We start from the raw sequence: 55,381 nt of genomic DNA on the forward strand, positions 1-55,381 counted from the left end.
TACGACCGCTGCCCGATCCTCTTCCTCTCCGCCTGCGCCCTCGCCGCGACTGTCATCTATTGGTTGTGAGTCCTGACCCTAAGGTAACGGGTCAAGCTCGTCGCAGGCACCGTCAATCTGCTATATGGAGAAAAGAATAAAAAGGGGCCTTGCGGGCCCCTTTCCTGTTTCGCGCAACTCCTCGTCGCCTCCGGCGCTCGTCGTCAGCTCCGACGAGAAGCCGAAGGCGTCCGAGGAGGGGTTATTCCTGCACCGTGACCTTGGCCATCACGTCGGGGTCGGTCACCTCGCCGTTGCGGCCTTCGCCGCGCTTGATGGCATCGACCACCTCCATGCCCGAGATCACCCGGCCGAAGACGGTATAAGCGCCGTTCAGGTTCGGCGAGGGGGCGAACATGATGAAGAACTGGCTGTTGGCCGAGTTCGGATCGTTCGAGCGCGCCATGCCGACCACGCCCCGCTCAAACGACAGGTCCGAAGCTTCGAGCGGGATATCGGCCATGTCCGAGCCGCCCATCCCGGCCATCGACAGATCGCCGCCCGCCTTGCCGAACTGCACATCGCCGGTTTGCGCCATGAAACCGTCGATCACCCGGTGAAAGACCACGCCGTCATAGGCGCCGGATTTCGCCAGCGCCACGATCTGCGCCACATGTTTCGGCGCGACATCGGGCAAGAGATCAATCACGATCTGGCCCGAGGTCTGACCGGAGACCTCGATCACAAGGTTCGGACCCGGCCCGTCGGCCACCTCTTGCGCAAGGGCGGGGCTGGCGCAAAGCGCCAGCGCGATCAGGGCCTTACGCCACATCGGCGGCAACCCGGACGGTGATCATGCGGTCGGGATTGGCCGGCGGCTCGCCCCGGGTGATCTTGTCCACATGTTCCATGCCGGAAATCACCCGGCCATAAACGGTATATTGCCCGTTCAGGAAGTGGTTGTCGCCGAAGTTGATGAAGAACTGGCTGTTGGCCGAATGCGGGTTGGACGAACGTGCAGCCCCCAGCGTGCCCCGGTCATGCGGCAGTTTGGAGAATTCTGCCGGCAGGTCGGGCAGGTCCGAGCCGCCGGTGCCCGCGCGGCGCAGGTTGAAGTCTTTTTCCATGTTGCCATTGGCCACATCGCCGGTCTGGGCCATGAAACCCTCGATCACGCGGTGGAAGGCGACATTGTCATAGGCTTTCGCCCGGGCCAGCACCTTCATCCGTTCGGCATGTTTCGGCGCCACGGCAGAGAGCAGTTCGATCACCACTTCGCCGTCTTTCAGGGTCAGGATGATGGTGTTTTCGGGGTCTTTGATTTCGGCCATCTCGGCGGGTCTCCCTTTGGACTGGGGCGGAACCTAATGTCGCGGGGGCGGAAGGGGAAGGGCTGACGGTTGACGAAAGCGCGCGATGGGCGGAAAGAGGATGCAAAGATGGAGGTCTTCATGGGCTGGAACACGCTGGACGACGTGGCGCTTGCGGGAAAGGTCGTGCTGACCCGCGTTGACATCAATGTGCCGATGGAGGGGGGCGTCGTCACCGACACCACCCGGATCGACAAGATCGGCCCGACGGTGGGCGATATCATCGCCCGCGGCGGCAAGGTGGTGCTGCTGGCGCATTTCGACCGGCCCAAGGGCAAGGTGGTGCCCGAGATGAGCCTTGGCCATCTGAAGGCAGCACTTGAGGCGTCGCTGGGCCGCAAGGTGGTGTTCGGTTCGGATTGCATCGGCGCCCCGGCGCGTGAGGCGATTGCGGCGGCGGCGCAGGGCGATGTGGTCCTGCTGGAAAACACCCGCTTTCAGCCCGGCGAGGAAAAGAACGATCCGGCGCTGGCGGCGGAACTGGCGGCCTTGGGCGATGTCTTTGTCAATGATGCCTTTTCGGCGGCGCACCGCGCCCACGCCTCGACCGAAGGGATCGCGCGGCTGTTGCCATCGGCGGCGGGGCGGCTGATGGAGGCCGAGCTGCGGGCGCTTGAGGCGGCGCTGGGGTCGCCGCAGCGGCCGGTGGTGGCCGTTGTGGGCGGGGCCAAGGTTTCAACCAAGCTGGAGCTTTTGGGCAATCTGGTGGGCAAGGTCGATCATCTGGTGATCGGCGGCGGCATGGCCAACACCTTCCTTGTGGCGCAGGGCATCGAGGTGGGTAAGTCGCTGGCCGAGCGCGACATGGCGCCGACCGCGCTGGAAATTCTGGCCAAGGCCAAGGCCGCGGGCTGCACCATCCATCTGCCGGTGGATGTGGTCGTCGCGCGTGAATTCAAGGCCAGCGCCGCGAATGAAACCGTGGCGGCGGATGCCTGCCCGGCGGATGCGATGATTCTGGATGCCGGGCCTGCGACGGTGCGGGCGGTGACAGCGGTGTTTGAAGCCTCGAAGACGCTGATCTGGAACGGCCCGCTGGGTGCCTTTGAAATCGCCCCCTTCAATGCCGCGACCAATGCCGCGGCGCGCGCCGCGGCGGCGCTGACCCGGGCGGGCAAGCTGATCTCGGTTGCGGGTGGCGGCGATACGGTGGCGGCACTCAATCAGGCCGGCGCGGCGGGGGATTTCACCTTCATCTCCACCGCGGGCGGGGCGTTCCTTGAGTGGATGGAGGGCAAGGAATTGCCCGGTGTTGCGGCCCTTATGGCCTAGGTTGCGGGTTTGCCGGGCGGCGGACCGGGGGTTTCACACCCCCGCGCCGATTGGTTCTCGAACCAATGGCGGACCAATCGGCACCCGTGGTATATTTGGGCCAAGATCAAAGCTGTCGGGTGAAAAGCGCTGTCATCCACGACTGTTAGCGCCAACAGGTTTGCAACTGCGGCGCGGGGATTCTAGAGCCTGAGGCAAAGCCCTTTCACCCCGCGAGGAGATATCATGCGCGCGACCCGGATCGTTCAGAAAATCCTGTCCAACTATGAGGGCGAGACCCCCGGCGTGAAGGGCAAGCTGTGCCAGATGCTGATGCAGGGCAAGCTGGGCGGCACCGGCAAGATGATCATCCTGCCGGTCGATCAGGGGTTCGAACATGGTCCGGCGCGGTCTTTCGCGCCGAATGCGGCGGGCTATGACCCGCATTATCACTACCAACTGGCGATTGACGCCGGTCTGTCGGCCTATGCCGCACCGCTTGGCCCGCTGGAGGCGGGGGCCGATACCTTTGCCGGGCAGATCCCGACCATCCTGAAGGTGAACTCGGCCAATTCGCTGATGTCGGATACGGCAGGCAAGAATCAGGCGGTGACGGCTTCGGTCGATGATGCGCTGCGGCTGGGCTGTGCTGCCATCGGCTTTACCATCTATCCGGGTTCGGACATGGCGCTGGACATGTTCGAAGAGATCGTCGAGATGCGCAAGGAGGCCGCAGCCAAGGGCGTGGCCACCGTGATCTGGTCCTATCCGCGCGGCGAGGCGATCACCAAGGACGGCGAGACGGCGATCGACGTTGCGGCCTATGCGGCGCATATCGCGGCCCTGCTGGGTGCGCATATCATCAAGATCAAGCTTTCGACCGATCACCTGATGTTGGGTGAGGCGAAGAAGGTCTATGAGAAGGAAAAGATCGACATCGCCACCCAGGCGGCGCGGGTGAAGCATTGTGTCGATGCCTCTTTCGCCGGGCGGCGTCTGATCGTCTTCTCGGGCGGGGCGGCCAAGGGGGCGGATGCGGTGTTCGACGATGCCCGCGCCATCCGCGACGGCGGCGGCAACGGCTCGATCATCGGGCGCAACTCGTTCCAGCGGAGCCGCGAGGATGCGCTGGAAATGCTGGGCAAGCTGGTGGACATCTACAAGGGCAAAGCCTGATGCGTTTCGCCCCTGCCCTTGCGCTGATGCTCTGGGCGGGGGCCGCCCTTGCCGATGAAGTTGTGGTGATGCCGGAACAGCCACCGCCCGGCTATCCGCCGCTTTTGGGCGCAGCCAAGGGCACGCTGGGCGACAAGCCGGTGATGTGGGAGTTTTTCGACTTCTCGATCGGGGCGTTTGATGCCTCGGCTTGGGTGGACAGCGACTGGACCAGCAAGGTCGTGAGTTTTCACCTGATGGGCTACACTCCGGGCGAACCGGAGGACATGCGGTTCCGGCTGCATGTGACCGGCGATTTCGGCACGGTGTTCCATACCGGCGTGGCAGAGGCGCCTCTGGTCGAGGTTCTGAAAGGGGCCGACATCGACGGGCCGCGCCTGACATCAGAGGGTCAGCGGGCCGAGGTGGTGATAGACAGCATCGGACCGAAAGAGCCCGACAGCTATCTGCGCCATGTCACGGGGCGGGTGTCGGCGCGGGTCTGCCCGAAGGGCTGGCTCTTCAAGTCCTGCAAGGATATCGCGCTGCGGTTTGACACCGAGGTGCAAATGGGCAGCGAAGTTCCGGTCGCGCCGTAAGCACCGCCCGCAAAGGCTTGAAGGCGCGTGGCAATCGCCGCGCGCTTTTTTCATGCGGGGGATTCCCAAAGCCCGGCGGATATGGCAATGTTGGCCGACGAACCGCCCCCGGTGATGAGGGGCGGACGCCAGAGGCCCGAGATGAACCACCTGCAAACACGCCCCGCGCTTGGCGGCATTCTTTATATGGTGCTGGCCTTCACGCTGGGCTGCTATTTCACCTTTGCCGCGGTGCAGGGCGATTACGGCGTGTTCCGCCGGGTGCAGATCCATGCCGAGATCGAGACGCTGCAGGAAGAAAAGGCGGCCCTTGCGCAGGAACTGGCGCAACTGACCAACCTGACCAAGCGGCTGTCGGACGATTATCTTGACCTTGACCTCTTGGACGAGCGGGCGCGGCTGGTGCTGGGCTATATGCGCGCCGAGGAACTGGTCGTCAACTGAACCCCGATTTTCGACCGGGTATCACGCTGCACCGCAGCGTGATCTTTTCATTTGGCGTTGTTTTACCGATGTTGTATGGATGGTTTAACGTTGAACCATTCCAGGTCGGGAGGACGCACCGTGGCCGCGAAAAAGGCGCCAGAGAAATCCAACGTCTCCAAGGACGAATTGCTGAAATACTACCGCGAAATGCTGCTGATCCGGCGATTCGAGGAGAAGGCCGGCCAGCTTTACGGCATGGGTCTGATCGGGGGGTTCTGCCACCTGTATATCGGGCAAGAGGCGGTCGTGGTGGGTCTTGAGGCCAGCACCAAGGACGGCGACAAGCGTATCACCAGCTACCGCGACCATGGCCATATGCTGGCCTGCGGCATGGATGCCAAGGGGGTGATGGCGGAACTGACCGGGCGCGAAGGGGGCTACTCCAAGGGCAAGGGCGGCTCGATGCACATGTTCTCGAAAGAGAAGCATTTCTACGGCGGGCATGGCATTGTCGGCGCGCAGGTTCCCTTGGGCGCGGGTCTGGCGATGTCGGACTGGTATAAGGGCAATGACAACGTGACCTTCGCCTATTTCGGCGATGGCGCGGCCAACCAGGGCCAGGTCTATGAGACCTACAACATGGCCGAGCTTTGGGGCCTGCCGGTGGTTTTCGTGATTGAAAACAACCAATATGCCATGGGCACCTCGATGAAGCGATCCACCAAATCGGCGACGCTGTTCGGGCGCGGTCTGGCTTACGGCATCCCGGGCGAACAGGTGGACGGCATGGATGTGCTGGCGGTCAAGGCCGCGGGCGAAAAGGCCGTGGCGCATTGCCGGGCGGGCAATGGTCCCTACATTCTGGAAATGATGACCTACCGCTACCGCGGCCACTCGATGTCGGACCCGGCGAAATACCGGACCCGCGAAGAGGTGGAAAAGATGAAATCCGAAAAGGACGCCATCGAACATGTCCGCGATCTTTTGACCCAAGGCGGCCTTGCCTCGGAAGAGGAACTGAAGGCGATCGACAAGGAAATCAAAGAGATCGTCAACGACAGCGCCGAATTCGCCAAAGCCAGTCCCGAGCCGTCGCTGGACGAGCTTTGGACCGACATCTACGCCTGAGGGAGGAAGACCATGGCAACCGAAGTATTGATGCCGGCCCTCTCGCCGACGATGGAAGAGGGCACGCTGGCCAAATGGCTGGTGAAAGAGGGTGACACGGTGAAGTCCGGCCAGATTCTGGCCGAGATCGAGACCGACAAGGCGACGATGGAGTTCGAAGCCGTCGATGAGGGCATCGTCGGCAAGATCCTGATCGCCGAAGGCACGGCGGGCGTGAAGGTGAACACACCCATCGCGGTGCTGGTGGAAGAGGGCGAAGCGGTCGGCGCGGCCCCTGCCCCGGCTGCGGCACCTGCCGCTGCGGCGCCTGTGGCGGCTCCGGTTGCGGCAGCGCCGGTTGCGGCAGCGCCGGTCGCAGTCGTCTCCAAGGCCAGCGCCGACTGGGCGCCAGGCACGCCGATGAAGACGATGACCGTGCGCGAGGCGCTGCGCGAGGCGATGGCCGAAGAGATGCGCGCCAATCCCAACGTCCTTCTGATGGGCGAAGAGGTGGGCGAATATCAGGGCGCCTACAAGATTTCCCAAGGTCTGCTGGACGAATTCGGGCCGAAGCGGGTGATCGACACGCCGATCACCGAAGCGGGCTTTACCGGCATCGCGGTGGGCGCGGCCTGGGGCGGGCTGAACCCGATTGTCGAGTTCATGACCTTCAACTTCGCCATGCAGTCGATTGACCACATCATCAACTCGGCGGCGAAGACCAATTACATGTCGGGCGGCCAGTTGGGCTGCCCCATCGTCTTCCGCGGCGCCAATGGTGCGGCGGCGCGGGTGGGCGCGCAGCACTCTCAGGATTATGCGGCATGGTATGCCGCCATTCCCGGCCTGCGGGTGGTGATGCCCTATTCGGCATCGGATGCGAAGGGCCTCTTGAAACAGGCAATCCGCGATCCGAACCCGGTGGTCTTCCTTGAGAATGAAATCCTCTACGGGCAGTCCTTCGAAGTGCCCGATCTGCCCGATTTCACCATTCCCTTCGGCAAGGCCCGCATCTGGCGTGAAGGCAGCGACGCGACCATCGTGTCCTTCGGCATCGGCATGAGATATGCGCTGGAAGCGGCTGATCTGCTTGCCAAAGATGGCATTTCCGCCGAGGTGATCGACCTGCGCACCCTGCGGCCGATCGACTATGACACGGTGCTGGCTTCGGTGCAGAAGACCAACCGTTGCGTGACGGTGGAAGAGGGCTTCCCGGTGGGGTCGATCGGTGACCATCTGGCCTCGACGATCATGCAGCGCGCCTTCGACTATCTCGACGCGCCGGTGGTGACCTGCACGGGGAAAGACGTGCCGATGCCCTATGCGGCGAACCTTGAAAAGCACGCGCTGGTGACGACCGCCGAAGTGGTCGCTGCCGTCAAATCCGTCTGCTACCGCTGAGGAGGGAAAAATGGCTGTTGAAATCCTGATGCCGGCCCTCTCTCCGACGATGGAGGAAGGGACGCTGGCGAAATGGCTGGTCAAAGAGGGGGATGTGGTCAAATCGGGCCAGATCCTCGCCGAGATCGAGACTGACAAGGCGACGATGGAGTTCGAGGCGGTCGATGAAGGCACCGTCGGGAAAATCCTGATCGCCGAGGGCACGGCGGGCGTGAAGGTGAACACGCCCATCGCGGTGCTGCTGGAAGACGGCGAAAGCCTGTCGGACGCGCCGAAAGCGGCGGCGCCTGTGGCGGAGAGTCGGGGTGAACCCCGACCTACGGCGGTGGCGACGCCGGTGGTTTCGGCGCCGGTTGCCGCCCCTGTGGCTGCGGGGGCACGGGTGTTCGCCTCGCCTCTGGCGCGGCGGATCGCCACGGAAAAGGGTCTGGACCTGAGCAAGATCGCAGGCTCGGGTCCGCATGGCCGCATCGTGCGCGCCGATGTCGAAGGCGCGGTTGCCGCACCCAAGGCAGCACCCGCTGCGGCGGCTCCGGCGGCAACCCCTGCCCCGGCTGCGGCCAAAGCGGCGGCGCCTGCGGGCATGACGGCGGAAACCGTGATGAAGATCTACGCCGACCGCGCCTATACCGAGGTGCCGCTGGACGGGATGCGCCGCACCATCGCGGCCCGCCTGACCGAAGCCAAGCAGACCATCCCGCATTTCTACCTGCGCCGCGAGGTGCGGCTGGATGCGCTGATGGCCTTCCGTGAGCAGTTGAACAAGGGGCTGGAAAGCCGCGGCGTGAAACTGTCGGTCAATGACTTCATCATCAAAGCCTGCGCCTTGGCGTTGCAGGCGGTGCCGGATGCCAATGCCGTCTGGGCGGGCGACCGGATTCTGAAGCTGAAGCCCTCGGATGTGGCGGTGGCGGTGGCGATCGAGGGCGGGCTTTTCACCCCCGTCCTGCGCGATGCCGACAAGAAGACGTTGTCGGTGCTGTCGGCCGAGATGAAGGATCTGGCGACACGGGCGAAGACCAAGAAGCTGGCCCCGCATGAATATCAGGGCGGCAGCTTTGCCATCTCGAACCTTGGTATGATGGGGATCGAGAATTTCGACGCCGTGATCAACCCGCCGCATGGCGCCATTCTGGCGGTGGGCGCGGGCATCAAGAAGCCGGTGGTGCTGAAGGATGGCAGCCTTGGTGTGGCGACAGTGATGTCGATGACGCTGTCGGTGGATCACCGGGTGATCGACGGCGCCTTGGGGGCCGAATTCCTCAAGGTCGTGGTCGAGGCGCTGGAAAACCCGATTTCCATGCTGGCCTGAGCCGCAGGTTGCAAAGGAAAAGGCCCGGAGGGAAACCTCCGGGCCTTTTTCTTTACGGTAGCCGGGGGCGCTGCCCCCGGACCCCCGGGATATTTTATGAGAGAGGATGGACCGGGCGCGAGCCCGGGGCCGCGCTTGCGCTCAGGCTTCGCGCAGAATCTGGTCCATGTTCACGGCAGGTTGCGGGCACCCGGCCTCGCCCACCACCCGCGCCGGAACCCCGGCCACGGTCGAGCAGGGCGGCACGTCCTGCAACACCACCGAACCGGCGGCGATGCGGCTGCATTTGCCCACGGTGATGTTGCCCAGCACCTTGGCTCCGGCGCCGATCAGCACGCCATCGCCGATTTTCGGGTGACGGTCGCCATCCTCTTTGCCGGTGCCGCCCAACGTCACCGAATGCAGCATCGAGACATTGTCACCCACCACCGCGGTTTCACCGATCACAATGGAATGGGCATGGTCGATCATGATGCCCTTGCCGATCCGCGCGGCGGGGTGGATATCGACGCCGAACACTTCGGACACGCGCATCTGCACGAACCAGGCCATTTCGCGCCGCCCGTTTTGCCAGAGCCAGTGGCCCACCCGATAGGCCTGCACCGCCTGATAGCCCTTGAAGAACAGCATCGGCTGCAGATAGCTCTGGCAGGCCGGGTCGCGGTCGAACACCGCCATCACGTCGGACCGCGCCGACTGGCCCAGTTCGGGGTCGCTGGAATAGGCTTCATCGGCGATTTCGCGCAGGATCTGCTCGCTCATCTCGCCGCTCGCCAGTTTCAGCGAAAAGCGATAGGCGAGCGCGCGTTCCATCGTCGGATGGTGCAAGAGGCTGTTATGCGCCAGCCCGCCCAGAAGCGGTTCGGCCCGCACCATTTCAAAGGCTTCGTCACAGACGCGCGACCAGACCGGATCGACGGGCGACAGACGGGCTTTGAGTTCGGCCATGGCAGTTCCTCCGCAAGATATGCCCAATCTAGCACGCGTCCGGCGGCCCGACCAGAGTGCGCGAGCCCCGCCTTTCGTCGCGGAACTGCATGAGGCTGGTGGCGACGGCGGCCAAGGCTGCAAGGTCAAGCGGACCCTTGGGCAGAGGGCACTCCGCCCGCACCCGCGCCATCAGGCTGCCATCGCCCCAAAGGGGATGCGGCCGGCCAAAGCGGCGGGCATAGCGGTGGGCGGCATGGGCCTCGGTGAAAAGCCGGGCAAGATGGCGGGTGCGCTCGGCCCCCGCCATCCCCGCCACATGATCGGCCGCCACCAGAAGATCACCGATCAGACAGCGCCGCATCGCCGGTCAGACCGCCAAATCCAGCGTGGCGAAAGGCCCCGGGCCGAAGCGCTGCGAGAGCTGGGCAACCTCAACCTGCGCCGTGCCGGGCAGCGGAGCATCGGCGGCCTGCATGGCAGGGGTCCATGTCCAGCCGGGGCTGGTGACCGTCACCTCGCGCAAGACGGTGCCACCCTGACGGACCCGCAGCAGATAGGCTTCGCTCTCTTCGCCCAAGGGCACGTCCAGCGATTGCCAATTGTCACCGTCGATCCGGCTGCGGCGGGTCCAGCCCAGCGTGACATCGCTGCCAAAATCACCACTGCGGCGCAGATGAGCCACCCGATAGGGCCGCAACCCGATGCCGTCAAACGCCTCGGCCCGGGCGACAACAGCGGGGGCATCATAGCCACGCGCCGCAGCACCGATCCGGTAATTGCGTGTCAGACCCCGCGCCGCCAGCGGCAGGTCGATCTGCCCCAGTGCCGCGTCCAGCAGCACGACAGAACTGCCCGCGGGCCAGACCGCCGGCATCACCCCGTCGCTGCCCGCCTGTCCGCGCAGACGCAGCGAAACCTCCCATGTTGCGGGGCCGACCAGCACGGCCTGCGCGAACTGGAAGACTTCCCAATTGGCGGCGCTGCCATCACCGATGGCGGCGAGATTGGCGCCTGCCAGCACCGCCGCCTCGCTGGCCGAAGACAGCGCCCCCCGCTCGATCCGCAATCGCAGGGCCGGGCCACGGTCCCACAGGCCCGCGGGCGCGGCGGCAAGATCGGTTTCCGTCACCCCAACCACCATCGGCGCCTCAAAGCTGCGGTTCAGCGCGAAACCATCGCCCGTGGCCGAAGACCAGACCGCCACGGTTCCGGGCCAAGGGCTTGCCGTGACGCCGACATGCGGCGCGTGCGGCACCTCCGCCCCCGAAAGCAGCGGCAGGTCCAGAAACAGCGGAAAGACGGGCCCCTGCGCCACATAGGGCGACCAGAGGCGCCCGCTCGCCACCGCCGTTCCGGGCCGATAGCTTCCTGCGGCCACCCGCACCGCCTCGACCAACCGCAGATCGCCTTGCTCGATCCGGTCGATCCGATAGCTTTCGCCGTCAAACCGCACGATATCCCCCGCGCCCAGTGCTGCAAGCGAGGGCGGCAGGGCAAAGCGTGCGGTGTCGCGTCCGATCCGCGCCTCGGCAATCCAGCGTTCGGCGATATCCACCGCCTCGGCCCGGGTCAGGGCCAGTGCCAGTTCGCTGTCGCTGATCCGTTCGGCCCCGCTGACAGCCTGTTCGGCATCGGCCACACGCACCGCAAAATCGCCCTCGGCCTCGACATAGGTGATCCGCACCCGGTCCACCTGTTCGGCCTCCGAAGCGCGGCTGCGTTCAAGCGCCGCCTCAAGGTCCGGCGACCGCGCGAAGCGGGCCGGATCGAGCGGCTGGGCGTGGCCGCCATCGCGCCGTGAAAAGCGTAAGGTTCCCTCCCGCTCGGCCACCTCGACCGAATGCGCCAGCAGGAGCGGCTGCAACGCCGCCCGCGCCGTTCCCGCATCGGTCAGGATGTAACCCCGCACCACACCTTCGGCGCCGCTCAGGTCGGTTTGGGCCACCCCCGCCGCACCGCAAATCTCACCCGCCACCGCAGCCAGCGCCTGCCCCGCCGCCCGCCCGTTCAGCCAATGCCCGGCCTCGTAATTCACCGTATCGTCCCACAGGGCGCCATCGGCCGGAAAGGCCGGAAACGGCCGCGCGTCCCAGGCCCAGGCCAGCGAGCGGCCATAATCCACCATCGGCCCGCCATAGACCGGCGAAAGCGGGTTGGTGACCGGATCGGTCCAATGCCGCTGCATCGCCTGAAAATAGGCCAGTTGCATCAGGTCGTCGCGCCGCCCGCTGGAATAGCGCGGCAAACCGGATTCCGAAGATTTGGGGTCGAGAAACCGGTTCGGCTCATTCGCGCCCTTGTCCACGGCGGCGCAGCCGAACTCGGTAAAACGGAAGGGCTTGGAATAGGGCACCCAGGCGGTGGGGCTTGCCGCGCGCAGACCGCCCGGGCGGTCATGGTGCGGGCTGGACCACCAGCCGACCAGATCCTTGATGCGAAAGACCCAATCTTCGGATTCCGCCGCATCGGCAATCGGCAGACGGCGCTGGGCCGCCACGCCATTCGGGTCGTCATAATACCATTCGAACCCCTCGCCGCCCGCAATATTGGCGCGCAGATAGTCGGGATTGTGGATGCTGCCCCATGCCGCATCGGCATGGGTCTCGCCCTCGCGCCAATCGGCCAAAGGCATGTAATTGTCGATGCCGACGAAGTCGATGTTGCTGTCGGCCCAAAGCGGATCAAGGTGGAACAGCACTTCGGCGCCGTTGCGCAGACCGGAATATTCGCTCCAGTCCGCCGCATAGCTGATCTTCACCGCAGGCCCGAGGATCGCACGCACATCCGCCGCAAGCTGCCGCAGCGCCGCCACAGCCGGAAAGCTGCCACCCGCGCCGCGGATCGCCGTCAGCCCCCGCATCTCCGAGCCGATGCAGAAGGCATCCACACCACCGGCCAGCGCGCAAAGCCTGGCATAATGCAGGATGAACCGGCGATAGCGCCATTCGGCCGGGCCGGAATAGGTCACCTGCCCGCCGGAAACGCCGAAATGCGCCGGGCTGGCGGTGCCGAAAAAGGCCGCCACCTCGGCCGCCGCAGCCGCCGTGCCATCCGGGCTGCCCGGACGCCCGGCCGCGATGCTGCTGGTGATCCGCCCGCGCCAAGGCAGCACCGGCTGATCCGCCGCATCCGACCACGGATCGGCCCGCCCGTTGTCCGCGAGCTGATCCATCAGGATGAAGGGATAAAAGGTAATCTCCTTGCCCGCTGCTTTCAGCGCCGCAATCGCCTCCAGCACCGCCGCATCGGCGGGCGTGCCACCATAAACCGAACGCCCCGCCGCTTTCGGCACCTCCGGCGCTGCCGCCCGCGCCACGCCATTCACCTGCCAGGGCATTCCTTCGCCGTCATTCACCCGCTGCTCGACCTTGGGCGCAATGGTGCAACTGCCGCAGCGCAGATCATCGCCGAACCAGCTCACCACCAGCGAGGCCGCGCGGCTTTCCGGCAATTCCTCGCACAACTGCCGCAGCGAGGCGGCAAAGTCGGTCTCCTCGCTGGCATTGTGGACATTGGCCGAACGGGTGATCCCCGGGCCAAGCGCATAATGCACCGGCGTTGTCGCCAGCGCATATTCCCCGGTGCCCGGGATCAGACAGACACCCGGAACCGTGCGCCCCAGATCGGGCCAGCGATCGGCGGCAGGCCCGCGCGCCGGGCGGACCACCTCAAAGGAAAACTGCGGCACCCGGTTGCCGAACCGGCCCAGATCGAGATTCTCGATCACCACATAGGCAATGCCGCGATAGGCCGGGGCCATGTCGGCGCCCTCGACCGCCTCAATCTTGGCATCCGGCATCTGGTCTTCGCTGCCGGGGTAAAGCCGCATTTCCAGACTGGCCGGCGCAATCTCATTGCCATCGGCCCAGACGCGGCCGACCCGCGTCACCACCCCCTCGCAAAGCGCAATGGCCAGGCTGACCCGATAGCTGAAGGTTTCACTGCGCGGCCCGCCCATACCCTTGCCGCCGCCCTGCCGTGTCACGCTTTCCTCGAACCGCGAGGCCCAGATCACCTGCCCGCCCAGCCGCACCCGGCCCCAGACACGCGGCACCGCCCCCCCTTCCGAGGCGCCCATCAGGCGAAAGCGGTCAACCCGGCCAACCTCCACCGGGTCAGACCCCGCGCCCATCACCCGCTGGTCAATCACCCGGCCCAGCGTGGCGCCCACCGCCCGCCCGATCACCGCGCCCGACAGGCCCAGAACCGTGCCGCCCATTCCGGCACCCAAGGCGGCCCCCGCCGCCGAAAGCAGTATCGTCGCCATCACTCAGGCCCTTTCAGGAAAACGGAACCGCGCCGCAATGCGGCGGCGCCACGGCGCTGACAGCGCGGTTTCCACCACGGCATGGCCGGAATAGGCATGGATGAACCGGGGGGCATCGCCGGTATCGCTCGCAATGCCCAGATGCTTGGCCACCGCCCCGGCCCGCATCCGAAACAGCAAGACGTCGCCTGCAGCAGGATCACCGGCGGGCAACAGCCAAAGCCGCGCCGCCGCCAGCAGATCCTCACGCCCCTCGGCCTCAGACCAGTCGGCGGTATAGGCCGGAATGGGCGCCGGTTCGGTGCCCAGAACCTCACGCCAGACGCCACGCAACAGCCCAAGGCAATCGGTGCCGCCCCCCCGGCATGACGCCTGATGCAGATAGGGCGTGCCCAACCAACCCCGTGCGGCGGCGACAATCTCGGCCCCCGCTATCATCCGTGGCGGCTCCCGCCATCATTGACCTTGCCCGCTACGGGATAAGAGGTCAGCCAATCCTCGCCCGGAATATGCGGAAAGCCACGGAAGTTCACGAAATTGGCAAATTTGCTGCGGCAGGTGGCGGCGGCCCGGTCGCAGCCCGCCATCAGCCGCACGCGCTGCCCGGCCACCGGCGCCACCCCCGGCGCCTGCCACAGCTCGATCAGCCGCCCACCCGCCGCGACCCGGTCAAGGCGGATCGTCGCCACCAGCCCCGCCCCCGGCCCGTCCAGAAGCTCAAGCCGCCCCCGCTCGAACCAGCCTGCCGCCAGCGCCTGCACCCCCTCGACCCGCAAAACGCCCTCGGACGAGACTCCGGCCAGTGTCACCTCTTCGGTATATCCCGGCTGGTTCAGCAGGAACCCGCAGCGCGCATCGCCCAGCACTGCCGAACAGCCGGTCTGGAACACCCGGCCCTGCGGCTGGTTCAACGCATCGGCCAACCCGCGCAACTCGACCCGGAAACTGCCCGCAGCGCGCGTCACCTCGCCGAAATGGCCGCAAAACAGCATCATCCGCTGCACCGGATCGGCCCAGTTCACCTGCCAGCAGCGCACCTCGGCGCCGTCAAACCGGCCCGCCGCCAGATCGGTCTCGGACAGCGCCACGTCGCTCAAGGCGCCGACCGCTTCGGAATTGTCAACGGCAAGCCCGGTCGTTTGCTGAAACGCCCGCGCCGTCATGCCCGAGGCGGCCCGAAACACCATGCCGTCAAAGCTCAGGTCCAGATCGTGGTCGGTAAAACCATAGCTCTCACCATCCCGCCGCACCACGGCCCAGCACCGGCAAACCGAGGTGGCCGCGCTGCCCAGATGCGCCAGCAGCCCCGCGCGATCCGCGCTCACAGCCGCACCTCCACCACCGGGATCGACGGGATTTCCCCCGCCTTGAACGAGGCCATCGAAATCACGATCCGGTCGGTATCAAACCGCACCGGCACGTCAAACTCGAACCCCGCCGTGATGACCGCGCCGATGTCCGGCGCCGCAGTGAACGTCACCAGCCCGGTGGCCGGATCGACGCTGAATTCCTGCCCTTCAACCTTGGGGTCATCGGCAATCGCCACCAGAACGGTGCCCGCCACGGGCTTGGCAATCGGGCGCAGATAGCTGTCGTCGCCGGAACGATACCGTTTGGACAACTGAAACACCCGCGTCACCCCATCCCCCACCCCGATCCGCTGATCGAAAGCTTCGATCGCCTGCGACGGGCGGCACGACCGCCAGTCCGCCCAATCCTTCCAGCGGAAGGCGTGCAACTGCCCGCGCCGCGCCTCGAAGAACGCCAGCACCTGCTCAAGGTCATCCGGGCGGCGCAGGCCCAGACCGGCATCATAGCGCCGCCGGGAATGCTCCCAGGGCGTGTTGCGCTCTTCAAAGCCATTGGCGAGCGTGACAATCTCGGTCCGCCGCTCGGGCCCGCCGGCTGCCCCAAAACTCAGGCTGGCGGGAAAGCGGATATCGTGAAAGGCCATCTTGTCGCTCCCTCAGCGGTTTCTCTGGCCGCGCGCCAGCATCCGCTGCGCCTGCGCGGCAATCTGGCTCTGGCTGCGCTGAAAGCCCTGCACATCGGGGGTATGAATGTTCATCACCACCGTCACCGGCCGCGCGCCACTGCTGGCCTGCACGCCCAGACGACCATCAGCCCCGCGCGCCAGCGGCATGATCGCCTCCGGCCCCGCCTCGCCCATCAGACCCGTCGCACCCCGCATCGGAAAGGCCATGGGGGCCGACACCACGCCCCCCTTGGCAAAGGGCATCACCCGCCCCTGCGAAAAGGCGCCGCCCTTGGCAAAGGGCATCAGCCCGCCCAACAGCCCGGCCAACCCCTGCGCCACCGCCCCGCCCACCGCATTCTGCACCGGGCGCATCGCCACGTTGTAAACCGTGTCGATCATCGTCTGCGCCACCCGCTTCAGCGCGTCCGACAGTTTCATCCCGTCAAACACCAGCCCGTCGAACGCCCGCCGCAGCCCGCCACCGATGCCGCTCGACAGCGCGTTCACCTCGCGCCCGGTGAAGACCAGACTGTCGCGCATCCGGGCCAATTCGCCCTCGAACGCCCCGACCACCGCCGAAGTGCCGCCCAGTGTCGCCTCAAGGGCCGCGATCTGGTCCTGAATCTCTTCGATCTCCGCCATCCGCCCGATCCTTCCTGATGTCCGGGTAGGCCGCCGCCAGCTCTTCCAGCCGCGCCCGCGTCAGGGGCGGCGCTGCCGCCTCCGCCCCCAGCATGATCCGCAATTCCACCGGCGTCAGACGCCAGAACGCCTCGGGCGCAAGGCCAAGCTGGCAAAGCCCCGCCCGCATCAGCCCCGGCCAGTCGATCCGCCCGCTCATCCCTCGCCCGGCAAGGCAAAGGCCCGCGCCAAGAGTTCCGCCGCCACCCGCGCCGCCTCAACCGGGCCACCGCGGATTTCCGCCGTGCGCAGATCCTCGGCGCCGCCTTTCCAGCCGCCGCCGCGCAACCCCGCCACGATCAGTGCCAGCACGTCGCGGGTGGAAAACCGCCGCCCCTCGAACCGTTCCACCAGTTCGATCAGCGATCCCGCCTCCAGCGCCGCCTCCAGTTCCGCCAGCGCCCCCAGCGTCAGCCGCGCCACATGGCGCTGGCCATCCAGCCACAGCGCCACCTCCCCGGCATAAGGGTTCGCCATCAGAGCGCCACGAAGGTCAGCGCACCCGCCGAGGCCAGCGTCATCTCATAGCTCGCCTCGCCGTTATGGCTGCCGGAATATTCGATGGCGGTGATCTGGAACGGCCCTTCGACCACGCCGAAATCGGGCACCACCACCTGAAAATCCGGCATCTCAGCGTCAAAGAAAATCTGCCGCGCCCGTTCATCCGTCGCCGCATCGCGGAACACGCCCGAGCCGGAAATCGAGGCCGATTTCACCCCGGCGCCGCCCAGCAACTCGCGCCAGCCGCCCGCACTTTCCAGACTGGTGACATCCACCGTCTCGGCATTGAAACTCAGCCGCGTGGCCCGCAACCCCGCGATGGTTTCAAACTGCCCGTCGCCGATCATGTCCACCTTGATCAGCAGATCCTTGCCGTTCTGCACAGCCATGGCCGTCTCCTCTCTGTTCAGAAATCAATCCTTGCGCGGAAGGTCAGGTCGATCCGCCGCGCGGCACCTTCCCCCAGCCGCCGCGCCGTGGCCCGCTGGAACTCCAGCGACACCAGCACCCCCGAGGTCAGCGCCAGCGGCGCGTCGTCCAGCGCCAGAAACACCGTGCCCGCCACCTCCTTGGCCGCCAGAAACCCCGCCTGCGTGCTGATCACGCTGATGTCAAAGCGATGCTCGGCCCCGTTTCCGGTCTTGTCGGAACGGTCCAGAACCACCTCCGGCCCCAGCAGCACAAAGGTTGCTGGCCGGTTGCCCGCAGGCAGCGCATCGACCACCTGCACCCCCGCCAGTGCGGGCCAGCCCGTCAGCCGCTGATAGACCGCCGCCTGCAGGGCCGCCGCCGCGTGATAGCTCATGGCTGCGCCTCCTCGCGGCTGTGGCAGACCAGATGCCGCCCCTCGGAGTCGGTCTCGGCCACCGCCAGAATGGTGAAAATCCGGTCCCCCTCGCGGAACCGCTGCTCGGGGCGGGGCCTGCGGGGCGAACCTTCCGGCGCCCCCCGCACGAAGATGCGGGTCAGCGTGGTCGCAACCAGCACCTCTTCCCCCGCCGCTTCCCGCCCCGCCCCCGGCCTGACCTCGGCCCAAAGCGTTCCCAGTGCGACCCAGGTCACACCGAAACCGCCCGCGCCATCGGCCACTTCCTGCGGGTCTTCCAGCACCAGCGCCCGCGTCAGGCGATAACCGCTCATGCCGCACCCCCGCCCAGCACCCGCACTGTGCGCCAGCATTCGATCAGCACCTGCACCGCCTTGGGCAAGCCCACCGCCTGCCCGCCGTCATGCCGGTTCTCGTAATACTGCGCCGCCAAGAGCAGCACCGCCTGCGCCAGATCGGCCGGAACCGCCGACCAGACCGCGCCGAATCCGGCGGTGAACACCACCTCGGCCCGCCCATCGGTCGGCACCACCGGCAGCAGCACGCCCACCGCCGCCAGCTTGGGCCGTGCCAGATCGGCCACCAGCCGCCAGCGGTCCGCCGCAACCACCGTCGCCGCATTGGCCGCATCAAAAACCGTCACCGAAGCAATCGCCGAAACCGGCGCCACCGGCAGCGGCTGTTCATTGCCCTGCCGCCAGTCCTCCAGCGTCAGCCTGTACGACCGTGCAATCAGCGCCTTGCCGATACGCCCCTCAATCGCCGCCATCGCGGCCCGCAGATAGCTCTCGATCAGCCCATCCTGAAGGGCATCATCGGTGAACCCCGAGCCCAGCCGCAAATGGTCCTTCAACGCCTGCACCGGCAGGGCCGCACCGGGCACCGAAGTCAGTTCCGTCAGCATCATGTCCTGATCCTTTTCCAATCGCCCCATCATGGACGCGCGCCCCGCGCCGCTCGGACGGAGGGGAGCAGCTAGACGGCGCGGCAAGGCCGGCGCGCGCCCATTGCCCGGCCCCGCAAGGCCGGGCATCCCGGTCCCTTACGAGACCGCGACCTTCAAGAGCTTGATCGCCGCATAGTCGGTCACATCGCCGCCCACACGCTTGGAGGCATAGAACAGCACATGCGGCTTGGCCGAGAACGGGTCACGCAGGATGCGCAGATCCGGACGTTCGGCAATGGTATAGCCGGCGGCAAAATCCCCGAAGGCGATGGGATAGGTGTTGGCCCCCACATCCGGCATGTCTTCAAGGATGAGCACCGGATAGCCCATCAGCCGCGCCGGCTCGCCCGCCTGCAGGCTGTCGCCCCACATGAAGCGGCCATCGGCATCCTTCATCTTGCGCACCGCACCGGCCGTCTTCGAGTTCATCAGGAAGGTGCCATTGGCGCGGTAATCGGCCCCAAGCGCATAGACCAGATTGACGATGCAATCGCTGGCATTGGTCGTGGCGAAATCGGCAGCGGCACCCGTCGGCACATAGCCCAGATTGCCCCAGGTCCAGGACGCATTGGCGACCTTGGCCGGCAGGAGGATACCCTTGGGCTTGTCCACACCATCCCCGTTCACGAAAGCCGCCGCCTCGGCGCGGGTGAAGCGGGTGGCGATCTTGCCGGCCAGCCAGCCCTCGACGTCAAAGGCGCTGTCGTCCAGCAGACGCTGGCTGGCCTTCGGCATCGCCGACAGCTCATGCAACTTGATCGAGATCCGTTCAATGGTCGGCGTCGCGGTTTCGCTGGCCGCGCCGGTTTCGGTGGCCCAGCCCGAGCCGATTTCGCTGCGGTCGATCAGCACGTCGAAGGACACCGCCTCAACCTGCACCACATTGGCCGCCGCCCGCAGGCTCGCCGTCGACAGAAGAAGCGAGCGGATGCTGTCCGCCGTCTGCGGATCCACCAGATAACCGCCATCGGCGGCAACCGCGGTCGACATCGCCTTGCCTTCCAGCACAAGTCCGCGCAGCCCGTCATCATCACCCGAGCGCAGATAGGCGCCAAAGGCCTTCTTGTGGGGAACATCCCGCTCGGCAGCGCCGGAAAGCGCGGGGCGGGCATAGGTCGTGGTCTTGCGGTCCAGCATGTTCAGTCGCTCTTCCTGATGTTGCAGCGATTTCTTCATTTCCATCTGAAAGCCGTTGAAGGCGCTCAGAAATCCGGCCATGGCTGCCTTTGCCTCGGCCCCCGGCTCATGGGCAGGGGCCAAAGCTTCCCCGGCCCGAGACTGCATCTCGGTCATACGTCCATCCTTCGTGCCTGATCGTGATTGGCCGCCGCTTACGCGGGCCCGGCCCATGCCCGGCGGGCCTCGTCAAAGACCTGCGCCAGACTGCGCCAGACGTCGGCTTCCAGCGTGTTCGCCTTTGCCGCCACCCGCGCCTCGGGAAGCATCGGGAAGGTCACCAGCGACACCTCCCAAAGCTCCAGCTCCTGCAAAAGGCGCTGCCCCTTGCCGTCGCGTTCCGCCCTGACCGTGCGGTAGCCGATCGACAGCCCGTCAATCGCCCCCGCCGTCAAGAGGGCCGCCGCCTCGCGGCCCTTGTCCACCTGCGCCAGAATGCGCCCCTTGACCCAAAGGCCCTGCGCATCCTCGCGCACCTCGTCCCAAACGCCGATGGGTTGCGCCGGGTCATGCTGCCACAGCATCTTGACCGCCCGCCCCGCCCCCGCCAGCCGCTTCAGGCTCTGGGCATAGGCGCCGGGCTGCACGACATCGCCGCCCTGATCGCGCTTGCCGAACAAGCTGGCATAGCCCGAAACCACATGCCCCTCGGCCAGCACCAGCCCCGCCTCGGGCTGATGAAACTTGCGCTCGGGGGCGCCCTGCATCTTCCACTGCATCGTCATCACCTCATCGCCGCCGAAAGCAGAGTCTCGGCCATCTGGGCCAAAAGAAAGGCCGCCACCCCGTAAACGCCCAGCCAGATGCGCTTTTCCAGCCGCTCCAGCACCGCGTCGATCTGCGCCAGACGCCAGTCCAGCGCGCTCCAGCGTTCCTCGGCCACCCGCTCATTGGCCTCGATCCGCGCCGCCGCCGCATCGAAACTGTCGAAAAGGAAGCGCGACCCGCTCCCCGGGGGACGCTTGACGCTCATTCCTCCTCCGACAGCCGCGGCAGGCCCAGCAGCACCCGCTTTTCGGCCGGCGTCAGGAAATCGGCCGCCCCCACCCGGGCCCATTGCTGATCGCGTTCCGCCGCCAGCGCCGGGATCTGGTCCAGATCGGGCCGCAGCTCCACCGCCTCATCGGAAAAGACCGACAGCCAGTGCGACACCGACGCCGTGACCCGCTGCACCAGCGGCAGCACCGTCAGCCGGTAAAACGCCCGGTTCGCCTCCTGATAATTGGCATAGGTCGCATCCCCCGGAATCCCCATCAGCATCGGCGGCACACCAAAAGCGATGGCAATTTCGCGCGCCGCACTTTCCTTGGTCTTCTGGAACTCCATGTCGCTGGGGCTGAAGCCCATCGGCTTCCAGTCCAGCCCGCCTTCCAGCAGCATCGGACGCCCGGCATTGCGCGCGCCCTGATGATGCGCCTCCATCTCGCCGACCAGCCGGTCATACTGATCTTCGGTCAACTGCCCCTGCCCGTCGGCGCCCTTGTAAACGATGGCCCCCGAAGGCCGGGCGGCATTGTCGAGCAAAGCCTTGGACCAGGCGCTGGCACTGGAATGCACATCAATCGCCACCGCCGCCGCCTGCAACGGCGAAAAGCCGTAATGGTCATCCTGCGGGTGAAAGGTCTTGATATGGCAGATCGGCGGCAGACCCGCCGTCATGTCAAAACGGTGGGTCCGCCCGCCGACCGAATAGTCATAGGCCACCGGCCAGCCATCGGCCCCCGGCACCAGAGCCATGCGGTCGGCGCGCAAGACATGCAATTCCCCCGGCAGCTTGCCCGCACCCGGCACCGCCTCAAGATAGGCATTCCCCGAGAGCAGCAGGTGGCCATAGACCGCCTCGAACAATTCTGCCCGCCCCTGCGCCCCATTCGGACGGCGGATCAGGTCCAGCACCGGATGCTGTTCATAGCGCCGCTCGTGGTCCTGCAGGATCAGCGGCAACGCGGCGGCGGCTTCGGCGATCAGCTTGACCACCCGAAAGCCGATCGGATTGCCCTGAAAGCCGGTCCGCGCCAGGCTGACCGCATCGCGCGGGCTCCACGCCACCCGGCCCGAGGTTCCCCAGGCCACCACCCGCCCCGTGGCCGACGCCTTTTTCTCGGGCGCTTCCGGCACCGAGGCCGCGCGTTTCAGGAAGTCAAACACCATGCTCCGCTCTCCATCCTGCGGGTCCGGCAGCGGCGTTTCCCGCCGCCGGCCCCGTCCCCGGTCTTGATGAAGGCACCCTACGAGATCAGTTCCCTAATCCGCGTAAACCGGGCGCACGCTGCCCCACGCTAACACGCAACACACCAGCGGGATGGGCAGATTGCCCATCCTACGTTCTGGCGGCCCCGTAGGATGGGCAATCTGCCCATCCCCCGATCCGCCATCCTACAACCCCCGCACCTGCGGCGCCCGCCAGCCGCGCGACGGCTCAAGGATCAGCTCGTTCAGTGCCCAGACCAGCGCATCCAGCCGGTCCGGGCTGCCCGGCCCGAGATAGCCCTGCGCCGTCATCCGGCACATCTGCTCTTCCAGCGCATGAAGCCCACGCACATGGCCCACCCGGCCCTGCTCATACAGCCCCGCCACCGGCTCGGCCCGCGCTCCCTTGCCCACGGCGGCATGGACCAGCCGCAGGGGCACCAGCGCGTCGATATTGCGGATAAGGGATTCCACCAACTTACCGCCCTGATTGGCTTCGGCGATCAGCCGGTCGGCCTTGTGCCGCTCCATCGCCGCCAGTGCCGCCCGCGCCCAGACCTCGGGTGCCCCCCGCGCCACGCTGGCATCTTCCATCACCACCGCCTTCCAGTGCTGCGGCGGCCCCTTGGTGACGGCCCCGACCACCACGATGCCGCATTCGTCGGCGCCCCCCACCGCCGGATCGACCGCCACCACCACGCGGTCAAAGGCCGGCAGATGGTCCAACCGCCCCCGTTCCAGCATCTCGCTGGTCCAGAGCGCGCCTTCGACATCCTCGACCAGTTCCCCCATCAATTCCTGCCGCCCCTTGCGGGTGCCGCCGAACCTTGCCTGCACCTCGTCAAGGAAACTGGCCGCCAGATGCGCCCGGTTCGCCTCGGTCGGCGCATGGGTGGAGACGGTGGAGGGGTTCTTCAGAATGGCCTTCAGCACCGCCACATTGGCGGGGGTGGTCGTCACCACCTGCCGCGGATTCTCCCCCAGCCGCAGCGCGAATTGCAACTGATCCCAGGTTTCCTGCGCCTTTGGCCATTTCGCCAGCTCATCCACCCAGGCGGCATCGAACTGCGGCCCCCGCAGGCTCTCGGGGTCAAAGGCGGAATAGACCTGCGCCACCGCGCCATTCGGCCAGACCAGCCGCTTGCGCGTCGCCTGCCACTCCGGCTTGCGGTCGGGAGGGGAGCAGGCAAGGATGCCGCTCTCCCCCATGATCATCACCTCGCGCACCTGATCCACCGTCTCGCCCACCAGCGCCACCCGGCGCGACCGTCCGGGCGCCTCGGGCGTCGCCCCCTCCACCTCGGCGCGCACCCATTCGGCCCCGGCCCGGGTCTTGCCCGCACCGCGCCCGCCCATGATCACCCATGTTTTCCAGGCCCCCTCGGGCGGCAACTGATGCGGCAGCGCCCAGAACTCGAAAAGCCAGGGCAGCGCCAAAAGCGCATTGTCGCCAAGGCCCTCCAGAAACTCATCCACCTTCTCCGGCGTCGCGGAGGCGAGCCAGGCGGCGCCCGATCTCATCCCGCGCGGCGTCAAAGTCGAGACCGGAGGCTCCGACAGCCCCGGCAACCTGTTTGCGGAGTTTTTCAACCCGGTTCCTTTCACCAATGTAAAGATCAAGTGCCGCGCGCAGATTCTGGACATGCGCCTTGGCGTCCTTGATCTGTCCGAACTCGCCCAAGCGGATGGCCCGCAAGGTCAGGGCGATGGATTGCGCGGCTTCATCCAGCCAGCCTTCGGTTTCCGCCAGAACTGCGTCTGGCGGCTCTTCTCCCGTGGAGAAATTGATCGTCATGTCCTGCTTGACCCGCCCTCATGCCTGCTCCGCACGAGAGAAATGAAAAAACGGCTGCGGGGTGCGCCCCCGAGCCGTTCGCCCATCTCTTCCAGCATGGCAAATATCTACCGCAAAGCGCGCGGAAAGTCAAGAACTCCCGTCAGGGTTGCAGAACGCTGACCTCAAGCGCCTGCCGCGGGCTGACCAGAACCCGCTGGTTCATCCGCGCCCAGGCATGGCGCATCAGCCAGGCCGGCTCCCCCCAGGGCAGTTGCATCTCCTTGCCCTGCGGCTCGCCGTCCCAGCGGTCGGGCAAGGCGGCAAAGCCGATCCGGGCCTGCACCCATGCGGTCTGCGCCCCCGGCGCGGCGCCATGCAGCCCATAGGGCGTGCGCTCCTGCAACGGCAGACGCAACACCGCACGGCCTTCCAGCACCTCTCCGGCGCGCAGCAGCCGGGCATAGGGTATTTCCGGGCTCATCACGTCGATGCTGTCGGGGATGTCCGGCACCAGCTTGTCCACCACCGCCCCCCCCTCGGGCGCAAAAGTGACCCAGGCGCTGGTCGGGTCCGGCACCCGCCGCCCCGCCTCATCACGCAGGGCAACCCGGTCGAACACCACCAGCCGCCCGGCGCCCGGATTGGCCACCCGGTAGCGCAGCATCAGCGCCCCCGCCTCCTGCGACCATTGCACCTCAAGCCTTGCATCCGCGCCGTTCATGCCGCCCCCCGCCGCCCGCGCAGACCCAAGGCCCACCAGCAAGCCCGCCAGAACACCGCGCCGCGTGATCGCTGCCACATCCATTCCCCCATCAATAGCGTTCCCGCTTGGGATAGCCCAGATCGCGCCGGATCTTGTTTTCGGTATAGGGGTTGTTTTCATAGGGCGGCAGTCCCACCGCCTCGGTTTCGCGGTTGTTCACGCCATTCGTAACGCCGGGCGTGATGTTGCCGCGCTGCGCCTGCTCGGCATGAACCATCTCATGGCCCAGCACCACCTCGGACGGGGTGTTCATCCACGGTTCCGAGCCGTCTTCCAGCGTTTCCGAATTGCCGGTGATGGTGATGGTCGCATTGGTGCCCGGCCCCGAACTGCCATCGGCCTTCTTGAAGCGGTCCATCGGCGCGTCATAGCTCGTCACCGGCGGGGAGCCCTGCTGAATGGTCAGCGTCTTGCCCGACGATCCCAGCGACTGCAACAGCCCCTGCCCGGTCGGCGTGCCCGCCAGTTTCGTGATATCATTCACGACCTTGGCGCGGAAGGCATCGCTGCCCTTGATGGTGATGCCATCGCCGACCTTGGTCACGACCGAGCCATCGGGCAGCATCACATCCTGCACGATGATGCCCCCCGGCAGCACCGTCGGCGGCATCCCGACAAAGCCCACCAGCACCGTCGGACAGCAGGGCGGCAGGATCACCCCGCCCTTGGCCGTCGGCGCCCCCATGAAGGTCTGCGGCTGACCCATGGTCAGGATGGTCGGAATCCCCATGATGATCGGATCGACCGGCGGAATGGGCGGCGGCACACAGGCACAGAAATCACCCATCCGCGCCGCCGGAAGCCCGCCGATCAGCACGGTGAACGCACCCACGCCCGCAATCGGCAGGGTGGCCCCCATGCAGATCGGACAGGTGTGCATGTCCGTCAGACGTGCGGCCGGAAATCCGGGCATCCCAATCCTCATACCTTCAATGACCGAAGGCTAGCCCCCGCGCTGTCACGGGTCAAGGAATGGAAAACCTGCCCCCGATGCCGGGGACAGCGCGGGGTCAGTTGCCCTGAACGCCGGTTTGCTCTTCGCCTCGTGCCGCCTCGATCGCGCGCCATTTGGCGACATTTTCGTTATGCGCCTCCAGCGTGGTGGCAAAGGCATGGCCGCCGCTGCCATCGGCCACGAAGTAGAGGTAATCCGTGGTTTCGGGGTTCAGCGCCGCCTCGATGCTCAACCGCCCCGGATTGGCAATCGGCCCCGGCGGCAGCCCGTCGATGACATAGGTGTTATAGGGTGTCTCGCGGCGCAACTCGCTTTGCCGCAGGCCCCGGCCCAGAACGCCCTCGCCCTTGGTGATGCCATAGATCACCGTCGGGTCGGTCTGCAACCGCATCCGCTGCGCCAGCCGGTTGAGGAAGACGCTGGCCACCTTGCGCCGCTCTTCCGCGACGCCGGTTTCCTTTTCCACGATCGAGGCCATGATCAGCGCCTCTTGCGGCGTCTCATAGGGCAGGCCATCCATCCGCGCAGCCCAAAGATCGGCCAGGATCACCTCTTGCCGCCGCGCCATTTCGGCCAGCAGCGCCGCCCGGTCGCTGCCCTTTTCCACCTCATAGCTGTCAGGGGCCAGCGTGCCCTCGGCGGGCACTGCCTTGACCTCTCCCGTCAGGAAATCCGCCCGTTTCAGTGCATCGACCACCTGCCAAGAGGTCACCCCCTCGGCCAGCGTGATCCGCCAGCGCAGGTCGGGCGCCTGTGCGGCATCCAGATATTCGGTCGGCGCCGCCTCGGTCGCCGGGGCGAATTTCACCACTTCGACATAGCGGTTCGTTGCCGGGTCCAGCTCGCGCAGCACCACATCCGCCGCCGCCACCCCGATGCGGAAATTCACCTCACGACCACAGGTCGATTGCCCGCCCACCGTCAGACTGTCCAGCACCTGCGCCATCGAAGAGCCCGGCGCGATCAGGTAAGAGCCGAATTTCAGGCTGCCGGCCTTTTCCGAATAATCCGCCCCGATACGGAAAATCCGCGCATCGCTGACCGCGCCCTGCTCGGCCAGCGCGCGGCTGACCTGGCTCAGGCTGGCGCCCTTTTCCACCTTGAAGCAGATCGCCTCGGCCAAGGGCCCCGGCCCGCTGTATTGCTGCCGCCCCCAGGCCAGAATCCCCGCCAGCACGATCAGCCCGACGATGAACAGCGTCAGCGCATTCGAGGCGATGGCCCGCCACATCCTCAGCGCACCTTGCCCAGCACAAGGCTGGCATTGGTGCCGCCAAAACCGAACGAGTTCGACAGCGCCACGTCAATCTTGCGCTTGACCGCCTTGTTCGGCGCCAGATCCAGCTTCGGCTGCACCGCCGGCGTGTCGAGGTTGATCGTCGGCGGCGCGATCTGGTCCCGGATGGCCAGCACGCAGAAAATCGCCTCGACCGCGCCCGCCGCGCCCAGAAGGTGCCCGATGCTCGACTTCGTCGAAGACATCGTGGCCTTGGCCGCCGCATCGCCCATCAACCGTTCAACCGCGCCCAACTCGATGGTGTCGGCCATTGTGCTGGTGCCATGGGCGTTGATGTAATCCACATCCGCCGGTTCCAGCCCAGCCCGCTTCAGCGCCGCCGCCATGCTGCGGAACCCGCCGTCGCCATCTTCCGACGGTGCGGTGATGTGATAAGCGTCGCCCGACAGGCCATAGCCCAGCACCTCGGCGTAAATCTTCGCCCCACGCGCCTTGGCGTGTTCGTATTCTTCCAGCACCACCACACCGGCACCCTCGCCCATGACAAAGCCGTCGCGGTCGGCGTCATAGGGGCGGCTGGCCTTCTGCGGCTCGTCGGCGCGCTTGGTGGACAAAGCCTTGCAGGCGTTGAACCCGGCAATGCCAATCTCGGAAATCGGGCTTTCGGCGCCACCCGCCACCATCACATCGGCATCGCCCAGCATGATCAGCCGCGCCGCATCGCCGATGGCATGGGCGCCGGTGGAACAGGCCGTCACCACCGCATGGTTCGGGCCCTTGAAACCGAACCGGATGGAAACCTGACCCGAGATCAGGTTGATCAGGCTGCCCGGAATGAAGAAGGGGGAAACCCGCTTTGGCCCCTTTTCCTTGATCAGCACCGCAGTTTCCGCAATCGTCGTCAGCCCGCCGATGCCGGAACCGATCATCACGCCGGTCCGCTGGCGGCTTTCTTCGTCCTGCGGCTCCCAGCCGGAATCGCGCACCGCCTGCGTGGCCGCCGCCATGCCGTAAAGGATGAAATCATCCACCTTGCGGCGGTCCTTCGGCTCCATCCAGTCATCGGCGTTGAAGGTGCCGTCGCTGCCATCGCCCATCGGGATTTCGCAGGCATATTGCGTCACCACATTGGACGCATCGAACCGCGTGATCGGCCCCGCGCCCGATTGCCCCGCCAGAAGGCGGCTCCAGGTTTCCTCGACGCCGCAAGCCAATGGCGTGACCATCCCCAGACCCGTCACCACAACCCGACGCATGTTGCCTCCAAAGCCGCCGCTGTCCATATTTGCGCGTGATACACGGCCCCCAAGGGCCACGCAACCTTGCCCCGTCCGCGCCGCCCGATTCCGCCTTCTGCCCGCCGATGCGGCATTGCGGCATCAGATGGCCCCACCGCCACAGATGACGCCACAGATGACGCTTGACCTTGGGGTCAGGCTTTGCCATGCCTGTGAATGAACGTTCATTCCCACATCCCCCATGCTTCATATCCCCGCCACACCCCCCGCTGCCGAACAGCGCAGCAGCGAAATCCTTGCCTCTGTCCGCACCGCCTTTGCCGAAAAGGGGTTCGATGGCGCATCCATGCAGGATCTCGCCCGCGCCGCCGGGATGAGCGTGGGCAACTTCTACCGCTATTTCCCCTCCAAGGCGGCCATTGTCGCAGCGCTGATCGCCCATGACCTTGCCGAGATGGAGCGGGATTTTGCCGCCGTCATCGCGGCCCCCCGCCCGCTCGAGGCGCTGCGCCGCCTGTTGCACCTCCGCATCCCCGAGCATCAGAACTGCAACGACGGCAAACTTTGGGCGGAAATCACCGCCGCCGCCCAACGCAAACCCGAGATCGGCGAGGCATCCTGCCGCATGGAGGCCGAAATCCTGTCCTACCTGACACAGGTTTTCGCCGCTGAAACCGGCCTTGAACCCAAAGCCTCGCATGAGCAATTCGGCGCCCATGCCGCCTTCATTATCGTTCTGTTCAAATCCTCCAGCATGATCGCACCCGGCAATCCGCGCCTGCATGGTCATCTGACAGAGCTGATCCTGCGTAGTATCGACCAGACCCTTGACGAGATTTCCGCCTCCAGACCGAAAGTCATGACGTGATGCGCATTGCCGTTCTTCCCGCCCTCGCCGCCCTTTTGCTTGGCGCCGCCCCCACCGCCCTTTTTGCCGAAGCCTCCGAAGCCGCACCCGCCACCGTGGCCGAGGTTCTGCCCGCCATCACCGTTTCAACCGTGGGCAAGCGGCATCTGACCGATATCGTCCTGGCTTCCGGCCTGATCGCGCCCATCGAAGAGGTGCAGGTTGCGCCCCTGATCGAAGGCCAGCAGATCGAGGCGCTTCTGGTCGATGTGGGCGATACGGTCACCGCAGGTCAGGTTCTGGCCCGGCTGTCGGTGTCCACCCTTGAACTGCAACGCAGCCAGTTGGCCGCCACCGTCGCCGCCGCCAAGGCCGCCGTGGCCCAGGCCGAGGCCGGCCTGATCGAAAGCGAAAGCACCGCCGCCGAAGCCCGCCGCGTGGCCGACCGCACCGCCAAGTTGCAGGCGCAGGGCACCACCAGCCAGGCCGCCGCCGATCAGGCCGCCGCTGCCGCGACTTCCGCCGATGCCGGCGTGGCCGTGGCGCGTCAGGCGCTGGAAAGCGCCCGCGCCAACCAGACCCTGGCCGAGGCGCAGGCCGCCAACACCGAGTTGCAACTGTCGCGCACCGAGGTCACCGCCCCGGTGGCCGGCGTGATCACCGCCCGCAATGCCCGTATCGGCGCCATCGCTTCGGCGGCAGGCCAGCCGATGTTCACCCTGATCCGTGACGGCGCGCTGGAAATGCAGGCCGATGTGGCCGAGCGCGACCTTCTGCGCCTCGCACCCGGCCAAAAGGCGACGCTGACCCTCTCGGGGGCCGCCGCACCGCTGACCGGCACCGTGCGGCTGGTCGAGCCGACCATCGACACCGCCTCGCGGCTTGGCCGGGTCCGCATCGTGGTGGACGCGTCCGAGACTGTCCGCGCCGGCATGTTCGCCGAAGCCGCCATCACCATCGCCGAGCATGAGGCGCTGGCCGTGCCCGTCACCGCCGTCGGCGCCACCGATGGCATGACCACCGTGATGAAGGTCAATGGCGATACCGTGGCCCGGGTCGAGATCACCTCCGGCATCCGCGATGGCGGCTGGGTGGAAATCGTGTCGGGCCTGTCCGAAGGCGACCAGATCGTGACCAAGGCCGGGGCCTTCGTGCGCAACGGCGACCGCATCAACCCCGTCCCCGCCGCCAGCAACTGAGGCAACCGCGATGAACTTCTCTGCATGGTCCATCCGCAATCCGGTCGCGCCGCTGCTGGCCTTCGTGATGCTGCTCGTTCTGGGCTGGCAAAGCTTCAACTCGCTGCCGATCACCCGGTTTCCCAATATCGACGTGCCTCTGGTCGCCGTGACCGTGGTACAATCGGGCGCCGCCCCCGCCGAGATGGAAACCCAGGTCACCAAAGAGGTCGAGGATGCCGTTTCCGGCATCACCGGCGTCAAGAACATCGTCTCGACCATTTCTGACGGGGTTTCGACCACCGCCATAGAATTCCGCATGGAGGTCACCACCGACAAGGCGGTGCAGGACGTCAAGGACGCCATCGACGGCATCGCGGGCGATCTGCCTGCCGATGTCGAAACCCCGAGCGTGACCCGCATCGACGTTGAGGGGCAGGCGATCATGAGCTTTGCCGTGACCGCCCCCGCCATGACATTTGAAGAATTGTCGTGGTTCGTCGATGACACCGTGAAACGTGCGCTTCAAGGCCGCGCCGGGGTGGGCAAGGTCGAACGCTATGGCGGGGCCGACCGCGAGATTCAGATCCTGCTCGACCCGGTCAAGCTGGAAAGCCACGGCATCACCGCCTCGACCGTTAACGCGCAACTGCGCGCGACGAACAAGAACATGGGCGCGGGCCGGTCGGAACTGGGCGAGGGCGAACAGGCCATCCGCACCCTCGGCGATGCCGAAACGGTGGCGAAACTGGCCGCCACCACCATCGCTTTGCCCTCGGGCCGCTTTGTCAAACTGTCCGAACTCGGTCAGGTGGTGGACAGCTACGAGGAACTGCGCTCTTTCTCGCGGCTGAACGGCGAACAAGTGGTGACTTTTGCCGTCTTCCGCGCCAAGGGCGCCTCTGAGGTGTCGGTGGCCGAAACGGTCAACAAGGTGCTGGACGACCTGCGCGCCAAGAACCCCGGGGTGTCGATCAATCTGGTCGATGAAACCGTGTTCTACACCTATGGCAACTACGAGGCCGCCATCCACACCCTGCTGGAAGGCGCGCTGCTGGCGGTTCTGGTGGTGCTGGCCTTCCTGCGCAACTGGCGAGCCACGCTGATTTCCGCCGTGGCGCTGCCGCTCTCGGCCATCCCCACCTTCTGGGTGATGGACATGATCGGCTTCTCGCTCAACCTCGTGTCCTTCCTTGCGATGACGCTGGCCACCGGCATTCTGGTGGATGATGCCATCGTGGAGATCGAGAACATCACCCGCCACATCCGCATGGGCAAAACCCCCTACCGCGCCGCCATCGACGCCGCGGACGAGATCGGCCTTGCGGTGATCGCCACCACCTTCACCATCATCGCGGTCTTCGTCCCGGTGTCGTTCATGCCCGGCATTCCGGGCCAGTATTTCCGGCAATTCGGCCTGACCGTGGCCATCGCCGTGATGTTCTCTCTGTTGGTCGCGCGTCTCATCACGCCCATGATGGCCGCCTATCTGATGAGCGCCAAGGACGCCGGCACCGAACATGGCCACCGCGACGGGCGCTTCATGCGCGGCTATATGGCTTTCGTGAAGGCCACCACCGGCACCTGGCGCTTCGGCTCGATCCCGCTCGCCGGGCGGCGGCTGCCGATCCGGCTGGGCCGCTACTATGTCACCCTCGTCGTCGCGGTGGTGGTGGTGATCATCTCGGTCGGCGCCATGCTGCAGGTTCCCGGCAGCTTCATGCCGCCCGAGGATGTCAGCCGCATTTCCGTCTCGGTCGAACTACCCCCCGGCTCGACACTCGAGGAAACCGACCGCACCACGCAGGAAATGGTCAAGGTGATCCGCGACATCGAAGGGATCGAGAACATCTTCGTCCTTGGCGGCACCTCGCCCACCGGCGACCTTGACACCCGCCGCGCCGCCATCACCGTTTCGCTGGTCAAGCTGGACCCGCGGCTGACGCTGAAACTGTCCGAGCTGGGCCGCCGCATTCCCCTGATCGGCGCGCTGGTTCCCGTGGTCGAGAACAAGGGCCGCACGGTGCCGCAGAACCTGATCGAGGCCGAGATTTTCCGCCGCCTCGCCGTGATCCCCGACATCCGCGCCTTCAAGCTCAACGACCGGGGCGAGCGGGACATCTCCTACTCGATCCTAGCCGCAAACGAGGCCGACCTGAATGGCGCCGTGGCCGCGCTGGAAGAGGCGCTGCGCAAGGAACCCACCCTGGCCGATGTCGCCTCGGAAGGCGCCCTGCCGCGCCCCGAAATCCAGATCGTGCCGCGTATGGACGAAGCGGCCCGGCTGGGCATCACCACCGAACAGATCGCTTCGGTGGTCCGCGTCGCCACCATCGGCGATGTCGATGCCCAACTGGCCAAAATCTCCATCGACAGCCGGCTGATCCCGATGCGGGTCCGGCTGGATGATGCCAGCCGCGAAAACCTGTCGCGCATCTCCAACCTGAAACTGACCACCGCCACCGGCGCGCAGGTGCCGCTTTCGACGGTGGCCGATGTGCGCATCGGCGAAGGCCCCTCGACGGTGAAGCGGCTGAACAAGGAACGCCGCGCCACCATCGGCGCCAACCTGCCGGTGGGCGTCGCCCTTGGCACCGCTTCTGAAAACTTCAAGAAAGTGGCCGAGACGGTGAAACTGCCCGCCTCTGCCCGGTTGCAGGAATCGGGCGATGCCGAAATTCAGGCCGAACTTTTCGCCAGCTTCGGTCAGGCCATGCTTCTGGGCCTGCTTCTGGTGCTGACGGTGCTGATCCTGCTCTTCGGTTCGGTGATCCAGCCTTTCACCATCCTGTTCTCGCTGCCGCTGGCCATCGGCGGGGTGGCGGCGGCGCTGCTCTTGACCAATTCGGCGCTGTCGATGCCGGTGCTGATCGGGATTCTGATGCTGATGGGCATTGTGACCAAGAACGCCATCCTGCTGATCGACTTTGCCATCGAGATGCGGGCGCGCGGCATGGACCGGGTGAAATCGGTGATCGAGGCTGGCCACAAGCGCGCCCAGCCCATCGTGATGACCTCGATCGCCATGTCGGCGGGGATGCTGCCCTCGGCGCTGGGGGTGGGCGAAGGCGGCGCCTTCCGCGCACCGATGGCCACGGCCGTGATCGGCGGCATCATCGTGTCCACCGTTCTGTCGCTGGTGATCGTGCCGTCCTTCTACCTGATCATGGACGATTTCTCGCGGCTTCTGGGGCTGATCTTCAGCCGCGTGGTCGGCCAGAAAGAGGAAGAACCCGACGAACCCGCAGCCTCGGTTCTGGCGGAACGGATCGCGCTTCTGGCCGCCGACCAGTCCGACCTGCGGGCGCGGCTGGCCCCGGGCAATGGTCCGCTCGCCGGTCCCGGCGACCTGCGCGCCGCCGAGTAACCGCTTGCACCCGGCGGGGCGCGGCGCCATGAAGGGCGCCGCGCCCCGCCGCATTTTGCCATCGGTGCAATTCAGCGCCCGTTTCAAGGCCCGACATGACCCTCGCTTCTGCACCGCTATCGGCGGCCAACACCCGCCGGGGCATCCTTCTGATGCTCGCCGCCATCGTCCTTTTCACCGCGATGGATGCGCTGGCCAAGGGGCTGATCGCACGCTATCCGGCGCCGCAGGTGATCTGGGCCCGCTTTGCCGGACAGGCGCTGGTGGTGGCGCTGCTCTTGGGGCCGCGCCGGGTGATGCCCGCGCTGCGCACGCAGCACCCGTGGGCCCATCTTGTCCGCTCGGCCTGCCAGTTCGGGGCGACCTCGTTCTTCTTCGTCTCGCTGGGCTATATCGGGCTGGCCGAGGCGACCGCCCTGACCGATATCAACCCGGTGCTGATCACCCTTGGCGCCGCGCTGTTTCTGGGCGAGCGTCTGGGGCCGCGGCGGCTTCTGGGGGTGATCGCGGCGCTGATCGGGGCGCTGATCGTGATCCGCCCCGGCGCGGGCGTGTTCAGTCCGGCCGCCCTGCTGCCGCTGGCCTGCGCGGTCTGCTATACCGGCAACGCCCTTCTGACCCGCCATATCGGCAGCCGCGAACCGCCATGGACCTCGCTTCTGCACGCCGCCCTGTTCGGCACGGTGGCGGCGGGGCTGGCGTTGCCGTTCGTCTGGCAGCCGATCACCGGGCTGGACCTGATCCGTTTTGCCGTGATCGGCCTTCTGGGGTCGGGCGCGCAGCTTTGCATCATCCGGTCCTTCTCGCTGGCCGAAGCCTCGGTTGTGGCGCCCTTCGCCTATGCCGGCATCCTCTGCGCCACCTTCTGGGGCATCGTGCTTTATGGCGAATGGCCGGATTTCTGGACGGTGATCGGCGCGCTTGTGATCGTGACGGCGGGTCTTTACGTTTGGCACCGCGAAACCGTGGCCGCCCGCCGCGCCGAGCGTTGAGCCGGGAGTTCAGCCGAAACCATGGACGACACAGCCCCCCTTTCGCTGCGCGACCGGCTTGAGAATGCCGTGATCCTTGGCCTGATCCGGGGGCTTTTGCTCTTGCCCTATCGCTGGCGGGTGCCGCTCTGCGGCTGGGTCATGGCGCATCTGGTAGCGCCGGTGGCCGGTTACCGCCGCCGCATCCGCGCCAATCTGGCGCTGATCCTGCCGGACCTGCCCAAGGCCGAGGTCGCCCGCATCACCCGCGCCGTGCCCGACAATGTGGGCCGCACCCTGATCGAGATTTACTCCGGCCCGGCCTTCACCGCCCGCGCCGCCGGCCTGCCGCTGACCGGCGCCGGGGTGGGCATACTGGAGGCTGCCCACCGCGAAGGCCGCCCGGTGGTGCTGGTCACCGGCCATTTCGGCAATTACGACGCCAGCCGGGCGGCCCTTATCGCCCGCGGCTTCCGTGTGGGCGCGCTCTATAACCCGATGAAGAACCGCGCCTTCAACCGCCATTATGTTGCGGCGATCTCGGCCATAGGCACGCCGCTTTTCCCCCGGGGCAAGCGTGGCCTTGCCGAAATGGTGCGCCATCTGCGCGGCGGCGGGATGCTGGGCCTGCTGATCGACCAGCACATGCGCCACGGCGCCGAACTGACCTTTTTCGGCCACCGCGCGCTGACGGCCCTGTCGGCCGCGGAACTGGCCCTGAAATATGACGCCCTGGTGATCCCGACCTATGGCATCCGTCAGCCGGACGGGCTTTCGTTCCAGATCGTGGTGGAACCGCCGATCCCCCCCGGCCCGCCCGAAGCCATGACCCAGGCCCTGAACGACAGCCTTGAGGCGCTGGTGCGCCGCTACCCCGAACAATGGCTCTGGATTCACCGCCGCTGGAAGTAAGGCCCCAAATTTCTTCCAAGAAATTTGCAAATTCGTTGCAACGAATTTGGCTCGTCCCCCTTGGTCCGCCTCAATTGCCGCAGGGCAGTCTTCGGCCGAAAGCCGCGCCTCCCCCTTCACAAGCTCGCGCCCGGCGCCTAGCCTGCGCACCATAACTGCTGGGAGGCATCCATGACCGACAGACCTTTGGGCTTCGACACGCTCGCCATTCACGCGGGCACGGCCCCCGATCCGGCCACCGGCGCGCGCCAGGTGCCGATCTATCAGACCACGGCCTATGTGTTCCGCGACGCCGATCACGCCGCCAAGCTCTTCAACCTGCAAGAGGTCGGCTATATCTACTCGCGGCTGACCAACCCGACGGTTTCGGCGCTGGCCAACCGGGTCTGCGCGCTTGAGGGTGGCGCGGGGGCGATCTGCTGCTCTTCCGGCCATGCGGCGCAGATCATGGCGCTCTTCCCGCTGATGGGTCCGGGCAAGAACATCGTCGCCTCGTCGCGGCTGTACGGCGGCACGATCACCCAGTTTTCCCAGACGATCAAACGCTTTGGCTGGTCGGCCAAGTTTGTCGATACCGACGATCTTCTGGCCGTCGAACATGCCATCGACGAGAATACCCGCGCCATCTTCTGCGAAACCATCGCCAACCCCGGCGGCTATGTCAGCGACCTTGATGCGCTGGCCCGCATCGCCGATCGGGCGGGCGTCCCGCTGATCGTGGACAACACCACCGCCACGCCTTACCTCTGCAAACCCATCGAGCATGGCGCGACACTGGTCGTGCATTCGGCCACCAAATACCTGACCGGCAACGGCACGGTGACGGGCGGCGTTGTGGTGGATTCGGGCAAGTTCGACTGGTCCGCCTCGGGCAAGTTCCCCTCGCTGTCGGAACCGGAACCCGCCTATCACGGGCTGGCCTTCCACCCCGCACTGGGGGCGATGGCCTTCACCTTCCATTCCATCGCCGTCGGCCTGCGCGATCTGGGCATGACGATGAACCCGCAAGGCGCCCATTACACCCTGATGGGGATCGAGACGCTGGGCCTGCGGATGCAGCGCCACGTCGAGAATGCCGCCATTGTCGCCGAATGGCTGGAGCAAGACCCCCGCGTCGAGTTTGTGACCTATGCCGGGCTGCACTCCTCGCCCTATCGCAAGCGCGCGGAAATGATCGTGCCCAAGGGGGCCGGGGCGCTTTTCACCTTCGCGGTCAAGGGCGGGTATGAGGCTTGCGTGAAACTGGTGGACAGCCTCAAGCTGTTCTCCCATGTCGCCAACCTCGGCGACACCCGCAGCCTGATCATCCACCCCGCCTCGACCACCCACCGCCAGTTGGAGGAAGAGGCGCAAATCCGCGCCGGCGCCGCCCCCAACGTGGTCCGCGTCTCCATCGGTATCGAAGACCCCGCCGACATCATCGCCGATCTGGACCAGGCGCTGACCAAGGCCGTGGGGTAAGGGATACGGTAGGATGGGCAATATTGCCCATCCTACGCAACACCCGGCAGGCTTACTGCACGATCTCGTAAGTCACCGTCACCGCCGCGCTCAGCCCGATCTCCCCGGCTTCGACCGGCACCGGGGCCGAGGCGGCGTCGGCCTTGAACATCGGCATCGGGCCGCCATAGCCGCCGCCTTCGCTGATCGACAGCACGCGGCCCAGCTTCACCCCCGCCGCCGCGGCCAAGAGTTCGGCCCGGGCGCGGGCGTCTTCGGTGGCCGCCTTGCGCGCCTGATCCAGCACCGGGCGCGGCGAGGCCAGCTCAAAGCTGATGCCATTCAGCGTATTGGCCCCATCGGTGATCGCAGCATCCAGAACCGCGCCCAGCTTGCCCACTTCACGCACCCGCACGCTCAACTGGTTCGAGGCGGTATAGCCGGTGATGGTCTGCGGCTGATTGCTGCTGCTGTCATAGCCGGTCCAGTTGGGGTTCAGCGACAGGCTTGCCGTCTGCAGATCGCGCGGCTCGATCCCCGCCGCTTTCAGCTGCTCGATCACCTGCGCCAGTGCGGCAGTATTGGCCGCCATCGCCTCGGCTGCGGTGGCTGCAACCGTGGTGACCCCGAGCGAGACCGTCGCCATATCCGGCACCGCCTGCACCGATGCCTCACCCGTCACGGTGATCTGCGGCACCGGCGCCTGTTGCGCCATGGCCGTTCCCGCCAGCGGCAAGGCCAGCACCGTCGTCAGCATCAGTGTTTTCAGTTTCCGCATCTTTGCCTCCTTCAAGGTCGTCGCGTTCAAGCTGTGATCATGAAACGCACGGCGCAAGCCCATCCTTGGCCGATCCTTGGCGGTGGGGGGCGTTTTTCTTTCCTTCGGCGAAAAGCTGCTGTAGTTAGCAGAAACCCCACCGGGGCGCGTTCCCGCGTCCCCGGACAATATGCTAGACCCGTGGAATGAAACCAGCTTTTGCCCTCGACTTCCGGGACAACGCCATCGCTCTCCTGCATCGCACCGGCAACGGCTGGCATCAGGTGGGCAGCGTTCCCATCGACGAACCCGACCTGCCTGCGGCGCTTGCCTATCTGCGTGCGACGGCGCTGGGCCTGTCGCCCCGCGGCATCGCCACCAAACTGGTGATCCCGAACGACCAGATCCTTTATACCACGGTCTCGGCCCCCGCCGCCGATCCGGCGGAAAAGGCGGCGCAGATTCGGGCCGCCCTGGCTGGGCGCACGCCTTATGAGGTGGACGAACTGGTGTTCGACTGGTCCGGCCGCGGCGATGAGGTGCAGGTTGCCGTGATCGCCCGCGAAACCCTGGCCGAGGCCGAGGGGTTCGCCGCCGAGCATCGCTTCAACCCCATCGGTTTTGTGGCTGCACCCGCGCCGGGCGCCTTTGCCGGAGAGCCGTGGTTCGGCCCCAGCAGCCTTGCCGCGACCCTTTTGCCGCAGGGCGACAGCGTTGAACGGGATGCAGAGCCGATCGCCGTCACCGCCCGGGTTCTGCCCACGCCCGAACCGGAACCCGCACCGGAACCTGAGCCCGTGCCGGAGCCGATGGCAGAGCCTGTGGCCGAAGTCCCCGTCGAAGCCGTGGCCGAACCGGAGCCGCTGGCCGAACCCGTCGCGCCCGAGCCTGCCTTTGTGCCCGAACCTGTCGCGCCTGCCCGTGGCCCGGCACTGTCGATCAATCCGCCGGTGATGGCGCCGCCCGCCCCCGAGCCGGTCGAAGCGGTTCTGCCAGCAGAACCGCCCGCGCCCGCCCTGCCCGCGGAACCCGCCGATCTGCCGGACGAAGATCTTGCACCGCAAGGGTTTTTCACCGGTCAGACCACCGCGCCCCGACCAGAGCCGGAACCGGAAGAGCTTCTGGCCGCCGATCCCGACCTGAACCCGATGGCGATGTTCACGGCCCCGGCAGAGGTTGCGGCGCCCGAACCCGCCTTTGACCCCGCCCCGGCAGAGCCTGCCGAAGAGGCACCGATGGCGCTGGATGTCGATGATGAGGCCGAACCGCCGCGCCCGGCCTCCAGCGTGACCGCCCCAGGGATCGAGGATGACACGCCACCGATGCCGGCCTGGACCCCGGCCATGGCCTTTGCCAGCCGCCGCGCCGCCGAGACGGCGGGGACGGCAGGCAAGCCATCGGCAGCCAAGGCCCCGGCGGTGGAACGCCCCGCAGCGGCGCGTCCGCTGCCAAGCGCGCCACCGCGTGGCGACCGCCCCGCCCTTGGCGCCGCCCCCAAGCCGCCCCGCCCCGCCGTGGCCCCCGCCCTGCGCGATGGCAAGGCGGGAAAGGGGCTGGGCGCGCTGGTGACCGCCCCGGGCCTTGCCGGCAAGGGCAAGAAAAAACCGGCCCTTCCCGCCGCGGCAGCCGTTGCCGTGGGAACCGAGGCTGCGCCCACCACCGCCAGACCCGCCGCAGCGGCAAGCCCGGCGCGCCCCTCGGCCTTCGGCGGCCTTGGCGGACGCCCCGACCCGGTGCGTGGCAAGCCGCGTCATCTGGGGCTGATCCTTGTCGGCTTGCTGCTCTTGTTCCTTGCCGTGGTGGCGGCCTGGTCCTCGATCACCCTGTCCTCGATGCAGGGGGAAACCCCGGACGCGGTGCAAAGCGCCGCGACCGATACCTCCGTTGCGGCGCCAACCGATCTTGCGGCGGATCAGGCCGGCGACATCCCCGATCCTGCGGATGAAATGCTGGCCGACATGCAGGATCCGGCGGATTTCGCCGAAACCACCGCCGAACCCGCCCCGGCAGAAGAGGTCGCCGCAGCCGACCTGCCTGTCGCCGATGCCCCCGCCACCCCGGCACCACAGACCAGCGAGATGGAGGCTGCGCCGCCGCCCGCCTCGGGCACGCAGGACGAAATCTTTCTTGCCACGATGGACGCCCCCCCGGCGCCCGCCGATCCTCTGACCCTGCCTTCGCCCGAAGGGCGCGGCGACAGCCTGCCCACGGCGCAGGCTGCCCCCCCGCCCTTTGGCACCGTCTATCAATTCGACGATCAGGGTCTGATCAAGCCGACACCCGAAGGCATCGTCACCCCCGAAGGCGTGACCCTGATCGCGGGCAAGCCGCCGCGTGTGCCGCCCGCCCGGCCCGAGGCGCTGACAACCGTCGCGACCCCTGCCACGACCGAAACCGCGTCAGAAACACCCGAGGCGGCACCCGCCGCCGATCCCGCCCTTGCCGGCTTTCGGCCGCGCGCCCGCCCTGCGGGGCTGACCCCGCCTGCCGCCAATCCTGACGACGGCACCTCGCTTGCCCCCGCAGCCGACAGCCGCTTTGCCAGTCTGCGCCCCCGGCTGCGGCCCGAATCCGTGCTGGCCGCCGGGCAGGCGGCGCGGCAGGCTTCGGCCAGCGCCTCCCTCGCGGCGCAGTCGGAAATTGCCGCGCAAGAGGCCAGTGCCGGGATCAGCCCGCTGGCCGTCGCCATTTCGCGCAAACCCGTTTCGCGCCCCGCCGATCTGTCGCGCTCGGTCGAGGCGGCGGTGGCCGAGGCGACCCGGCCCGCCGCCAAGCCCGAACCGGAACCCGAGCCGGTGAAGACCGCCGCGAAATCCTCGTCCAAGGCCACGGAACCCGCGCATGAAGCGGATGACGAGCCGGAAATCGCTTCGGCTGCCCCCTCGATCCCGACCAAGGCTTCGGTGGCGAAACAGGCCACGTTCAGCAATGCCATTGATCTGGGCAAGACCAACCTGATCGGCGTCTATGGCACGCAGTCGAAACGCTATGCGCTGGTGCGCAGTTCCAACGGCTCTTACAAAAAGGTCCGGGTCGGCGACCGGATCGACGGCGGCAAGGTGGCCGCCATCACCGACAACGAGCTGCGCTATCAGAAAGGCTCACGCCTTGTGGTGCTGAAACTGCCCAAGGGCTGAGGCGGTCACTCCGCCGCCAGCACCCCGCGCTCGATCTGGTCGCGCTCGATCGACTCGAACAGTGCCTTGAAATTGCCCTCGCCAAAGCCCTGATCGCCCTTGCGCTGGATGAATTCAAAGAAGATCGGCCCGATCACGGTTTTCGAGAAGATCTGCAACAGCACCTTGGTCTCACCGCCGCCCACCACGCCTTCGCCGTCGATCAGGATGCCATGTTTGGCCATCCGCTCCAGCGGCTCGTCATGGCCTGCGACCCGCTCGCGGCTCATCTCGTAATAGGCCCAGTTCGGCTTGGGCATGAAGCGCAGGCCGCGGGCGTGGATTTCATCGGCGGCGTCATAGATGCTTTCGGTGCCGACCGCGATATGCTGAATGCCCTCGCCGTTGTAGCGGCGCAGGTATTCGATGATCTGGCCTGTCTCGCCCTTGTCCTCGTTGATCGGAATGCGGATGCGGCCACAGGGCGACTGCATCGCCTGGCTGCGGAAGCCGGTGTATTTTCCGTCAATGTCAAAGAAGGTGATCTGCTTGAAGTTGAACAGCTTTTCATAGAAAGCCGCCCATTTCCCGGTGTTGCCCTTGTGGACATTATGGGTCAGATGGTCGAGATAGTGGAACCCCACCCCCGCCGGTTTCGCCACGTCCAGCCAGTCGAAATCACCATAGGGATGGCCGGTGCCCCGCGCCGCATAGGCATCGGTGAAATAGATCAGGCTGCCGCCGATCCCCACCACCGCAGGCAGGTCCAGCGCCTTGCCCGGGCCGGTGTATTCCGCCGCCCCCTGTGCCACCGCATGGGCCAGCGCCGCCGCCGCATCGACCACCCGCCAGCCCATCGACGGCGCGCAGGGCCCATGATCCTGCACGAAACGGCGGGCATGGCTTTCGGGATCGTCGTTCAGAATATAGGTCACATCGCCCTGCTGCCACAGTTCGATCGCCCGGCTGCGGTGCCGCGCCACAAGGGCAAAGCCCATGCGGTGAAACACCTCGCGCAGCGTGTCCGGCTCGGGATGGGCGAATTCGATGAACTCCATCCCGTCGGTGCCCGCCGGATTTTCGGGGCTGATTGTGGCAAGCGGCGCGGAATGCGGGAACGGACCCATGGCAGAACCTTTCAAAAAGCCTTGCCAGATTGGGGCCGAAATGTGGCGGAAATCGGACAGCAATTGCCGCAGTTCCGGGAAAGACCGTTTCCGAAACTGCGACTTTTGCAAGTGCAATCAATACGTTGTCATATCACATGAAACGGTTCTACGCCCCCTGCAACACGCCCCGCTCAATCTGATCCGCCTCGATGCTTTCAAACAGGGCGCGGAAATTGCCCTCGCCAAAGCCATCATCGCCCTTGCGCTGGATGAACTCGAAGAAGATCGGCCCGATCACGGTTTTCGAGAAAATCTGCAACAAAATCCGCGTCTCACCGCCATCCACCACGCCTTCGCCGTCGATCAGGATGCCGTGTTGCGCCATGCGCTCCAGCGGCTCCTCATGGCCGATGACCCGGGTTTTCGACAGCTCGTAATAGGCCATCGGCGGCTTGGGCATGAATTTCAGCCCTCGCGCGGCAATCTCATCGGTCGCGCTGTAAAGATCATCCGTGCCCACGGCGATATGCTGGATGCCCTCGCCGTTGTAGCGGCGCAGGTATTCCACGATCTGCCCGGTCTCGCCGCGATCCTCGTTGATCGGAATGCGGATGCGGCCGCAGGGGCTGGTCAGCGCGCGGGAATAAAGCCCGGTATACTTGCCCTCGATGTCGAAGAACCGGATCTGGCGAAAGCCGAACAGCCGCTGATAAAAGCCGAACCACAGGTCCATATTGCCCTTGTGAACATTGTGGGTCAGGTGGTCGAGATAGTGGAACCCCACACCGGCCGGTTTTGCCGCCGTGACGAAATCGAACCCGTCATAGGGATTGATCCCGGGGCCATAGTCATCGGTGAAATAGATCAGGCTGCCGCCGATGCCGACAATCGCCGGCCAGTCCAGAAGCTTGCCCGGCCCCTCATAGGGCGTGGCGCCATTGGCGACGGCATGGGCAAAGGCATGGGCGGCATCCACCACCCGCCAGCCCATCGAGGGGGCGCAGGGCCCGTGTTCCTCGACAAAACGGCGGCCATGGCTGCCGGGTTCGTCGTTCAGGATATAGGTGATATCGCCTTGCTGCCACAGCTCCACCGCCCGCTCCGGGTGCCGCGCGGTCAGGGTAAAGCCCATGCGGGCAAAAAGATCGCGCAGCGCCTGCGGCTCGGGATGGGCGAATTCGACAAACTCGAACCCATCGGTGCCGGCGGGATTTTGCGGACCAATCACGGCGCGCGGGGCGGAATGCGGAAACGGACCCATGATGACCTCCCAGTCTGGATAACCTAAGTCTAGCGCATGGGTTTTGCGCGGGGTGCGCATGAGACCGTATCATTTGACTGTGGAACGCGCGATAATATCGAAAATCACGACCCAAGCGCGAGAAACCCGCATGATTGACGAAACCGATTCGCAGCTTCTAGCCGCCCTGCAACGCAATGCCATACTGACCGCGCAGGAACTGGGCGAGCGTCTGACCCTTTCGGCCAGTCAGGCCGCCCGCCGCCGCGCAAGGCTTGAGGCGGCGGGCCTGATCACCGGCTATGCCGCAAGGCTGGACCCGGCCCGGCTGGGCCTGACGGTGCAGGCCTTTGTGCAGGTGCAGATGACGGCACATTCGCCCGATACCGCCAAAAGTTTCGGCAGCCTGATTTCCACCCTGCCCGAGGTGATCTCGGCATGGACATTGACCGGCGAGGCGGACTATCTGTTGCGCGTCTGGTGTGCCGATCTGCCCGCCCTGAACCGCCTGATTCATCAACGCCTTCTGCCGCATCCGGCGGTTGCGCGGGTTCAGAGCCAGATCGTCATGGACCAGCTCAAGGCCGACGCCCCCCTGCCAACCTGAGTTCCGATGGAAAGCTTCCTGCTGCTCGCCTCGATCTATCTGGGTGCCGCCGTTCTGGTGGTGCCGCTGTCGGTGCGCGCCGGGCTTGGCTCGGTGCTGGGCTACTTAGGAGCGGGCATCCTGATGGGGCCGGTTCTGGGCCTGACCGGGGCGGAAACCGGCGACCTGCACCATTTTGCCGAATTTGGCGTGGTGCTGATGCTGTTCCTGATCGGGCTGGAGCTGGAGCCACGCGCCTTATGGGAAATGCGGCACAAGCTGCTTGGCCTGGGCGGGGCGCAGGTCGCGGTCACGACGCTGGCGCTGACCGCGGCGCTGGTGGCGCTGGGGCAAAACCTGAATGTGGCGCTGACGCTGGGGCTGCTCGGCTCGATGTCGTCCACCGCCATCGTGCTGCAAACCCTGTCGGAAAAGAACCTGATGCGCAGCCCGGGGGGGCGGGCCGGGTTTTCGGTGCTGCTGACGCAGGATATCGCGGTGATCCCGATGCTGGCGGTGATCCCGCTGCTGGCGCTGCCCGACCTGACCGCCACGGTCAATCCAGCCGTCTTCGGCGTGTCGAACCCCGAGGCGGTGGTGGACCATGCCGAACAGGCGGTGCCCATCGTGACGCTGGTGCAGCAACTGCCGGGCTGGGCCACCACGCTGCTGACGCTGGCCATCGTGGCGGGAATCGTGCTGGCCGGGCATTACCTGTCGCGCCCGATCTTCCGCTTTGTCCATGCCGCCAAGCTGCCCGAGATGTCCACCTTCATCTCTCTCCTCATGGTGCTGGGCACGGCCTTTCTGATGACGCTGGTCGGATTGTCGCCCGCGCTTGGCACCTTCCTTGCCGGGGTGGTTCTGGCCAACTCGGAGTTCCGCCATCAGCTTGAGGCGGATCTGAAGCCGTTCAAGGGCCTGCTTCTGGGCCTGTTCTTCATGACGGTCGGCGTCGGCATCAACTTTGCGGTCTTCCTGCGCGAGCCGCTGACGGTGATCGGCCTGACCCTTGGCCTGATGGCGCTGAAGCTGGCGGTGCTGCTGGCCATCTCGGTGCCGTTCCGGCTGCGCGGTCATGACCGTTGGCTCTTTGGGCTGGCGCTGGCGCAGGGCGGCGAGTTCGGCTTTCTCATCGTCTCCTTCGCGCGCAATGCCGATGTGCTGCCGCTTGCCGCCGGGCAGATGGCGCTTCTGGTGATCAGCCTGTCGATGCTGCTCTCGCCCCTGCTGTTCATCGTCTATGATCAGGTGGAAAAGCGGCTGAAATCCCGCGCGCCGGTGCGGGCGCCCGATACGATTGACGAAAAGGGTGCGGTGATCATCGCGGGGATTGGCCGCTTCGGTCAGGTCGTCAACCGCATGGTGCGCCATTCGGGTGTGCCGACCGTGGTTCTGGACAGCGACATGGCCACCATCGAAAACCTGCGCCGCTTTGGCGTGAAAGGGTTCTTCGGTGACCCGTCGCGCCCCGAACTCTTGCAGGCGGCGGGGCTGTCGGAGGCGCAGGTGCTGGTCGTCGCGGTGGACCGGCCAGAGGTGGCGGTGCGCATCGTGCGCTATGCCCGCTCGGTCCGCCCCGACATCCACATCGTCGCCCGCGCCCGCGACCGGGTGCATGTCTATGAACTGTTTCAGGCCGGCGCCAATGACACGGTGCGCGAAACCTTCGACTCATCCGTGCGGGCCGGGCGCTATGTGCTGGAAAACATGGGATTCTCGGAATACGAAGCGTCGAAGATGTCGCAGGCGTTCTGGCGGGTGGACCGCGGCGCCATGCGCGAGTTGGCCGAGCTTTGGGTGCCCGGCCAGCCGGTGCATCAGAACGCGGCCTATGTCGCCCGCGCCCAGCAGCTTGAACGCGATCTGGAAACCGCGCTGGTGGACACGCTTTACGAGACCAAGGTGATGGCCGCCGAAGCGACGCCCGAACCCGAAGGCCCGGGTCAGCCGCCCGAAACCCCGGCTTCGGCAAAGGTCGCCATGCCGGAATGACAGGCGATGGCGCCGCGCAGCACCCCCAGCGCCAGCGCCGCCCCCGAGCCTTCGCCCAGCCGCAGCCCCAGCGACAACAGCGGCTCTTTGCCCAGTGCCGTCAGCAGGCGGCCATGGGCGCCCTCCGCGCTCAGATGCCCGGCGACGGCATGGTCCAGCGCAGCGGGGCTGACAGCGGCCAGCACCGCCGCCGCGGCACAGGTGATGAACCCGTCCAGCACCAGCGGCACCCGCTCCACCCGCGCCCGCGCCATGGCGCCCGCCATCGCGGCAATCTCGCGCCCGCCAAGGGCCGCCAGCACCTGCAACGGATCGCTCACCGCCGCGTGCCGCGCGAGCCCGGCATCGACCACCGCCGCCTTGCGCGCAAGGCCGGCATCATCCACCCCGGTGCCGCGCCCAACCCAATCAGCGCCCGCACCACCAAACAGCTTGGCCGCCAGTGCCGCCGCAACCGTGGTGTTGCCGATGCCCATCTCCCCCACCACCAGCATATCCGCCGAAGTGTCCACCGCCTCCCAGCCCACCGCCAGCGCGGCCACGGTATCGGCCTCGCTCATCGCGGGGCCTTGGGTGAAATCGGCGGTCGGGCGGTCAAGCTCCAGCGCGTGAACCGCCATATCGGCGCCATGCAGCCGGGAAAGCTGGTTGATCGCAGCACCGCCATGGCGGAAATTGGCCACCATCTGCACCGTGACCTCGGCCGGGAAGGCGGACACGCCCTGCGCCACAACCCCATGATTTCCCGCAAAGATCAGAACCTGCGGCCGGTCGCCGCGCGGCTCTGCCCGCCCCTGCCAGCCCGCCGCCCAGATCGCCAGATCCTCCAGCCGGCCAAGCGCGCCCGGCGGTTTGGTCAATTGCCCGTTGCGGGTCTGCGCCCCGGCGCGGGCCGCGGCATCGGCCCCGGGGGCGGCGCACAACAGGGCGGCAAATTCGGCAAGGGTTGTGAAAGCGGGCATGGCGTGATCCGTTGAAAGGCTGCGGCCCCTTGGCTATCCAAGAGCGCCGCCCTTGGCCAGCCCGGAAAGGACCACCCGATGCCCGCACGCGACCTGATCCGCGATATCCTGTCGGCTCTGGGCCTGCTCACCCGCTTTCCGGTGAACCTGACCGAGGCCCCCGCGCCACGCGCTGCCTGGGCCTGGCCGCTGGCGGGGCTGCTGGTGGGGCTTCTGGCGGCAGTGGGCGGTGCCTTGGGCCTCTGGCTCGGCCTTGTGCCGGGGGTGGCGGCGGCGCTGGCGCTGGCCATCGAGGCGGCGGCGACGGGCGGCCTGCATGAAGACGGGCTTGCCGATTGCGCTGACGGCTTCTGGGGCGGGCGCGACAAGGCGCGGCGGCTTGAGATCATGAAAGACAGCCGTGTGGGCAGCTATGGCGTTCTGGCTTTGGGCATCGTGCTGCTGGCCCGCTGGGCGGCACTGACGGCGCTGATCGGGACCGGGCAATGGGGGGCAATCATCGCGGCGGCGGCGATGAGCCGGGCGCCGATGGCGGTGCTGATGGCGGCCCTGCCCAATGCGCGCGGCAGCGGGTTGTCGGCCAGCCACGGCGCGCCTTCGGCCATGGTGGCGGCGCAGGCGGTGGGGGTGGCGCTGCTTGCGGGGCTGATCTGCGGGGCGCCGGTGTTGCCGATGGCACTGGCCATGGCGGTGGCAACCGGGGCCGTGGCGGCGCTGGCCAAGGCCAAGATCGGCGGCCAGACTGGCGATGTTCTGGGCGCGGTGCAACAGATGGCGCTGGTCGCCGGGCTGGCCTTTGCCTGAATGAAAAACGGCGGCCAAAGGGCCGCCGTTTCACGATAATTCCGAAATCTTAGGCAGCGCGCGAGGTCAGGACGTCATCCACCTTGCGCTGCGCCCCGGCCTCATCGACGCCGGAAACGGCGGCGACTTCGCGGGTCAGACGCTCAAGTGCGGCTTCGTAAAGCTGACGCTCGGAATAGCTCTGCTCGCGCTGGTCGTCATTGCGGTGCAGGTCGCGCACGACCTCGGCAATCGCCATCAGATCGCCCGAGTTGATCTTCTGTTCATATTCCTGTGCCCGGCGCGACCACATGGCCCGCTTGACCTTGGCCTTGCCCTTGAGCGTGTCCAACGCCTTGGCCACCACATCGGGGGCGGAAAGCTGACGCATCCCGATATCCAGCGCCTTGTGCGTCGGCACGCGCAGGGTCATCTTGTCCTTCTCGAAGGTGATGACAAAGAGTTCCAGCTTGAAGCCGGCAATCTCTTGCTCTTCGATGGACATGATCTTGCCCACGCCATGGGCGGGATAGACCACGAATTCGTTGGGGCGGAATTCGGGTTTCTTGCCTTTGGTCATTCGGTCGCTTCCTTGGTTGACCCCTGAGACCGCGACAAAGCCGCCCTGACAGGGTTTCCCCTGCCTTGCGGATCGGTTCTGTTGCGGAAAGGCACCTCTGGCGAGCAGTCCGGGGGTGCGGTCAGGCATCCTTGTTTGTATGTGGACAAGTGTATAACACAGAATCGTCACGATTCCAACTGCCGCGCGCGGCAGCGCGGCATTACCAATCCCTTGGATTCGCTAGAAAATCATCTCTGACGCCGAATCGTGAACGCTGCGTTCCCGAATCGGTCCTCAGCCGCCCTCGCCCGGCGCTTCGGAGAAGTATTTCTCAAGCTTGCCGGTTTCGCCGTCGCGCTCTTCATAGCCCGGCAGCGGGTCGCGCTTGGTGGTGATCACCGGCCAGAGCAGGGCATATTTGCGGTTGAAGGTCACCCATTTGTCCATGTCCGGCTCGGTATCCGGGCGGATGGCATCGGCGGGGCATTCCGGTTCGCAGACGCCGCAGTCAATGCATTCGTCAGGGTGAATCACCAGCGTATTCTCGCCCTCGTAGAAGCAGTCCACCGGGCAGACTTCCACGCAGTCGGTGTATTTGCAGGCGATGCAGTTGTCGGTCACCACATAGGTCATGGGACAGCCCCTTCGTTAGCTTGGCCGCATCCCTAGCCGAGCGGGCCGGATCATTCAAGCGTCGACGGCGCGGGCGCAGGCGGCGGGTCGAGGTCGTCGTAAAGCTTTTGCGCCTCGTCCACCGGGCCGCGCCGCACGCCAAGGGCCGTGACACGGATCACCCGGATGCGGCCGGCCTGCGGAAAGGTCAGCACATCGCCCACCGCCACGCCATGCGCGGCCTTCAGGCAATGCTGGCCGTTCAGCCGCAGACTGCCGCCGCCCGCCACCTCGGCCGACAATTCGCGGGTCTTGAAGAACCGTGCCTGAAACAGCCATTTGTCCAGCCGAAGCTTCGGCTGGGATTGCGGATTCTGTTTTGCGCCTGGACCTGCCATCGCCCTCTCCCGAAGGGTCTGCCGCCGCCGGACCGGCTGCGGCAGCGCGCCCTCAGACCTTGCCCTTCAGCGCCAGCAGCGCGGCAAAGGGGTTGTCGGGGTCGATCGGCTTTTCGGCGCGCGGCGGGCGGGCCTCAAAGCTCTTCGGTTTGCTGTCACCGCGGTCTTTGTTGCGGTCGAACTTGCCGCCCCCCTTGCGGTCATCACGCGGCTTACCGCCCTCGGGCTTGCCATGGCGACGCTCGCCCTCGGGGCGCGGCGGGCGGGCCTCGCCTTCCGGCTTGGGTCCACGGTCGCCGCGCGGGGCACGGTCGCCGCGGGGCGGACGCTCGCCACGCGGGGCCTCGCCCTCGGGGCGCGGGGCGCGCTCGGGACGAGGCCCACGCTCGGGCCGCTGAAAGCGCGGCTTGGGCGCCCAGGTGAAGGTGTAGTAGGTCTCCATCTCGGGCGCGGCCGCTTCCGCTTCGGGTTCCGGCTGCACGAAGGCCGATTCCTCTTCCGGAATCGGGTTCACCGGCGCATCGGGGTCGATCACCACCGGCACCGGCTCGGCCACCGGCTTGACCTTCACCCGCTCGGCCTTTTCGGCCTTGTAGCCCAGGCCCCCCATCAGATCGCTGAACTGCTCCAGCGTCATCCCGGTGATCGACAGCATTTCCGGCACCGCCTCGAACCCGGCCCGGCTGTCTTTCTGGCGCAGGATATCGGCCAGACGTTCCAGCATGTCGATGCGGATCGCGCGCACGCCCGCCGGGTGATAGCCCGCCAGCGTGTAATGCACCTTGGGCACATCGGGGATGTTCGGGATCGTCACCAGACCGGGCGGCGGGCTTTCGGGAAACTCGGCCAGCCCGTTCCACAGCGACCACAGCACCAGCCGCAGCCGGGTGGCCGCAGGCTTCAGCAGGATCGGCAGGAAGACGGTGTATTGCCCGAACCGCACGCCATGCTTGCGCAGCGCCGAGCGGGCGTCCTGATCCAGCTCCTTGACCTCGGCCGCCACGGCATCGCGCGGCACCACGCCCAGACCTTCGGCCAGCCGATAGGCAAAGCCGCGCGCCAGACCCTGCAACGTCTCATCCCGGCCCATGGCGGCCAGCGGCTCGTAAAGGGCGGCCACCTTGCGGTCGATGAAATGCTGCAGGCGGCGGCGGACCTTTTCGGCCACCTCCGGCCCCGCTTCCTCATCGACGAAAGCTTCTACTGCGGGTTTCAGCGCCTCGGCGCCCTTCACCAGCTTGCCCACCGCCGAGTGGCCCCACATCAGGCCGCCCTGTTCGGTGAAATCCATCTCGGTATCGGGCGCGTTATAGAAACGGTCCGCCCGCAGGCTGAACTCGGGTTTCAGCGCCTGATAGGCCGCCGCGCGCAGCGTGCGCGCCTCATCCGGGCTGCCCGACGCGTCCTGCGCGAAACGGAACCCCTCAAGACGCCCGACGAATTCGCCTTCGACCGTCACTTCGCCCTTGTCATTCACCTCGGCCACGAGGGTCTCCTTCTGCTTCAACCGCCGGAGGAGAACGCTCGTCCGCCGGTCAACAAATCTCTGGGTCAGCGCCTGATGCAGCGCATCCGACAGGCGGTCTTCTACAGCGCGCGTCTCTTGCCGCCAATGGCTTTCGTCTTCGCACCAGCCTTTGCGTTGCGCCACATAGGTCCAGGTGCGGATATAGGCCAGCCGTTTCGAGATGGTATCAATATCGCCACCCGGTTTGTCGATCCGTTCGATGGCCTTTTTCAGCCAGTCCGAGGGCACTTTGCCGCCACCAAGGCCACGCCCGACCAGAAAGTCGAAAATCCGGGCGAGAAGCGAGACATGCTCGGTTTCTGAAGCCCCTCGAAAATCGGGAATCCGGCAGACATCCCAGAGCAGTTGCACCCGTTTCGGCCCGGTCAGCTTGTCCTGAACCTCTGGCATCGCTGTGAGCGCCTTGAGCGCCAGAAGGTCGTCGGCATCGCGGGCGCGGGTCAGCCATTCGTTGCTGGTCGGCGCCTCAAGGCTGCGGATCAGCCGCTCGGCACTTCCGAAGTCCAGGTCATGGTTGCGCCAGTGCAGCTTGCGCACCGGGGTAAAGCGATGATTCTCGATCGCCTCCACCATGTCTTCGTCAAAGGGCCGCGCCTCGCCCGTCACGCCGAAGGTGCCGTTCTCGGTATGACGGCCCGCGCGGCCCGCAATCTGCGCCAGTTCCTGCGGATAAAGCCCGCGCATCCGCCGCCCGTCGAATTTCGCCGTGGCGGAAAAGGCCACATGCTTGATGTCAAGGTTCAACCCCATGCCGATAGCATCGGTCGCCACCAGATAATCGACATCGCCATTCTGATAGAGGGCCACCTGCGCATTGCGCGTCCGCGGGCTGAGGGCGCCCATCACCACCGCGCAACCGCCCTTGGTGCGGCGGATCAGTTCGGCGATGGCATAGACGTTATCCACCGAAAACCCGACGATGGCCGAACGCGGCGGCATCCGGCTGATCTTCTTCGATCCGGTATAAGACAGTTCCGAAAAGCGGTCCCGCTTCAGAAAGGTCACCCCCGGCACCAGATTGGCGATCACCTGCCGCATGGATTCGGCGCCCAGAAACAGCGTTTCATGCAGGCCCCGCGCCCGCAGCAGCCGGTCGGTAAAGACATGGCCCCGCTCGGGGTCGGCGCAAAGCTGGATCTCGTCCACCGCGACGAAATCGGCACCGATTTCCAGCGGCATCGCCTCGACCGTGCACACCCACCATTGGGCGCGTTCCGGCACGATCCGCTCTTCGCCGGTGACCAGCGCCACCACCGAAGGGCCGCGCAGGGCCACGATGCGGTCGTATACCTCGCGCGCAAGCAGGCGCAGCGGCAGCCCGATCACCCCGGTGCGGTGCGCCAGCATCCGTTCGATGGCATAATGGGTCTTGCCGGTGTTGGTCGGTCCCAGAACCGCCGTGACCGGCGCCCGGGTCGGGCCGCCTGCCTGTGCCATCCGTTTAGAGTTCCTGACCCAACAACTCGGCTTCCAGCCGCTCCACCGCTTCGGGCACGCCCTCGGCATGGGGATTGAGTGTCAGAACCATGCGGTAGACTTCAAGCGCCTTTTGCGGCCGGCGCAATTCCTCGAAGATCATGCCAAGACCCGAGAGCGCCCCGAAATGCCGCGGGTTCAGCTCAAGCGCATGGCCGATGTCCGACACCGCCGGCCCCAGATCGCCCGCCGCCCAATAGGCCGTGGCCCGCGCGTTCCAGCCTTCGGCGAAACCCGGGGCATGGTCGATCAGTGCGGTGAAATGTTCGATGGCAAGGTCGGTCGCGCCTTCGTTCATCGCCTGCCGGCCGCGCTCCAGCAACAGGTCCATCGAAGGCGAGCCGGATTTCGACCATTCGATCCAGATTTCCTGCTCGATCCGCAGCGCCGCCTCGGCATCGGCGGATTTGAGCCGCGTGAACAGATCGTCCAGCTTGGCCGTCTGGCCAAAGGCGGGCAGACACAGGAAAAGAAGCGGCAGAAATGCCGCAACGACAAGATTGTGTAACGATGCCCGTGCCCTCATAACGGTAAGGTAACCTATCGGGCAGGAAATGCCAGCCCGGGACCATCACGACACAGCGACGGATGAGGAGAGACGGATGAGCGATGTGATCACGACGGCGGTAACCGCCCTGCAGGCCAAACTGGCCGACGGCTTTGCGGCGGGCAGCGCCAAATTCGTTATTCCGGGCGAAGGCGCCATCGTCGCCGACAGCACGGGCGTGCGCGCGGGCGATGAGGAGACCGATGTCACCCTGACCGCCGAGGCCGAGGTGTTCCGCGCGATTCTCGAAGGCGAGATGAACCCGACCATGGCCTTCATGTCGGGCAAGCTGACGGTCGATGGCAACATGGGCCTTGCCATGCAACTGGGCGCCGCCCTGTCGTGAGCGCAAACGCCGCCCCCTTCCATGCCGAAATTGCCGATGGCCCCGCCGGGGGCCGCGCGGTCTGGCTTTCGGCATCGGACGGGGTGCGCATTCGGGTGGGGCTCTGGGCGGAAGGGGCGCCGAACGGCACGGTCGTCCTCTTGCCCGGCCGCACCGAATATGTCGAGAAATATGGCCGCAGCGCCGCCGACCTTGCGGCGCGCGGCTATGCCACGCTGGCGGTGGACTGGCGCGGGCAGGGTCTGGCCGACCGCTTGCAGGATGACCGCATGTCGGGCCATGTCGATGATTTCGACGCCTATCAGCGTGATCTGGACGCGGTTTTCGCCTTTGCCCGGGCCACGGGGCTGCCGGAACCCTATTACCTGATGGCCCATTCGATGGGGGGCTGCATCGGCCTGCGCGGACTGATGCGCGGGGTGCCGGTGCAGGCCGCTGCCTTTACCGCGCCGATGTGGGGCATCCTGATTGCCGCCTGGATGCGGCCGCTGGCGGTGGCGCTGTCCACCGCGTCGAAATATTTCGCCTTTGACCACCGCTATGCCCCCGGCACCGGGCCGCGGACCTATGTGCTTGAGGCGCCCTTTGCCGGCAATACCCTGACCTCGGATGCCGAGATGTGGGGCTATATGCGCGATCAGGCCCGCGCCCACCCGGAACTGACGCTGGGCGGTCCCAGCCTTGGCTGGCTGAAGGCGGCGCTGCATGAATGCCATGCGCTGGCGCAGATGCCCGCCCCCGCCCTGCCCGCGCTGGTGGCGCTGGGCACACAAGAGCGGATTGTGGACACTGGCCCGATCCATGCCCGCATGGCACTTTGGCCCGCAGGCAAGCTCGACCTTTATGCCGGGGCCGAGCATGAAGTGCTGATGGAACGCGCCGCCCACCGGGCGCGGTTCTTTGACAGCGCCTGCACGCTCTTTGGGGTGCATCGCTGAACGGCGCGCCCTGCCCCGGCTTCGGATGCCTCCGGCGGGGATATTTTTGCCAAGATGAAAACGGCCGTCAGGGGGTTTCGCGGCGCAGCCGGGGGCGTTCGCGTTGCAGCCAAAGCGCGGTCAGCAGCAGCGGCGCATTGCCCGCTTCGCCCGTGGCCACCAGCGTCATCAGATCGTCAAAACCGATCAGGTGGCCGCGGATATCCTCGGCTTCGCCCTCGACACCGAAAACACCGGCGGCGCCATCGGGCAGGTCGCAGAGCGCGACATAGGAATAGAGATATTCGGCGCAGATGCCGGGGCTGGGATAATAACCCGCCACTGGCAGGAGGGCGCCAAGGGTCAGCCCCGCCTCTTCCACCGCCTCGCGCCGGGCGGCGTCTTCGGGGGTTTCGCCGGGGTCGATCCGTCCGGCAATCGCCTCAAGCTGCCAGGGCTGGCGGTCGCCGCGCGCGAAGGGGCCGGCGCGGAACTGTTCGACCAGCAGAACCCGGTCGCGGGTGGGATCATAAGGCAGCACCGTCACCGCATCGCCCGAGAGAAAGGCGGCGCGGGTGACCTGCGGGCTGAGGCTGCCATCGAAGCGGCGAAAGCGCAGGTCATGTTCCTCGACGGCGAAGAAAAAGGCATAGGGCTCGCGCCGGGCCAGAGGTGCGACATCGCCCGGGGCGGCGGGGCGGCGCAGACCCGCCGGGACGGCATCCGCCGCGCGGACGCGGGCCGCGCCGCGCACCTGCATTTGCGGCAGTCGCGCGGCTACGGCGGCGGCGGGCTTCACCCCGTAAAGCGCCATGATATCGCCTGCGGTGGCCCGCGCCTCGGCGCCCTGCGGCGGGGCCTTGCCAAGGTGCAGGCGGGCTTGCAGCGGGGCGCCAGCCCGCAATTCGGCCATCGCCGGGGCAAGGCCCAGAGCGGCGGCATAGAACTCCAGCCGCGTCAGAGCCGCCTCCGCAAGGTCGCGCAGGAGCAGGCCGGGCGCCTCGGCCCCGGGCTCTGACAGAAGGTGCGCCGCCCCGGCATCGGTCCGCAGGGCATGGTCCGGCAGCACCGCCGCCTCTGCTGCAATCTCTTGCCCCAGCACCAGCGCCCGCAAATCCGGGTCGGTCAGCTGGCCCCACAGGAAAACCGCGCTCAAGACCAGCGCCGCCCGGCCCATTCGGCGATCCAGCCGCCCAGGATGCCGCCGACCACCAGCGCCACCGGCGTTGCCGGTTCCACCAGAAGCCGCCCGTAATCCATCATCAACTGGAAGACGGCCAGCACCGCCTCCATCGGCCCGTCATAGAGCATCTTGGTTGACCGGCGGACCATCACCACGATGGCGAAGATCAGCAACACCCAGAACAGGATGATCCCCGAAGTGAGGATGCCCGACCCCGCCGCATCGCCATAGCCGCGCCCGGTGCGGTTGCCCATCACCCACCAGCCGCACATCAGCCCGACAAAACCCGAGGTTTCGCGGAACCAGCGGGTTTGCGTGCCCTCGGGCAGCGCCGGGATGAAGAGATGCGCCGCCAGCGCCGCGACAAGGGCAAAGGCCACGGCGGCGGCAAGTTTCGAGGCTGTGGGCATCGGGCGTCCTTATGGGCGGGTCACGGTGATCTGCGTCACGTCGCAGTTTCCGCCGCCAAAGGCGCCCGCACAAG

At 66.5% G+C, this 55,381-nt stretch carries 56 protein-coding genes (1 of these 56 cut by a window edge); 19 read left to right on the forward strand and 37 right to left on the reverse strand.

Annotated elements, in window-relative coordinates; genetic code table 11:
• Positions 1–241: 241 nt before the first annotated feature.
• Positions 242–811 (reverse strand): peptidylprolyl isomerase, encoded by a 570-nt coding sequence (locus tag HS053_RS10550; protein WP_174211211.1) that lies wholly within the window; start codon positions 809–811, stop codon positions 242–244.
• Positions 801–1,310, reverse strand: a complete 510-nt coding sequence (locus tag HS053_RS10555; RefSeq protein WP_174211212.1) for a peptidylprolyl isomerase — start codon at positions 1,308–1,310, stop codon at positions 801–803. Before HS053_RS10555 ends, HS053_RS10550 begins: the two co-directional genes overlap by 11 nt.
• 120 nt (positions 1,311–1,430) lie before the next feature.
• On the opposite strand from HS053_RS10555, the gene HS053_RS10560 reads away from it, so the two are divergent.
• From HS053_RS10560 to HS053_RS10590, 7 genes are all read left to right on the forward strand, one after another.
• A complete protein-coding gene (locus HS053_RS10560) occupies positions 1,431–2,621 on the forward strand; it encodes a phosphoglycerate kinase (RefSeq protein ID WP_174211478.1) in 1,191 nt (396 codons plus the stop codon).
• 225 nt (positions 2,622–2,846) lie between these two features.
• Complete coding sequence (locus HS053_RS10565) at positions 2,847–3,776, forward strand: class I fructose-bisphosphate aldolase (RefSeq protein WP_174211213.1); 930 nt, start codon at positions 2,847–2,849, stop codon at positions 3,774–3,776.
• The gene (locus HS053_RS10570; RefSeq protein ID WP_174211214.1) at positions 3,776–4,354 is read left to right on the forward strand and encodes a hypothetical protein; all 579 of its coding nucleotides are present in this window, start codon (positions 3,776–3,778) and stop codon (positions 4,352–4,354) included. Before HS053_RS10565 ends, HS053_RS10570 begins: the two co-directional genes overlap by 1 nt.
• A gap of 141 nt (positions 4,355–4,495) precedes the next feature.
• Entirely contained in the window at positions 4,496–4,798 is a 303-nt protein-coding gene (locus HS053_RS10575) for an FtsB family cell division protein (RefSeq protein WP_174211215.1), read from the forward strand.
• Between the two features lie 120 nt (positions 4,799–4,918).
• Complete coding sequence (pdhA, locus tag HS053_RS10580; RefSeq protein ID WP_174211216.1) at positions 4,919–5,908, forward strand: pyruvate dehydrogenase (acetyl-transferring) E1 component subunit alpha; 990 nt, start codon at positions 4,919–4,921, stop codon at positions 5,906–5,908.
• Between the two features lie 12 nt (positions 5,909–5,920).
• Positions 5,921–7,288 (forward strand): pyruvate dehydrogenase complex E1 component subunit beta, encoded by a 1,368-nt coding sequence (locus tag HS053_RS10585; RefSeq protein WP_174211217.1) that lies wholly within the window; start codon positions 5,921–5,923, stop codon positions 7,286–7,288.
• 10 nt (positions 7,289–7,298) lie between these two features.
• Positions 7,299–8,600, forward strand: coding sequence for a pyruvate dehydrogenase complex dihydrolipoamide acetyltransferase (locus HS053_RS10590; protein ID WP_174211218.1), 1,302 nt, complete (start codon positions 7,299–7,301; stop codon positions 8,598–8,600).
• Positions 8,601–8,741: 141 nt separating this feature from the next.
• On the opposite strand, the gene cysE is transcribed toward HS053_RS10590, so the two are convergent.
• From cysE to fabF, 23 genes are all read right to left on the reverse strand, one after another.
• Positions 8,742–9,548 carry a serine O-acetyltransferase gene (gene cysE / locus HS053_RS10595; protein WP_174211219.1) on the reverse strand — a complete coding sequence of 269 codons (807 nt, stop codon included), beginning with the start codon at positions 9,546–9,548 and terminating at the stop codon, positions 8,742–8,744.
• Between the two features lie 28 nt (positions 9,549–9,576).
• A complete protein-coding gene (locus HS053_RS10600) occupies positions 9,577–9,891 on the reverse strand; it encodes a DUF7742 family protein (RefSeq protein WP_174211220.1) in 315 nt (104 codons plus the stop codon).
• Between the two features lie 6 nt (positions 9,892–9,897).
• Positions 9,898–13,797 (reverse strand): baseplate multidomain protein megatron, encoded by a 3,900-nt coding sequence (locus HS053_RS10605; RefSeq protein ID WP_174211221.1) that lies wholly within the window; start codon positions 13,795–13,797, stop codon positions 9,898–9,900.
• Positions 13,798–13,800: 3 nt separating this feature from the next.
• Entirely contained in the window at positions 13,801–14,235 is a 435-nt protein-coding gene (locus tag HS053_RS10610) for an NlpC/P60 family protein (RefSeq protein WP_174211222.1), read from the reverse strand.
• On the reverse strand, positions 14,232–15,122 hold the full coding sequence (locus tag HS053_RS10615; protein ID WP_174211223.1) for a baseplate hub domain-containing protein: 891 nt from the start codon (positions 15,120–15,122) through the stop codon (positions 14,232–14,234). The genes HS053_RS10610 and HS053_RS10615 overlap by 4 nt, the downstream gene beginning before the upstream one ends.
• Entirely contained in the window at positions 15,119–15,751 is a 633-nt protein-coding gene (locus HS053_RS10620; protein WP_174211224.1) for a DUF2460 domain-containing protein, read from the reverse strand. The genes HS053_RS10615 and HS053_RS10620 overlap by 4 nt, the downstream gene beginning before the upstream one ends.
• Before the next feature lie 12 nt (positions 15,752–15,763).
• Positions 15,764–16,417: a phage tail tape measure protein gene (locus HS053_RS10625; RefSeq protein ID WP_174211225.1), complete on the reverse strand. Its 654-nt coding sequence runs from the start codon at positions 16,415–16,417 to the stop codon at positions 15,764–15,766.
• The gene (locus tag HS053_RS10630; protein ID WP_174211226.1) at positions 16,374–16,616 is read right to left on the reverse strand and encodes a rcc01693 family protein; all 243 of its coding nucleotides are present in this window, start codon (positions 16,614–16,616) and stop codon (positions 16,374–16,376) included. Before HS053_RS10630 ends, HS053_RS10625 begins: the two co-directional genes overlap by 44 nt.
• The gene (locus HS053_RS10635; RefSeq protein ID WP_174211227.1) at positions 16,613–16,933 is read right to left on the reverse strand and encodes a gene transfer agent family protein; all 321 of its coding nucleotides are present in this window, start codon (positions 16,931–16,933) and stop codon (positions 16,613–16,615) included. Before HS053_RS10635 ends, HS053_RS10630 begins: the two co-directional genes overlap by 4 nt.
• A complete protein-coding gene (locus HS053_RS10640; RefSeq protein WP_174211228.1) occupies positions 16,933–17,346 on the reverse strand; it encodes a phage major tail protein, TP901-1 family in 414 nt (137 codons plus the stop codon). Before HS053_RS10640 ends, HS053_RS10635 begins: the two co-directional genes overlap by 1 nt.
• 17 nt (positions 17,347–17,363) lie before the next feature.
• Positions 17,364–17,762 carry a DUF3168 domain-containing protein gene (locus tag HS053_RS10645; RefSeq protein ID WP_174211229.1) on the reverse strand — a complete coding sequence of 133 codons (399 nt, stop codon included), beginning with the start codon at positions 17,760–17,762 and terminating at the stop codon, positions 17,364–17,366.
• Complete coding sequence (locus tag HS053_RS10650; RefSeq protein ID WP_174211230.1) at positions 17,759–18,097, reverse strand: head-tail adaptor protein; 339 nt, start codon at positions 18,095–18,097, stop codon at positions 17,759–17,761. Before HS053_RS10650 ends, HS053_RS10645 begins: the two co-directional genes overlap by 4 nt.
• Complete coding sequence (locus HS053_RS10655; RefSeq protein WP_174211479.1) at positions 18,094–18,690, reverse strand: head-tail connector protein; 597 nt, start codon at positions 18,688–18,690, stop codon at positions 18,094–18,096. Before HS053_RS10655 ends, HS053_RS10650 begins: the two co-directional genes overlap by 4 nt.
• Positions 18,691–18,825: 135 nt before the next feature.
• Entirely contained in the window at positions 18,826–20,022 is a 1,197-nt protein-coding gene (locus tag HS053_RS10660) for a phage major capsid protein (protein WP_174211231.1), read from the reverse strand.
• A gap of 38 nt (positions 20,023–20,060) precedes the next feature.
• Positions 20,061–20,624, reverse strand: a complete 564-nt coding sequence (locus HS053_RS10665) for an HK97 family phage prohead protease (RefSeq protein ID WP_458358893.1) — start codon at positions 20,622–20,624, stop codon at positions 20,061–20,063.
• Between the two features lie 5 nt (positions 20,625–20,629).
• The gene (locus tag HS053_RS10670; protein ID WP_174211233.1) at positions 20,630–20,878 is read right to left on the reverse strand and encodes a GTA head formation protein, RCAP_rcc01685 family; all 249 of its coding nucleotides are present in this window, start codon (positions 20,876–20,878) and stop codon (positions 20,630–20,632) included.
• Positions 20,875–22,056, reverse strand: a complete 1,182-nt coding sequence (locus tag HS053_RS10675; RefSeq protein WP_174211234.1) for a phage portal protein — start codon at positions 22,054–22,056, stop codon at positions 20,875–20,877. The genes HS053_RS10670 and HS053_RS10675 overlap by 4 nt, the downstream gene beginning before the upstream one ends.
• Before the next feature lie 225 nt (positions 22,057–22,281).
• Entirely contained in the window at positions 22,282–23,616 is a 1,335-nt protein-coding gene (locus tag HS053_RS10680; protein WP_174211235.1) for a DNA-packaging protein, read from the reverse strand.
• Entirely contained in the window at positions 23,564–23,890 is a 327-nt protein-coding gene (locus HS053_RS10685; protein WP_174211236.1) for a hypothetical protein, read from the reverse strand. Before HS053_RS10685 ends, HS053_RS10680 begins: the two co-directional genes overlap by 53 nt.
• Before the next feature lie 142 nt (positions 23,891–24,032).
• Positions 24,033–24,677: a hypothetical protein gene (locus tag HS053_RS10690; RefSeq protein WP_174211237.1), complete on the reverse strand. Its 645-nt coding sequence runs from the start codon at positions 24,675–24,677 to the stop codon at positions 24,033–24,035.
• A 7-nt stretch (positions 24,678–24,684) separates the two neighbouring features.
• A complete protein-coding gene (locus tag HS053_RS10695; RefSeq protein WP_174211238.1) occupies positions 24,685–25,548 on the reverse strand; it encodes a M91 family zinc metallopeptidase in 864 nt (287 codons plus the stop codon).
• A 97-nt stretch (positions 25,549–25,645) separates the two neighbouring features.
• Complete coding sequence (gene mltG / locus HS053_RS10700) at positions 25,646–26,821, reverse strand: endolytic transglycosylase MltG (protein WP_174211239.1); 1,176 nt, start codon at positions 26,819–26,821, stop codon at positions 25,646–25,648.
• Positions 26,822–26,823: 2 nt separating this feature from the next.
• Positions 26,824–28,083 (reverse strand): beta-ketoacyl-ACP synthase II, encoded by a 1,260-nt coding sequence (gene fabF, locus HS053_RS10705; RefSeq protein WP_174211240.1) that lies wholly within the window; start codon positions 28,081–28,083, stop codon positions 26,824–26,826.
• A 223-nt stretch (positions 28,084–28,306) separates the two neighbouring features.
• Between fabF and HS053_RS10710 the strand changes: the two genes are divergently transcribed.
• From HS053_RS10710 to HS053_RS10735, 6 genes are all read left to right on the forward strand, one after another.
• Positions 28,307–28,933, forward strand: a complete 627-nt coding sequence (locus HS053_RS10710) for a TetR/AcrR family transcriptional regulator (protein ID WP_174211241.1) — start codon at positions 28,307–28,309, stop codon at positions 28,931–28,933.
• Positions 28,933–30,111, forward strand: coding sequence for an efflux RND transporter periplasmic adaptor subunit (locus HS053_RS10715; protein WP_174211242.1), 1,179 nt, complete (start codon positions 28,933–28,935; stop codon positions 30,109–30,111). Before HS053_RS10710 ends, HS053_RS10715 begins: the two co-directional genes overlap by 1 nt.
• Before the next feature lie 10 nt (positions 30,112–30,121).
• The gene (locus tag HS053_RS10720; RefSeq protein ID WP_174211243.1) at positions 30,122–33,457 is read left to right on the forward strand and encodes an efflux RND transporter permease subunit; all 3,336 of its coding nucleotides are present in this window, start codon (positions 30,122–30,124) and stop codon (positions 33,455–33,457) included.
• A gap of 95 nt (positions 33,458–33,552) precedes the next feature.
• The gene (locus HS053_RS10725; RefSeq protein WP_174211244.1) at positions 33,553–34,449 is read left to right on the forward strand and encodes a DMT family transporter; all 897 of its coding nucleotides are present in this window, start codon (positions 33,553–33,555) and stop codon (positions 34,447–34,449) included.
• Positions 34,450–34,470: 21 nt separating this feature from the next.
• The gene (locus HS053_RS10730; RefSeq protein WP_174211245.1) at positions 34,471–35,340 is read left to right on the forward strand and encodes a lysophospholipid acyltransferase family protein; all 870 of its coding nucleotides are present in this window, start codon (positions 34,471–34,473) and stop codon (positions 35,338–35,340) included.
• A gap of 171 nt (positions 35,341–35,511) precedes the next feature.
• Positions 35,512–36,801: an O-acetylhomoserine aminocarboxypropyltransferase/cysteine synthase family protein gene (locus tag HS053_RS10735; RefSeq protein ID WP_174211246.1), complete on the forward strand. Its 1,290-nt coding sequence runs from the start codon at positions 35,512–35,514 to the stop codon at positions 36,799–36,801.
• A gap of 52 nt (positions 36,802–36,853) precedes the next feature.
• On the opposite strand, the gene HS053_RS10740 is transcribed toward HS053_RS10735, so the two are convergent.
• Complete coding sequence (locus HS053_RS10740) at positions 36,854–37,558, reverse strand: SIMPL domain-containing protein (RefSeq protein WP_174211247.1); 705 nt, start codon at positions 37,556–37,558, stop codon at positions 36,854–36,856.
• A gap of 185 nt (positions 37,559–37,743) precedes the next feature.
• On the opposite strand from HS053_RS10740, the gene HS053_RS10745 reads away from it, so the two are divergent.
• Entirely contained in the window at positions 37,744–40,674 is a 2,931-nt protein-coding gene (locus tag HS053_RS10745) for a pilus assembly protein PilP (RefSeq protein ID WP_174211248.1), read from the forward strand.
• 5 nt (positions 40,675–40,679) lie between these two features.
• Here HS053_RS10745 and hppD (HS053_RS10750) read toward each other — a convergent pair whose 3' ends face one another.
• Together hppD (HS053_RS10750) and hppD (HS053_RS10755) are read right to left on the reverse strand one after the other, a co-directional pair.
• The gene (hppD, locus tag HS053_RS10750; RefSeq protein WP_174211249.1) at positions 40,680–41,780 is read right to left on the reverse strand and encodes a 4-hydroxyphenylpyruvate dioxygenase; all 1,101 of its coding nucleotides are present in this window, start codon (positions 41,778–41,780) and stop codon (positions 40,680–40,682) included.
• Between the two features lie 148 nt (positions 41,781–41,928).
• Positions 41,929–43,023 (reverse strand): 4-hydroxyphenylpyruvate dioxygenase, encoded by a 1,095-nt coding sequence (gene hppD / locus HS053_RS10755; RefSeq protein ID WP_174211250.1) that lies wholly within the window; start codon positions 43,021–43,023, stop codon positions 41,929–41,931.
• 130 nt (positions 43,024–43,153) lie between these two features.
• On the opposite strand from hppD (HS053_RS10755), the gene HS053_RS10760 reads away from it, so the two are divergent.
• Both HS053_RS10760 and HS053_RS10765 read left to right on the forward strand, forming a co-directional pair.
• A complete protein-coding gene (locus HS053_RS10760) occupies positions 43,154–43,609 on the forward strand; it encodes an Lrp/AsnC family transcriptional regulator (protein ID WP_174211251.1) in 456 nt (151 codons plus the stop codon).
• 6 nt (positions 43,610–43,615) lie between these two features.
• Positions 43,616–45,583 (forward strand): cation:proton antiporter domain-containing protein, encoded by a 1,968-nt coding sequence (locus tag HS053_RS10765; RefSeq protein WP_174211252.1) that lies wholly within the window; start codon positions 43,616–43,618, stop codon positions 45,581–45,583.
• Here HS053_RS10765 and cobT read toward each other — a convergent pair.
• The gene (cobT, locus tag HS053_RS10770) at positions 45,535–46,545 is read right to left on the reverse strand and encodes a nicotinate-nucleotide--dimethylbenzimidazole phosphoribosyltransferase (protein ID WP_174211253.1); all 1,011 of its coding nucleotides are present in this window, start codon (positions 46,543–46,545) and stop codon (positions 45,535–45,537) included. The two genes, HS053_RS10765 and cobT, sit on opposite strands and share 49 nt — an antisense overlap.
• A gap of 78 nt (positions 46,546–46,623) precedes the next feature.
• Here cobT and HS053_RS10775 point away from each other — a divergent pair, with 78 nt between their 5' ends.
• Entirely contained in the window at positions 46,624–47,349 is a 726-nt protein-coding gene (locus HS053_RS10775; RefSeq protein ID WP_174211254.1) for an adenosylcobinamide-GDP ribazoletransferase, read from the forward strand.
• Positions 47,350–47,398: 49 nt separating this feature from the next.
• Here the strand turns inward: HS053_RS10775 and HS053_RS10780 are convergent, their stop codons facing one another.
• The 5 genes from HS053_RS10780 to HS053_RS10800 all read right to left on the reverse strand — a co-directional run bounded on the left by HS053_RS10780 (position 47,399) and on the right by HS053_RS10800 (position 52,430).
• Positions 47,399–47,908 (reverse strand): CarD family transcriptional regulator, encoded by a 510-nt coding sequence (locus tag HS053_RS10780; RefSeq protein WP_174211255.1) that lies wholly within the window; start codon positions 47,906–47,908, stop codon positions 47,399–47,401.
• A gap of 276 nt (positions 47,909–48,184) precedes the next feature.
• Positions 48,185–48,523: a ferredoxin FdxA gene (gene fdxA / locus HS053_RS10785; RefSeq protein ID WP_174211256.1), complete on the reverse strand. Its 339-nt coding sequence runs from the start codon at positions 48,521–48,523 to the stop codon at positions 48,185–48,187.
• A gap of 50 nt (positions 48,524–48,573) precedes the next feature.
• A complete protein-coding gene (locus tag HS053_RS10790; RefSeq protein WP_174211257.1) occupies positions 48,574–48,900 on the reverse strand; it encodes an RNA-binding S4 domain-containing protein in 327 nt (108 codons plus the stop codon).
• Between the two features lie 52 nt (positions 48,901–48,952).
• The gene (locus HS053_RS10795) at positions 48,953–51,865 is read right to left on the reverse strand and encodes a helicase-related protein (RefSeq protein ID WP_241699821.1); all 2,913 of its coding nucleotides are present in this window, start codon (positions 51,863–51,865) and stop codon (positions 48,953–48,955) included.
• Positions 51,866–51,869: 4 nt separating this feature from the next.
• Complete coding sequence (locus HS053_RS10800; RefSeq protein ID WP_174211258.1) at positions 51,870–52,430, reverse strand: tetratricopeptide repeat protein; 561 nt, start codon at positions 52,428–52,430, stop codon at positions 51,870–51,872.
• Between the two features lie 76 nt (positions 52,431–52,506).
• On the opposite strand from HS053_RS10800, the gene HS053_RS10805 reads away from it, so the two are divergent.
• On the forward strand, positions 52,507–52,797 hold the full coding sequence (locus tag HS053_RS10805) for an SCP2 sterol-binding domain-containing protein (protein WP_174211259.1): 291 nt from the start codon (positions 52,507–52,509) through the stop codon (positions 52,795–52,797).
• Positions 52,794–53,735 carry an alpha/beta fold hydrolase gene (locus tag HS053_RS10810; protein ID WP_174211260.1) on the forward strand — a complete coding sequence of 314 codons (942 nt, stop codon included), beginning with the start codon at positions 52,794–52,796 and terminating at the stop codon, positions 53,733–53,735. The genes HS053_RS10805 and HS053_RS10810 overlap by 4 nt, the downstream gene beginning before the upstream one ends.
• Before the next feature lie 67 nt (positions 53,736–53,802).
• Here HS053_RS10810 and HS053_RS10815 read toward each other — a convergent pair whose 3' ends face one another.
• The 3 genes in view from HS053_RS10815 to HS053_RS10825 are tightly spaced (at most 9 nt apart) and all read right to left on the reverse strand, a layout consistent with a single transcriptional unit that may run on beyond the window.
• Complete coding sequence (locus HS053_RS10815) at positions 53,803–54,870, reverse strand: NUDIX domain-containing protein (protein ID WP_277817057.1); 1,068 nt, start codon at positions 54,868–54,870, stop codon at positions 53,803–53,805.
• The gene (locus tag HS053_RS10820) at positions 54,867–55,307 is read right to left on the reverse strand and encodes a TrgA family protein (RefSeq protein ID WP_174211262.1); all 441 of its coding nucleotides are present in this window, start codon (positions 55,305–55,307) and stop codon (positions 54,867–54,869) included. Before HS053_RS10820 ends, HS053_RS10815 begins: the two co-directional genes overlap by 4 nt.
• A gap of 9 nt (positions 55,308–55,316) precedes the next feature.
• Positions 55,317–55,381 carry the 3' end of an SAM-dependent methyltransferase gene (locus HS053_RS10825; RefSeq protein ID WP_174211263.1) on the reverse strand. It continues 1,144 nt past the right edge of the window, so the window shows 65 of its 1,209 coding nt (coding positions 1,145–1,209); its start codon lies off the right edge, out of view; its stop codon occupies positions 55,317–55,319.

The organism is Tabrizicola fusiformis (genome assembly GCF_013328815.1).
In the GTDB taxonomy this organism is placed as follows: Bacteria; Pseudomonadota; Alphaproteobacteria; order Rhodobacterales; family Rhodobacteraceae; genus Fuscibacter.

What these genes read in the sequence shown, in the direction of transcription:
- HS053_RS10670 (WP_174211233.1), bottom strand. Translation starts at nt 20,878, where the DNA reads ATGAGCGTCAAGCGTCCCCCGGGGAGCGGGTCGCGCTTCCTTTTCGAC.
- HS053_RS10570 (WP_174211214.1), top strand. Translation starts at nt 3,776, where the DNA reads ATGCGTTTCGCCCCTGCCCTTGCGCTGATGCTCTGGGCGGGGGCCGCC.
- HS053_RS10550 (WP_174211211.1), bottom strand. Translation starts at nt 811, where the DNA reads ATGTGGCGTAAGGCCCTGATCGCGCTGGCGCTTTGCGCCAGCCCCGCC.
- HS053_RS10690 (WP_174211237.1), bottom strand. Translation starts at nt 24,677, where the DNA reads ATGGATGTGGCAGCGATCACGCGGCGCGGTGTTCTGGCGGGCTTGCTG.
- HS053_RS10795 (WP_241699821.1), bottom strand. Translation starts at nt 51,865, where the DNA reads ATGGCACAGGCAGGCGGCCCGACCCGGGCGCCGGTCACGGCGGTTCTG.
- HS053_RS10710 (WP_174211241.1), top strand. Translation starts at nt 28,307, where the DNA reads ATGCTTCATATCCCCGCCACACCCCCCGCTGCCGAACAGCGCAGCAGC.
- HS053_RS10675 (WP_174211234.1), bottom strand. Translation starts at nt 22,056, where the DNA reads ATGGTGTTTGACTTCCTGAAACGCGCGGCCTCGGTGCCGGAAGCGCCC.
- cysE (WP_174211219.1), bottom strand. Translation starts at nt 9,548, where the DNA reads ATGGCCGAACTCAAAGCCCGTCTGTCGCCCGTCGATCCGGTCTGGTCG.
- HS053_RS10660 (WP_174211231.1), bottom strand. Translation starts at nt 20,022, where the DNA reads ATGACCGAGATGCAGTCTCGGGCCGGGGAAGCTTTGGCCCCTGCCCAT.
- HS053_RS10575 (WP_174211215.1), top strand. Translation starts at nt 4,496, where the DNA reads ATGAACCACCTGCAAACACGCCCCGCGCTTGGCGGCATTCTTTATATG.
- HS053_RS10560 (WP_174211478.1), top strand. Translation starts at nt 1,431, where the DNA reads ATGGGCTGGAACACGCTGGACGACGTGGCGCTTGCGGGAAAGGTCGTG.
- HS053_RS10640 (WP_174211228.1), bottom strand. Translation starts at nt 17,346, where the DNA reads ATGGCTGTGCAGAACGGCAAGGATCTGCTGATCAAGGTGGACATGATC.
- HS053_RS10820 (WP_174211262.1), bottom strand. Translation starts at nt 55,307, where the DNA reads ATGCCCACAGCCTCGAAACTTGCCGCCGCCGTGGCCTTTGCCCTTGTC.
- cobT (WP_174211253.1), bottom strand. Translation starts at nt 46,545, where the DNA reads ATGCCCGCTTTCACAACCCTTGCCGAATTTGCCGCCCTGTTGTGCGCC.
- HS053_RS10685 (WP_174211236.1), bottom strand. Translation starts at nt 23,890, where the DNA reads ATGACGATCAATTTCTCCACGGGAGAAGAGCCGCCAGACGCAGTTCTG.
- fdxA (WP_174211256.1), bottom strand. Translation starts at nt 48,523, where the DNA reads ATGACCTATGTGGTGACCGACAACTGCATCGCCTGCAAATACACCGAC.
- HS053_RS10780 (WP_174211255.1), bottom strand. Translation starts at nt 47,908, where the DNA reads ATGACCAAAGGCAAGAAACCCGAATTCCGCCCCAACGAATTCGTGGTC.
- HS053_RS10605 (WP_174211221.1), bottom strand. Translation starts at nt 13,797, where the DNA reads ATGGCGACGATACTGCTTTCGGCGGCGGGGGCCGCCTTGGGTGCCGGA.
- hppD (WP_174211250.1), bottom strand. Translation starts at nt 43,023, where the DNA reads ATGGGTCCGTTTCCGCATTCCGCCCCGCGCGCCGTGATTGGTCCGCAA.
- HS053_RS10760 (WP_174211251.1), top strand. Translation starts at nt 43,154, where the DNA reads ATGATTGACGAAACCGATTCGCAGCTTCTAGCCGCCCTGCAACGCAAT.
- HS053_RS10645 (WP_174211229.1), bottom strand. Translation starts at nt 17,762, where the DNA reads ATGAGCTATCACGCGGCGGCGGCCCTGCAGGCGGCGGTCTATCAGCGG.
- HS053_RS10765 (WP_174211252.1), top strand. Translation starts at nt 43,616, where the DNA reads ATGGAAAGCTTCCTGCTGCTCGCCTCGATCTATCTGGGTGCCGCCGTT.
- HS053_RS10555 (WP_174211212.1), bottom strand. Translation starts at nt 1,310, where the DNA reads ATGGCCGAAATCAAAGACCCCGAAAACACCATCATCCTGACCCTGAAA.
- HS053_RS10715 (WP_174211242.1), top strand. Translation starts at nt 28,933, where the DNA reads ATGCGCATTGCCGTTCTTCCCGCCCTCGCCGCCCTTTTGCTTGGCGCC.
- HS053_RS10745 (WP_174211248.1), top strand. Translation starts at nt 37,744, where the DNA reads ATGAAACCAGCTTTTGCCCTCGACTTCCGGGACAACGCCATCGCTCTC.
- HS053_RS10800 (WP_174211258.1), bottom strand. Translation starts at nt 52,430, where the DNA reads ATGAGGGCACGGGCATCGTTACACAATCTTGTCGTTGCGGCATTTCTG.
- HS053_RS10680 (WP_174211235.1), bottom strand. Translation starts at nt 23,616, where the DNA reads ATGAGATCGGGCGCCGCCTGGCTCGCCTCCGCGACGCCGGAGAAGGTG.
- HS053_RS10590 (WP_174211218.1), top strand. Translation starts at nt 7,299, where the DNA reads ATGGCTGTTGAAATCCTGATGCCGGCCCTCTCTCCGACGATGGAGGAA.
- HS053_RS10720 (WP_174211243.1), top strand. Translation starts at nt 30,122, where the DNA reads ATGAACTTCTCTGCATGGTCCATCCGCAATCCGGTCGCGCCGCTGCTG.
- HS053_RS10725 (WP_174211244.1), top strand. Translation starts at nt 33,553, where the DNA reads ATGACCCTCGCTTCTGCACCGCTATCGGCGGCCAACACCCGCCGGGGC.
- HS053_RS10730 (WP_174211245.1), top strand. Translation starts at nt 34,471, where the DNA reads ATGGACGACACAGCCCCCCTTTCGCTGCGCGACCGGCTTGAGAATGCC.
- fabF (WP_174211240.1), bottom strand. Translation starts at nt 28,083, where the DNA reads ATGCGTCGGGTTGTGGTGACGGGTCTGGGGATGGTCACGCCATTGGCT.
- mltG (WP_174211239.1), bottom strand. Translation starts at nt 26,821, where the DNA reads ATGTGGCGGGCCATCGCCTCGAATGCGCTGACGCTGTTCATCGTCGGG.
- HS053_RS10630 (WP_174211226.1), bottom strand. Translation starts at nt 16,616, where the DNA reads ATGAGCGGGCGGATCGACTGGCCGGGGCTGATGCGGGCGGGGCTTTGC.
- HS053_RS10790 (WP_174211257.1), bottom strand. Translation starts at nt 48,900, where the DNA reads ATGGCAGGTCCAGGCGCAAAACAGAATCCGCAATCCCAGCCGAAGCTT.
- HS053_RS10600 (WP_174211220.1), bottom strand. Translation starts at nt 9,891, where the DNA reads ATGCGGCGCTGTCTGATCGGTGATCTTCTGGTGGCGGCCGATCATGTG.
- HS053_RS10650 (WP_174211230.1), bottom strand. Translation starts at nt 18,097, where the DNA reads ATGAGCGGTTATCGCCTGACGCGGGCGCTGGTGCTGGAAGACCCGCAG.
- hppD (WP_174211249.1), bottom strand. Translation starts at nt 41,780, where the DNA reads ATGGGTCCGTTCCCGCATTCCGCGCCGCTTGCCACAATCAGCCCCGAA.
- HS053_RS10665 (WP_458358893.1), bottom strand. Translation starts at nt 20,624, where the DNA reads ATGCAGTGGAAGATGCAGGGCGCCCCCGAGCGCAAGTTTCATCAGCCC.
- HS053_RS10565 (WP_174211213.1), top strand. Translation starts at nt 2,847, where the DNA reads ATGCGCGCGACCCGGATCGTTCAGAAAATCCTGTCCAACTATGAGGGC.
- HS053_RS10695 (WP_174211238.1), bottom strand. Translation starts at nt 25,548, where the DNA reads ATGCCCGGATTTCCGGCCGCACGTCTGACGGACATGCACACCTGTCCG.
- HS053_RS10585 (WP_174211217.1), top strand. Translation starts at nt 5,921, where the DNA reads ATGGCAACCGAAGTATTGATGCCGGCCCTCTCGCCGACGATGGAAGAG.
- HS053_RS10740 (WP_174211247.1), bottom strand. Translation starts at nt 37,558, where the DNA reads ATGCGGAAACTGAAAACACTGATGCTGACGACGGTGCTGGCCTTGCCG.
- HS053_RS10805 (WP_174211259.1), top strand. Translation starts at nt 52,507, where the DNA reads ATGAGCGATGTGATCACGACGGCGGTAACCGCCCTGCAGGCCAAACTG.
- HS053_RS10625 (WP_174211225.1), bottom strand. Translation starts at nt 16,417, where the DNA reads ATGGCGGAGATCGAAGAGATTCAGGACCAGATCGCGGCCCTTGAGGCG.
- HS053_RS10620 (WP_174211224.1), bottom strand. Translation starts at nt 15,751, where the DNA reads ATGGCCTTTCACGATATCCGCTTTCCCGCCAGCCTGAGTTTTGGGGCA.
- HS053_RS10610 (WP_174211222.1), bottom strand. Translation starts at nt 14,235, where the DNA reads ATGATAGCGGGGGCCGAGATTGTCGCCGCCGCACGGGGTTGGTTGGGC.
- HS053_RS10635 (WP_174211227.1), bottom strand. Translation starts at nt 16,933, where the DNA reads ATGGCGAACCCTTATGCCGGGGAGGTGGCGCTGTGGCTGGATGGCCAG.
- HS053_RS10655 (WP_174211479.1), bottom strand. Translation starts at nt 18,690, where the DNA reads ATGATGCTGACGGAACTGACTTCGGTGCCCGGTGCGGCCCTGCCGGTG.
- HS053_RS10735 (WP_174211246.1), top strand. Translation starts at nt 35,512, where the DNA reads ATGACCGACAGACCTTTGGGCTTCGACACGCTCGCCATTCACGCGGGC.
- HS053_RS10775 (WP_174211254.1), top strand. Translation starts at nt 46,624, where the DNA reads ATGCCCGCACGCGACCTGATCCGCGATATCCTGTCGGCTCTGGGCCTG.